This is a genomic window from Streptomyces sp. NPDC042259 (assembly GCF_055582085.1).
Window position 1 is genome coordinate 329590 of the sequence record NZ_JBVJDW010000003.1, and the last position, 57671, is coordinate 387260.

At 71.7% G+C, this 57671-nt stretch carries 38 protein-coding genes (2 of these 38 only partly in view); 17 read left to right on the forward strand and 21 right to left on the reverse strand.

Features of this window, described 5'->3' with window-relative positions; all coding sequences use genetic code 11:
* Positions 1–1506, forward strand: partial view of an nSTAND1 domain-containing NTPase gene (locus tag ACZ6MA_RS10520; RefSeq protein ID WP_469433138.1) — the 3' end only. The gene continues 2421 nt to the left of window position 1, outside the view; only the last 1506 of its 3927 coding nucleotides appear in the window; its start codon lies beyond the left edge, outside the window; the stop codon is at positions 1504–1506.
* Between the two features lie 71 nt (positions 1507–1577).
* Here ACZ6MA_RS10520 and ACZ6MA_RS10525 read toward each other — a convergent pair whose 3' ends face one another.
* A complete protein-coding gene (locus ACZ6MA_RS10525) occupies positions 1578–2381 on the reverse strand; it encodes a hypothetical protein (RefSeq protein ID WP_469432692.1) in 804 nt (267 codons plus the stop codon).
* Between the two features lie 321 nt (positions 2382–2702).
* On the opposite strand from ACZ6MA_RS10525, the gene ACZ6MA_RS10530 reads away from it, so the two are divergent.
* The 6 genes from ACZ6MA_RS10530 to ACZ6MA_RS10555 all read left to right on the forward strand — a co-directional run bounded on the left by ACZ6MA_RS10530 (position 2703) and on the right by ACZ6MA_RS10555 (position 14284).
* On the forward strand, positions 2703–3785 hold the full coding sequence (locus ACZ6MA_RS10530; RefSeq protein WP_469432694.1) for an SDR family oxidoreductase: 1083 nt from the start codon (positions 2703–2705) through the stop codon (positions 3783–3785).
* Between the two features lie 56 nt (positions 3786–3841).
* Positions 3842–11353, forward strand: coding sequence for a type I polyketide synthase (locus ACZ6MA_RS10535; protein WP_469432695.1), 7512 nt, complete (start codon positions 3842–3844; stop codon positions 11351–11353).
* Positions 11350–12150, forward strand: a complete 801-nt coding sequence (locus ACZ6MA_RS10540) for a thioesterase II family protein (protein WP_469432697.1) — start codon at positions 11350–11352, stop codon at positions 12148–12150. The genes ACZ6MA_RS10535 and ACZ6MA_RS10540 overlap by 4 nt, the downstream gene beginning before the upstream one ends.
* Before the next feature lie 309 nt (positions 12151–12459).
* Positions 12460–13002 (forward strand): DUF6230 family protein, encoded by a 543-nt coding sequence (locus tag ACZ6MA_RS10545; protein ID WP_469432698.1) that lies wholly within the window; start codon positions 12460–12462, stop codon positions 13000–13002.
* On the forward strand, positions 12999–13424 hold the full coding sequence (locus ACZ6MA_RS10550) for a DUF6114 domain-containing protein (RefSeq protein WP_469432699.1): 426 nt from the start codon (positions 12999–13001) through the stop codon (positions 13422–13424). The genes ACZ6MA_RS10545 and ACZ6MA_RS10550 overlap by 4 nt, the downstream gene beginning before the upstream one ends.
* 218 nt (positions 13425–13642) lie before the next feature.
* Positions 13643–14284: a carbonic anhydrase gene (locus tag ACZ6MA_RS10555; protein ID WP_469432700.1), complete on the forward strand. Its 642-nt coding sequence runs from the start codon at positions 13643–13645 to the stop codon at positions 14282–14284.
* A 19-nt stretch (positions 14285–14303) separates the two neighbouring features.
* On the opposite strand, the gene ACZ6MA_RS10560 is transcribed toward ACZ6MA_RS10555, so the two are convergent.
* Positions 14304–15284, reverse strand: a complete 981-nt coding sequence (locus tag ACZ6MA_RS10560) for an L-threonylcarbamoyladenylate synthase (RefSeq protein ID WP_469432701.1) — start codon at positions 15282–15284, stop codon at positions 14304–14306.
* 320 nt (positions 15285–15604) lie between these two features.
* On the opposite strand from ACZ6MA_RS10560, the gene ACZ6MA_RS10565 reads away from it, so the two are divergent.
* A complete protein-coding gene (locus tag ACZ6MA_RS10565; protein ID WP_469432703.1) occupies positions 15605–16012 on the forward strand; it encodes a VOC family protein in 408 nt (135 codons plus the stop codon).
* Positions 16013–16491: 479 nt separating this feature from the next.
* Positions 16492–16707: a DUF6243 family protein gene (locus ACZ6MA_RS10570; RefSeq protein ID WP_469432704.1), complete on the forward strand. Its 216-nt coding sequence runs from the start codon at positions 16492–16494 to the stop codon at positions 16705–16707.
* Positions 16708–16912: 205 nt separating this feature from the next.
* Here ACZ6MA_RS10570 and ACZ6MA_RS10575 read toward each other — a convergent pair whose 3' ends face one another.
* On the reverse strand, positions 16913–17125 hold the full coding sequence (locus ACZ6MA_RS10575) for a DUF4287 domain-containing protein (RefSeq protein WP_469432706.1): 213 nt from the start codon (positions 17123–17125) through the stop codon (positions 16913–16915).
* 154 nt (positions 17126–17279) lie between these two features.
* Positions 17280–17570 carry a cupredoxin domain-containing protein gene (locus ACZ6MA_RS10580; RefSeq protein WP_469432708.1) on the reverse strand — a complete coding sequence of 97 codons (291 nt, stop codon included), beginning with the start codon at positions 17568–17570 and terminating at the stop codon, positions 17280–17282.
* A gap of 147 nt (positions 17571–17717) precedes the next feature.
* Here ACZ6MA_RS10580 and ACZ6MA_RS10585 point away from each other — a divergent pair, with 147 nt between their 5' ends.
* The 3 genes from ACZ6MA_RS10585 (at position 17718) to cobA (ending at position 20625) form a co-directional block, all read left to right on the forward strand.
* Positions 17718–18431, forward strand: coding sequence for a DUF4232 domain-containing protein (locus ACZ6MA_RS10585; protein WP_469432710.1), 714 nt, complete (start codon positions 17718–17720; stop codon positions 18429–18431).
* A gap of 253 nt (positions 18432–18684) precedes the next feature.
* Complete coding sequence (locus ACZ6MA_RS10590) at positions 18685–19431, forward strand: cobalt-precorrin-4/precorrin-4 C(11)-methyltransferase (RefSeq protein ID WP_469432711.1); 747 nt, start codon at positions 18685–18687, stop codon at positions 19429–19431.
* Between the two features lie 30 nt (positions 19432–19461).
* Positions 19462–20625, forward strand: a complete 1164-nt coding sequence (cobA, locus tag ACZ6MA_RS10595; protein ID WP_469432713.1) for a uroporphyrinogen-III C-methyltransferase — start codon at positions 19462–19464, stop codon at positions 20623–20625.
* On the opposite strand, the gene ACZ6MA_RS10600 is transcribed toward cobA, so the two are convergent.
* The 3 genes from ACZ6MA_RS10600 to ACZ6MA_RS10610 all read right to left on the reverse strand — a co-directional run bounded on the left by ACZ6MA_RS10600 (position 20585) and on the right by ACZ6MA_RS10610 (position 23493).
* Positions 20585–21202, reverse strand: a complete 618-nt coding sequence (locus tag ACZ6MA_RS10600) for a pyridoxamine 5'-phosphate oxidase family protein (protein ID WP_469432714.1) — start codon at positions 21200–21202, stop codon at positions 20585–20587. The genes cobA and ACZ6MA_RS10600 overlap by 41 nt on opposite strands.
* Positions 21203–21240: 38 nt before the next feature.
* Positions 21241–22482 (reverse strand): globin domain-containing protein, encoded by a 1242-nt coding sequence (locus ACZ6MA_RS10605; RefSeq protein ID WP_469432716.1) that lies wholly within the window; start codon positions 22480–22482, stop codon positions 21241–21243.
* Between the two features lie 405 nt (positions 22483–22887).
* Complete coding sequence (locus ACZ6MA_RS10610; protein WP_469432717.1) at positions 22888–23493, reverse strand: TIGR03086 family metal-binding protein; 606 nt, start codon at positions 23491–23493, stop codon at positions 22888–22890.
* A gap of 140 nt (positions 23494–23633) precedes the next feature.
* Here ACZ6MA_RS10610 and ACZ6MA_RS10615 point away from each other — a divergent pair, with 140 nt between their 5' ends.
* A complete protein-coding gene (locus ACZ6MA_RS10615; protein WP_469432719.1) occupies positions 23634–24599 on the forward strand; it encodes a helix-turn-helix transcriptional regulator in 966 nt (321 codons plus the stop codon).
* A gap of 63 nt (positions 24600–24662) precedes the next feature.
* On the opposite strand, the gene ACZ6MA_RS10620 is transcribed toward ACZ6MA_RS10615, so the two are convergent.
* The 7 genes from ACZ6MA_RS10620 to ACZ6MA_RS10650 all read right to left on the reverse strand — a co-directional run bounded on the left by ACZ6MA_RS10620 (position 24663) and on the right by ACZ6MA_RS10650 (position 35536).
* On the reverse strand, positions 24663–24962 hold the full coding sequence (locus tag ACZ6MA_RS10620) for a hypothetical protein (RefSeq protein WP_469432720.1): 300 nt from the start codon (positions 24960–24962) through the stop codon (positions 24663–24665).
* Between the two features lie 112 nt (positions 24963–25074).
* Positions 25075–27168, reverse strand: coding sequence for a nuclease-related domain-containing DEAD/DEAH box helicase (locus ACZ6MA_RS10625; protein ID WP_469432721.1), 2094 nt, complete (start codon positions 27166–27168; stop codon positions 25075–25077).
* 122 nt (positions 27169–27290) lie between these two features.
* Complete coding sequence (locus ACZ6MA_RS10630; RefSeq protein WP_469432722.1) at positions 27291–30110, reverse strand: NHLP bacteriocin export ABC transporter permease/ATPase subunit; 2820 nt, start codon at positions 30108–30110, stop codon at positions 27291–27293.
* A 1-nt stretch (position 30111) separates the two neighbouring features.
* Positions 30112–32361: an NHLP family bacteriocin export ABC transporter peptidase/permease/ATPase subunit gene (locus tag ACZ6MA_RS10635; RefSeq protein ID WP_469432723.1), complete on the reverse strand. Its 2250-nt coding sequence runs from the start codon at positions 32359–32361 to the stop codon at positions 30112–30114.
* Positions 32346–33152 (reverse strand): hypothetical protein, encoded by an 807-nt coding sequence (locus ACZ6MA_RS10640; RefSeq protein ID WP_469432724.1) that lies wholly within the window; start codon positions 33150–33152, stop codon positions 32346–32348. Before ACZ6MA_RS10640 ends, ACZ6MA_RS10635 begins: the two co-directional genes overlap by 16 nt.
* A gap of 132 nt (positions 33153–33284) precedes the next feature.
* On the reverse strand, positions 33285–33503 hold the full coding sequence (locus tag ACZ6MA_RS10645; RefSeq protein WP_469432726.1) for a hypothetical protein: 219 nt from the start codon (positions 33501–33503) through the stop codon (positions 33285–33287).
* Between the two features lie 419 nt (positions 33504–33922).
* Complete coding sequence (locus ACZ6MA_RS10650; protein WP_469432727.1) at positions 33923–35536, reverse strand: tryptophan 7-halogenase; 1614 nt, start codon at positions 35534–35536, stop codon at positions 33923–33925.
* A 172-nt stretch (positions 35537–35708) separates the two neighbouring features.
* On the opposite strand from ACZ6MA_RS10650, the gene ACZ6MA_RS10655 reads away from it, so the two are divergent.
* Entirely contained in the window at positions 35709–35882 is a 174-nt protein-coding gene (locus ACZ6MA_RS10655) for a DUF6269 family protein (RefSeq protein ID WP_469432729.1), read from the forward strand.
* A gap of 126 nt (positions 35883–36008) precedes the next feature.
* Here the strand turns inward: ACZ6MA_RS10655 and ACZ6MA_RS10660 are convergent, their stop codons facing one another.
* A complete protein-coding gene (locus ACZ6MA_RS10660) occupies positions 36009–37859 on the reverse strand; it encodes an AfsR/SARP family transcriptional regulator (RefSeq protein WP_469432730.1) in 1851 nt (616 codons plus the stop codon).
* A 315-nt stretch (positions 37860–38174) separates the two neighbouring features.
* Here ACZ6MA_RS10660 and ACZ6MA_RS10665 point away from each other — a divergent pair, with 315 nt between their 5' ends.
* Together ACZ6MA_RS10665 and ACZ6MA_RS10670 are read left to right on the forward strand one after the other, a co-directional pair.
* Positions 38175–38348, forward strand: a complete 174-nt coding sequence (locus ACZ6MA_RS10665; RefSeq protein ID WP_469432731.1) for a DUF6269 family protein — start codon at positions 38175–38177, stop codon at positions 38346–38348.
* A 202-nt stretch (positions 38349–38550) separates the two neighbouring features.
* Complete coding sequence (locus ACZ6MA_RS10670) at positions 38551–38775, forward strand: hypothetical protein (protein WP_469432732.1); 225 nt, start codon at positions 38551–38553, stop codon at positions 38773–38775.
* 337 nt (positions 38776–39112) lie between these two features.
* On the opposite strand, the gene ACZ6MA_RS10675 is transcribed toward ACZ6MA_RS10670, so the two are convergent.
* From ACZ6MA_RS10675 to ACZ6MA_RS10700, 6 genes are all read right to left on the reverse strand, one after another.
* Positions 39113–42094, reverse strand: coding sequence for an AfsR/SARP family transcriptional regulator (locus tag ACZ6MA_RS10675; RefSeq protein ID WP_469432734.1), 2982 nt, complete (start codon positions 42092–42094; stop codon positions 39113–39115).
* A 112-nt stretch (positions 42095–42206) separates the two neighbouring features.
* Positions 42207–42437, reverse strand: a complete 231-nt coding sequence (locus ACZ6MA_RS10680; RefSeq protein ID WP_469432735.1) for an acyl-CoA carboxylase subunit epsilon — start codon at positions 42435–42437, stop codon at positions 42207–42209.
* 91 nt (positions 42438–42528) lie between these two features.
* Positions 42529–44067, reverse strand: coding sequence for an acyl-CoA carboxylase subunit beta (locus ACZ6MA_RS10685; RefSeq protein WP_469433139.1), 1539 nt, complete (start codon positions 44065–44067; stop codon positions 42529–42531).
* A gap of 62 nt (positions 44068–44129) precedes the next feature.
* Positions 44130–45236 carry a polyprenyl synthetase family protein gene (locus ACZ6MA_RS10690; RefSeq protein ID WP_469432736.1) on the reverse strand — a complete coding sequence of 369 codons (1107 nt, stop codon included), beginning with the start codon at positions 45234–45236 and terminating at the stop codon, positions 44130–44132.
* A gap of 199 nt (positions 45237–45435) precedes the next feature.
* Positions 45436–45981: a hypothetical protein gene (locus ACZ6MA_RS10695; RefSeq protein ID WP_469432738.1), complete on the reverse strand. Its 546-nt coding sequence runs from the start codon at positions 45979–45981 to the stop codon at positions 45436–45438.
* An 84-nt stretch (positions 45982–46065) separates the two neighbouring features.
* Positions 46066–46890 (reverse strand): alpha/beta fold hydrolase, encoded by an 825-nt coding sequence (locus tag ACZ6MA_RS10700; RefSeq protein ID WP_469432739.1) that lies wholly within the window; start codon positions 46888–46890, stop codon positions 46066–46068.
* 256 nt (positions 46891–47146) lie between these two features.
* Between ACZ6MA_RS10700 and ACZ6MA_RS10705 the strand changes: the two genes are divergently transcribed.
* Positions 47147–57671 carry the 5' portion of an amino acid adenylation domain-containing protein gene (locus ACZ6MA_RS10705; protein ID WP_469432741.1) on the forward strand. The gene runs 5129 nt beyond the window's last position, so the window shows 10525 of its 15654 coding nt (coding positions 1–10525); it begins with the start codon at positions 47147–47149; its stop codon lies beyond the right edge, outside the window.

Genomic DNA, 57671 nt, shown 5'->3' on the forward strand with positions numbered 1-57671 from the left:
ACAGCCGAGCTGACCGGGCACGCCCAGCAGGTGATGGGGCTTGCGTTCTCCCCCGACAACCGGACGCTGGCCTCGGTGTGCAACGACCACACGGTCAAGCTGTGGGACACCGTCACCTTGAAGGAGTCCGCGACACTGGAAGGACACACCGACTCGGTGATGTCCGCGGCCTTCTCCCCCGACGGCCGGACACTGGCCACCGCGAGCGCGGACCGCACCGCACGTTTGTGGGACGTGGCCTCCCACCGACCGCTCGGAGTGCTCACCGGCCACACCGGGACGGTGGCACGCGTCGCATTCCTCCCCGACGGCCACGGTCTGGTGACCGCGAGCCAGGACCGCACACTACGGCTGTGGGACACCGCCACCCGTGAGACGACCACAACGCTCACCAGCGAGCAGCCCCTCAACGGGGCGTCCGTCAGTCCCGACGGCCATCACGTCGCCACCGTATCGGTCGATGCCTCCGGACCTGGCTCCTCCGAGGGCACCACCGGCGGAGCGCCTGGCGCCGGAATCTGGGACCTGACCGCCGGCCGGATGACGACCTCACTCGGCACGCGGCACACGCCTCTTGAAGTGGCCTTCTCTCCCGACGGCCGGATGCTTGCCATCGGTGACGCTGAAGGCCAGGTGAATCTGTGGGACAGCGACGGGCGTCAGCTGATCGCCACCCTCACTGGGCCTTCCGACGCCATCACCGCGCTGGCCTTCGCTCCCGACGGCCGGACACTGGCCGGCGCCGACACAAGCGGGACGGTGCGTCTGTGGAACGTGGCTTCCCACCGAACAGAAGCCACCCTCACGGGCCACACAAAGACGGTTCTCGCCCTCGCCTTCAGCCCCGACGGCCACTTCCTCGCCACGGCGGGCGAAGACCGCACGACGCGACTGTGGGACACCCGGTCCCACCGACCGGATCTCATCGGCGACCCGGACACCGAGACCGTGCATACCCTGGCCTTCAGCCCCGACGGGCGCACCCTGGCCTCAGGCTATGCCAACGGCTCGGTGAAGCTGTTCGACGTGAGGTCCCGCCGCGTCATAGCCGCCTTCCGCGGACAGTCGGCCACCACGTGGGCCGTGGCATTCAGCCCCGACGGCCGCTTTCTGGCCACGGCGGGATCCAACGGGGACATACGCCTGTGGGACACCACCACCCACCGCCAGACCCGGACACTCACCGGCCACACCGGAGTCATCAAGTCCCTGGCGTTCTCCCCCGACGGCCATACCCTGGCCAGTGGCAGCGCCGACCGAACCGTCCGTCTGTGGGACACCGGCAGTCATCGGACCACCGCCATCCTGACGGGCCACGACGACACCATCATCTCCCTCGCCTTCGCGCCCGACGGTCGCGCACTCGCCACGGCGAGCCTGGACCGGACGAGTCGCCTGTGGGAACTCGACACTGACGACGTCGCGGACCGCGTCTGCGCCCTCAGCACCACCCAGGAGTGGCCCGCTCTCATACCCGACCTCCCACACGGGGCGCCCTGCTCGTGACACTTCGGCAGCCGATCCGCCCGCCCACACGAGGGTCGGCTGCCCACGAGCAGAGCGAAGCCGCGCAGTAGTCAGCCGATCGGTGGGGTACCCGTTCCCGGCTTCATCGACTTCTCCACCATGGGCACCTGGAGTTCACCACTTTTGTCGTACAGCGACAGGGCCGCCCGCGCGGAAGTGCTTCTGTCAATGGTCTGGTCCGTCCACTCGACGAAACCCGTGTGCTGTGCGCCGTCACATCGCAAATCCTTCCCCGCCTTCGTCTCCTTTAGATACGTGGCACCGGCAGGAAGCGGGGGAAAGGAGGTGACAGTGACATCCAAGCGCTGAGTCGCCGAGTTACAGGCGTAATCGAAGGTGACGATCACCGAGGGCTTGATTCCCTGGCCTATGAAGATCTTTTTGACGCTCACAAACGGTGCCTTCGAATCAACCTTCACCGCCGACGAGGCGGCCTTCTCCGGCGCACGGCCGCCGTCGGCGGCTACTGCCGCCGTGGGAATCACTATGCCGAGTCCCACCGAGACCAATGTGTATACCCCTGCGGCGCGAAAGGCGATGCGCTTCACCAGCGTGCTCCTCAAACTGTCGGAAGAAAAACAAACGCCGGTGATGACCGGCACGCAAGAGTTCACCGCACCAGGAGCCGTGGTTGAAGCGTTGCCTGGTTTCCCGCTCGAGCGGGAAACCAGGCAACCTTGCGGCAGCTCCGGCCGGCCCCCGTATTCGACGCCATCCAGCACACCACTGTCTCGGGCCCCACCGGCACTTTTGAGTAGGCGGGCCAGCCCCCATGCCATGCGTTGGGACCGGCGTGCCGAGCACTCCGGCCGGCTGCCACCGCGGAGGTGCGCGGAGAGCACCTTGTAGTCCACGTGCGCGTTGTGCGCGCAGATCCACGAAACGCCCGGCCGGAAGCCCACATGGGTCAGGGCGTACACCCCAGTCATGCGGCGCCCACTGGTCTGACAACTCAACCTCGCGCCCCAGTAGGCCCCCAACGCGCCGTATGTACATACTTATTAAGGACATCATGCTCTTATGCACTGTCGTGCTCTTTCGTATGTGGGGGGTGACGAGGTGTCCCGTCCCCGTTCAGTCCGGACCGCGCGCGAAATCTCCAGGTCACGCTGCACCGGCGTCGGCTCGCCCAGGCGAGCGCCCATGCTGACCAGCCCGGCAGAGACATGCCGCCGGTGACGGGCGTGCTGACCGCCATCACCGGCGGGACCGGCTTTCTCGGCCTGCGCCTGGTTCGCGAGCTGCTCCTCCGGGGCGACCGTCTGTTGCTGCTGGCCCGCCCACACCGGATACCGGCGCACGTACGCTTCGAGCGGTTCCTGCGCGCGAGCGGCTCCGGCGAGAAGGAGATCCGGGCGGTCGGTGCCCTGCTGGAGACGGTTGAGGCCACGCTGACCGCACCGCTGCTCGGGCTCGGCCGTGAAGAGTTCCAGCGGCTGGCGGACCGCATCGACGTGCTGTGGCACTGTGCGGGGGAGATCTCCCTTTCCGCGACGCTGGAGCAGGTCCGCAGGGTCAACGTGTCCGGCACCCGGCATGTTCTGCAGCTGCTGTCGGCGGGAGAGCGGTGCCCGGTGCTGTACCACTGCAGCACGGTCGCTGTGGCGGGTGCCAGACCCTCCGGGGTGGTACGGGAAGAGCTGCTGGACGACTCCTTCGGCTTCAACTCCCCCTATGAACGCTCCAAGTTCGAGGCCGAGCAACTGGTGCGTCGCTGGGTGGAGGAGCAGGGTGGCCGTGCCGTCATCGTCCGTCCCAGCGGCCTGATCACCGACCGCCCCGCCTACCCGGACGGGCCGGACCATCCGTTGCGGACCTACGTCCACGCGCTCACCACCGTGCTGTCCCGCCATCTGGGCGTAGCTCGTCGCCGGGAGCCACTGGTCGTGCCGATGGCCCCCGGCGCCTGCACGAACCTGCTGCCGGTGGAGTACGCCGCTTTCGCGATGGCCGAGCTGCCGCTGCGCTGCACGCCGTCAGCACTGCGGATCTACCACTTGGTCAACCGCCACCATCTGCCGAACACCGACTTGGCCGACGCGCTCTCCGACCGTCTCGGCGTCCCCGTGCGGCTGGACGCGGCCTCCGACGGGCCGGTCACCCCGGAGGCACGGGAGTACGAGCGGCTGCTGCCCATGTACGCCGCCTGGCACCACATCGCCCGGACCTACGACGACCGCAACCTCTCGGCCCTGGGGCTGGCCTATCCCGGCAAGCCGCCGATCGACACACGCTATCTCGCCCTGGCTCTGCGCTGACCGCCCATGCGCGCGTAGGAAACCGCTCCTCCCGCCTCCACCAGCAAGGAGACCTCGTGACCGCGCAGCCCACACCCCGCCGGACCGATCTCGCCATCGCCGTCGTCGGCGTCGCCTGCCGGCTGCCCGGCGGCATCAACGCACCGGACGAGCTGTGGACGGCGCTGGAGAAGGGCCGGGACCTGGTGACCGAGGTACCCGCCGACCGCTTCGACGCCTCCCGCTTCCTGGACCCCGACGCCGCACGGCCCGGCAAGACCTACACCACGGCCGGGGGATTCCTCGACGGCATCACCGGTTTCGACCCGGGCTACTTCGGCATCTCACCCCGCGAAGCCGCCCGCATGGACCCCCAGCAGCGGCTGCTGCTGGAGATGGCCGCCGAGGCACTGGACGACGCCGGCGTGAGCGCCGACCAGGCCGCGGGCTCCGACACCGCGGTCTTCATCGGCTCCGCCGGGACACCCCACCTGGGCTTGATGAGCTTGGTCCCCGACGAGACCGACGCGTACACCATGACCGGAGGCACCCTCTCCATCATCGCCAACCGGCTCTCCTACGCTTTCGACCTGCGGGGGCCCAGCATGGCGGTGGACACCGCCTGTTCCTCAGCGCTCGTAGCGGTGCACCAAGCCTGCGAGGCCCTGCGCAGCGGGCGCAGCCGCATGGCGTTCGCCGGGGGGATCGGCCTGCTGACGGACCCGCTTCCGTACATCGGCTTCTCCAAAGCGTCGATGCTTTCGCCCACCGGCCGGTGCCGGGCCTTCTCCGCCGACGCGGACGGCTTCGTCCGGGCCGAGGGAGGCGGCCTGTTCCTCCTCAAGCCGCTCGCGGACGCCGTGGCCGACGGGGACCGGGTGCACGCGGTGATCGAAACCAGCAGCGTCAACACCGACGGCCGTACGCAAGGGCTGGCCCTGCCCAGCAGCGACGCTCAGGAGGCGCTGCTGCGCAGGGTCTATAAGGATGCCGGGATCGGCGCCGATGAGCTGGTGTATTTCGAGGCGCACGGGACCGGCACCCAAGCCGGTGACTTCGCTGAGTGCCGGGCCGTGGGCCGTGCGCTCGGCCGGGCGCGCACGGTGGGGCCGCTGCCCATCGGGGCGGTCAAGAGCAACCTGGGCCATCTTGAGGCCGCCGCCGCGGTGCCGGGCTTGCTGAAGGCGATCCTGGTGCTGCGCCACGGACTGATCCCCCGGACCCTGCACGCCGAACCGCCCTCGGACGACATCGACTTCGCCGGGCTGGGACTGGAACCCGCACTGCGGCCGACGCCGCTGCCCGTCCGCGAGGGCCGCGGTCTGGTGGGGGTGAACTCCTTCGGCTTCGGCGGGGCGAACGCGCACGTGGTGCTCGGCCCCGCACCAGTCAACGGCATCGACGCGGAGCACACCGCTGGCCGGCAGGGTGCCGGGGCCGTGCCGGTGATGGTCTCGGCCCGCTCGCAGGAGGCGCTGGCGGTCGCGGTCCAGCGGATGGCCGACCATCTGGAAGACACCGCACCGGGCGCCTTCTACGACACCGCCTACACCGCCACGTGCCGCCGGACCGCCCATGCTTACCGTGCCGCGGTCCTGGCCCGCACCCCGCAGGAGGCCGCCGACCGGCTGAGGCAGTGGGCCTCCTCCCTGACTCTGCCTCCCGCACCGGTAACCGGTCGCGACGAGGCAGGTGGGACGGTCTTCGCCTTCTCGGGCAACGGATCGCAGTGGCAGGGCATGGGAGTACGGCTGCTGGACGAAGAGGCCGCCTTCCGCAGCGCGGTCGAAGAGGCCGATGCCGCGCTGGTTCCGCTGCTGGGCCACTCGGTGATCGAGGAGATGACCGCGCCCGCCGGCCGTTCCCGTATGGACCGCACCGAAGTCGCCCAACCAGCCCTGTTCGCCGTCCAGCTGGGCCTGGTCGCCGCCCTCGCCGAGCGCGGAGTCCGGCCGGATGTGGTGCTCGGGCACAGTGTCGGGGAAATCGCCGCGGCCCACGTCGCCGGGGCACTCGACCTTCCCGCCGCCGCGCGCCTGGTGGCCGTGCGCAGCCGGCTGCAGGCCACCACCGCGGGGACGGGCCGGATGGCCGCGCTCGGACTGCCCGAGGAAGAGGCGCGTACGTTGCTGCTCCCTTACGGTGGGCGGTTGGAGATCGCCGCGGTCAACAGCTCGCGTGATGTGACCGTCAGCGGCCAGAGCGCGGCGTTGGCCGAGCTGGCAGGTGAGTTGGAGGATTCGGACGTCTTCTTCCGCCCGCTGGACCTTGACTACCCCTATCACAGCAAGCTCATGGAGGGTCTTGCCGAGCCCTTGCGGCAGGCGCTGGCCGGTCTGCGGCCCGGCCCCTTGCGCCTGCCGTTCGCCTCCACCGTTACCGGGCTGCTGTGGGAGGGGCAGGACGGAGCGAGGCTGGATGCCGAATACTGGTGTCAGAACCTGCGCCGGCCGGTGCTCTTCCACCGGGCCGCCACCGCCGCCCTCGGCCATGGCTGCGGCGCGTTCGTCGAAATCGGACCGCACCCGGTGTTGAAGACCTACCTGCGGCGCGCCGGTGAGACGGCACACCGCCCGGCCGACGTGTTGCCCACCCTCCAGCGTCACCGGCCCGGCCCGGACGCCCTCGACGAGACGGCCGCCGGGCTCCTGGCCGCCGGAGCCGGTGACCGGACGTTCTTCTTCCCCGCACCCGGCAAGGTCACCGACCTGCCGCCCTACCCCTGGCAGCGTGAGGAGTATCCTCTGCCGCCGCCGCAGACGCGCACGCGCACCTGTGGTGACGGCACCCTCGACCATCCACTGCTGGGCGAGCGTGCCGCGTCCTTGGAACCGAGCTGGCACCAGCGCCTGGACGCCGCCCGGCTGGCCTGGATCGCCGACCACCAGGTCGACGGATCGGTGCTGATGCCGGCCGCCGGCTACATCGAGATGGCGCTCGCCGCCGGCACCCGGATGTTCCAGGCACCCGTCGAGGTCACCGCCCTGACGTTCCAGCCCCTCACCCTGCCCTGGCAAGAGCCGGACATGAACCTCTGGCTGCACACCTCGCTGTCCGACGAGGACGGGCTGCTGCGCGTGGCCGCCCGCAACGGCGGTCCCGGCCGGCCCTGGTATCCGCATGCCCGCGGACGCGTACGCCGCCTGCTCGGCACGCCTCCGCGACCACTGGACCTCAAAACCCTCGGCCATGGTCTTTCCCGCCACCTCGACGCGCAGCGGATGTACCAGCACGCCCGGCGCCTCGGCCTGGACTACGGCCCCTCCTTCCGAGTCCTGCGCGAGGTGCGCACCGACGGCACGCGGGCCGTCGCCCGCTACCAGGCCGACCACCTGGACACCACCGGCTACCTGGCTCACCCGGTCATCATCGACGGCGCCCTCCAGGCCGGCGCCGCCCTCCTGGACTCCACTGCCGACACGGCGTTCCTGCCGGCCGCCATCGATGACATCCGCGCCTGGCGCCCGGCCCCGACGACCGGCTACGTCCAGGTGCACCGGCGCGCGGGCACCAGCCGTGAAGTGGTGTGGGATGTGGCGCTGACCGATGGCGAAGGCACTGTCTGCCTGGAGATCATCGGCTGCCGTCTACGCAGCTTCGATGCAGCCGGCCGTCCGCCGCTGCACACCGGCACGACAGAACTGCGCTTGTCCTCCCACCCCCACACGCCTCACGTCGAGGTACCGCTGCCCGCCCTCGACGCCCTCAAGCCGACCATGGACATGCTGTGCCGTAGGCTCGGAGCCGGAGAGGAAGTCCCTCGCAGCCTCGCCGCGTTGGAAGATCTCAAGCGGATGACCGCGCACTACGCCTACCGGGCCCTGGCCGAGCTGGCGCCCGAACACACCTCGATCACGTGGGGCGACCTGGAAGCGGCCGGTGTGCTGCCCGCATACCGTCCCCTGCTCGACGTGCTGCTCGCCGTCGCCCAGGACCACGGCCTCCTCACGGGCGCGGATTCCTTCCGTACCGGGGGGCCGTGCCGGCCGGCCTCCGGTCAGATTCCCCAGATCTCGGAGCTGTTCACCGACACGTTGCTGCGCGGCCCCGAAGCCGCCATCGCCGGTCTGTGCGGCCGGAGGCTGCCCGACGTCCTGACCGGGCGCTGCGATCCGCTGGAGCTGATGTTCTCCGAATCGGGCCGCCCCCTGCTCGAGGAGCTCTACACCTCCTCGGGTCAGGGCTGGGCGGGCAACCTCGTCGTCGCCACCTGTTTGGAGTCCTTGGTGGCTCTGTGGCCCGCAGGCCGGCCGCTGCGGATCCTGGAGGTCGGGGCCGGCACCGGCTCCACCACCGCGGTCCTGCTACCGCACCTGCCGCACCAGCGCGTCCAGTACGTCTTCACCGACGTCTCGGAAGCGTTCTTCCCCCGAGCACGGGCCAGGCTCGCCGCCCACGACTTCGTCGAATACCGCACCCTGGACCTCGACCGCCAACCTGCCGAGCAGGGCTGGTACGAAGGCTCCTTCGACATCGTCATCGCCGCCAACGTCCTGCACGCCACCCAGGACGTGCGCCGCAGTGTGCACCACCTGGCCCACCTACTGGCCGACGGCGGCTATCTGTTCGCGCTGGAGCTCCATGACGTCTCCGCCTACGCCCCGGTCTTCGGACTGCTGACCAGCTTCTGGAACCGCACAGACCTCGAAGAGCGCCCCACCGCACCTCTGCTCCCGCGAGACCGCTGGCACGAGCTGCTCCTGGAATGCGGCTTCAGCCGCACCCTCTTCCCCAGCGCCGAAGGCCGGCTGGAGAAACTCCTGTCGTACGTCTCGGGTTTCCTGGGGCAGCGGCAACGCCGTGCCGTCCCCCTCCCCACCCTCCCGCTCCCGCCGGCCCCGGCCGACTCCCGGTGGATCATCGCCGCCCGCCCCGGCTGCCCGCTGGCGCTCGAACTCGCCGATGCCCTCACGGCCGCGGGCGCCACGGTGCGTATCACCGGCGGTACCAGCGAGGAGAGCTGGAACGTTCCCGGTGACGCCTCCTCGGTCACCGCCGTGCTCCTCGCCGACACCGAGACCGGTGCGGCGGACGTCTCCGCGCGGGATGCTGTCACGCGCTCAACCTGCTACGCGGCTGCCCTGAGGGCATTCGTCACCGCCACCGCTCAGCTGCCCGCTGCCACGCCCCGGGCCCTGTGGCTGGTGGCCCCTGCCGACAGCCGGTCGCCGTCTCCCGAGCCCTCCACCGTGGCTGCCGCGGCGGCCTGGGGCATGGCCCGCACGCTCGCCAACGAACACCCGGCCATCACCGTCCGCCGACTCGCCGCGAACCTCGACGGCGACCCCCGCGCGGCCGCCCGAAGGGTGGCGTGCGAACTGCTCGGCCCCGACGACGAAGACGAAATCGTCCTTGCGCACGGCGGCCGTTACGTCCCCCGTCTGACGAACCGGATGCCTCGGGCCGCGGACACCACGCCTGCGGACGGCGACAGTTTCGCCCTGCACGTCCGGCAACCGGGCCCTCGCTACCAACTGGTCTGGCGTCCGGAGGCGCCACCGGCCCCGCCGGGCCCGGACGAGATGGCCGTCCAGGTGCGCGCCGCGGCTCTCAACTACCGTGACGTGCTGCAGGCGCAGGGGATTCTGCCGCAGCCCACCGGCTGCGATGGCCCGGAGTACCCGGCAGGCTTCGAGTGCGCCGGCGTCGTGACCGCCGTGGGCGAGCGGGTGACCGGTTTTGCCCCGGGCGACCGTGTGTACGCCATGGCGTACGGAGCCCTGCGCTCACATCTGACCATCGATCACCGTTGTGCCGGCCTGCTCCCCGACGGCATGGACTTCGCCGAAGCCGCGACGCTCCCGATCGCCTTTCTCACCGCCGAATACGCCCTCGGCCACGTCGCGCGCCTGGCCTCCGGGCAGACGGTTCTCATCCACGCGGCGGCCGGCGGAGTGGGGCTGGCCGCTCTTCAGTACGCGCGGCGCGCCGGGGCCCACGTGATCGCCACCGCGGGCACGCCGCACAAACGCAACCTCCTGCACATGCTGGGCGTCGAGCATGTCGCCGACTCCCGCAGCCTCGGCTTCGCCGAACAGGTGATGGCTGCCACCAGCGGCCAGGGGGTCGACGTCGTCCTCAACTCCCTCAGCGGCGAAGCCGTCTCCCGCAGCCTGGAACTCCTCAAACCCGGCGGCCGTTTCGTCGAACTGGGAAAGCGCGACTTCTACACCAACGAGCGCCTCTTGCTCCGCCCCTTCCTTCAAGCACTCTCGTTCAGCGCCGTCGAACTCACCACGACCGTTCTGTCCGAGCCCCGCGAGGTGCAGCGCCACTTCTCCCAGGTCGTCGAGGCAGTGACGGCGGGCGCCTTGCGCCCCTTGCCGCACTGGGTACGGCCGGCCGGCGACGCCGAGCAGGCATTCGCGCTGATGCAGCACTCCCGGCACATCGGCAAACTCGTGCTCACCCTTGACGACCCTCCATTGCTGACCGCCCGGGAGAGGCTGCCGCAGTTGGAACCACACGGGACCTACCTGGTGACCGGTGGCCTGGGCGGCTTCGGTGCGACCACCGCACGGTGGCTGGCCGAGCGCGGTGCCCGCCACCTCGCCCTGGTGGGGCGCCGCGGCACCGCCACGCCCGGCGCGGACCGCCTCCTGGAAGACCTGAGCAGCCAAGGCGTGCACGTCACGGCCCACGCGGTCGACGCCGCCGACATCGAAGCCATGCGCACGGTCTTCGAGCAGGCCGATGATCAGGGGCACCCCGTACGGGGCGTCGTGCACGCGGCGATGCACCTCGACGACGCTCCGCTGGCGGACCTCGACGACACCCGCGTCGAAACGGTCCTGCGCCCCAAGATCGGCGGCGCCCTGGTCCTGGACGAGCTGACCCGCGGACGCGAACTCGACCTGTTCGTCCTGTACTCCTCCGCCGCCGCCGTGATCGGCAACCCCCTCCAGGCCCCCTACGCCGGCGCCAACATCGCCCTGGAAGCACTGGCACGCGCCCGTCGGCGGCGCGGCGAGCCGGGCATGGCCGTGGCCTGGGGCGCCATCGGCGAAACCGGCTACACCGCCCGCATGAAGCTCGACAAGCTGCTCGAGGGCAAGGGACTGGCACCGACCTCCCCCCAGGAGGCACTCGCCCGGCTCGGCCACCTCCTCACCAGCGGCGCCGACGTCGCTGTCGTCGGCCGGATGCGATGGGACGCCCTGCTCTCCTACTGCCCCACAGCCGACGCACCCCGTCTGAGCCACCTCGTCAACAGCGCACGGGACGTGGCCGGACACAGTCCCACGGACCTTCGCCGCCACCTGGCCACCCTGCCGCCCGAAGAAGCCCGCGCCTTGGCGCTAACGGCGCTCGCCGAACTGGCCGCCGCCGTCCTGCAGACCACGCCCGAGCAGGTCCCCGCCGACCGCCCCTTGGCGGAACTGGGCATGGACTCCCTGATGTCCGCCGAACTCGCCGTCAACATCCGGCACCAGTTCGACTGCGAGGTCTCCTCCCTCCAAACCCTCACGAACCCCACCCTCACCGATCTCACCGACCTCGTCCTCACCCAGCACACATCCCCGCCCGCGCCGGCCACCGTGCCCGCCCAAGACGACGGCCCCCGCGTCACTTCCGGAGGGCCCACGTGATTCCCCACCCGACCGACGGCACCGGTGCGACCGACGCGCTCCGGCTCCCGCAGCACCCGCGGCAGCCCGACGCAGCGGTCAGCCTGTACTGCCTGCCGTTCCTCGGCGAGAGCGCCGACTTCTACCACCCCTTGTGCCACGCACTACCCCATTGGATCGAAGCCCGCCCCGTCGAACTCCCCGGTCACGGCACACGACGCAGGGAACCCGCGGTACGAGAGGTGCGCCTCCTGGCCCAGCACCTGGCCGACATCATCAACACCGATGGCCCAAGGCGTCCGTTCGCGCTGTTCGGCCACTGCAGCGGCGGCTTGATCGCCTTCGAAACAGCCCGGCTGCTCAACCAACGCCGGCAGCACCGGCCGCTGCTGCTGGCAGTCTCCGCGATGTGCCCCCCGCCCCTGATCGCCGGGCTCATCAGAAAACTCTCCCCCCGTCAGCTCACCCGCCTGGGCGCCGAACTCGCCAGCCACCGCGCCCTACGCCAGGCAAGCTCACACGCCATCATCAAGGGCGACTTCTTCATCCCTCTGCGCTACCACTACCGCGAGGACACACCACTGCCCTGCCCCATCAGCACTTTCACCGGACAGAACGACCCGATCATCCCGCCGGACAGCATGAACGGCTGGGCCGCACTGACCAGCCACCGGCTGCGCAACCGCATCTACCCAGGCGGCCACTTCTACCTCACCCATCACTGGCCCGACGTGGCCCGCAACCTCACGCACGACCTGAGCACCACCCTGTGCCAAAGCCCAGCACCCCAGCCTCCACCGCCACCTCCCCCCACGTAAACGGCTCATACGACGGTCGCACCCGTCGTGTCACTCATACGGTTAAGAACGCAGTGCGAACCTCCCTGTACGGCGCTCGCCAGTCCGACAATGCAACGCGGAGCGCTACTCCACCCCACCCTGTGCGTATCGGTGTAGGAAGTTGAGGGGAGAGACCTGTTATGCGCTGTTTTCATGCCGGCGTCCCGCATGGGGGTGATGAGGACGAATGAACCATGCGTGGCATGCGGAGGCACCGCCCCACGTGAAGGCCGCACCAGTGGGCGCCGTCTGCTGGCTGCGGCACTCCTGACCGTCACGGCGGCCACCGTGCTGCTGCTCAGCAGCGGAACGGGCGCACTCGCTCTGGCCTTCGCCGGACGCGTCCCCCTGGAGATCAGCGTCGCCGGGGTCGATGTCGAAGGCGTCTCGGTGACTCCAGGCGTCTCCAGTGGGCTCCGCCCCACCTTCATCACCCAGGCCGAGCGCGCCACGCTCCATGGTGCCTGCGTGAAGGCGACTCCGGTTCTGCCGGTGATCGGAGCCATGACCGTCGCCATCACCATCGACGACGCCACCGTCGGTGGTGTCAAGATCGAGCCCGCGGCCATCACCATCCGCAAAGTCACAGGCGGCGACGTGAGCATCAAGGTGCCGGGCTCATCGGATGCTGATTCCACAGGCTTGTTCAGCCTTGGTGTCCGTCACATCACCGGGGAAGGCCTCGCTATCCGGCCCCACGCTGTAGCTGTCGGCACCATCACCGTCCAAGGAGTGGCCTTGGACGCCTGGCGCGGGAAACACGACTGCCGCGCTTCGGCTCCGGCGACAGCTCCCGGTGGCACCGGAACCGCGCCCCGGGGGGAATCATGAAAGCGTCCGTGCTCCAGGGGGCCGGAGTCCGGCACCGGTGGCGGGCATGGCGCCGGACTCGCCCGTTCTACGCGGGCCTGCTGATGATCGCGGGTGCCATCGTCCTGGTAGCCATCTCCTGGGTGGACCTGGGCCTGCTCCGGCTGACCGGTACGGCCGGCGCCGCCACGTGGACCATCAGCACACTGCTGACCGTGGCCGGGCTGACGACGTGGGCCGGCAGCGGCCGACGCTACTTCACCGGCAGCCTGGCCGTCGTTCTCGCGCTGTGCAGCCTGATCGCCGCCAACCTCGGCGGGCTTCTCCTCGGTTTCTTCCTCGCTGCCGCCGGCGGCTGCCTGGCCCTGGCCTGGACACCATTGCCGCAGCCGCCACACACGAGGCCCGGCACCGATACGACAGAGCCGGTCAACCACGGCTGAGAAGCCCGGAAGAGCGCCGGCTAGTAGCCGGTCAGCCTGTTCCTCGATCATCGGCTGATGGCGTTGCACCGCCCCGGAGCTGCAGAAACCGTCGATGATCTGACGTACCCGCGTATGGCGGGGGCTTGCGAGGTGGGGTCCGCCGCCGTCCCACCCGCAGCGCGCTCCGGCGGAAGCCGGGGGTGCGACCGACAGGTGCCGGATCGTAGGCTGCGGGCATGACCGAAACCCAGGCCCTGACGCCCTCCGACGCCTTCGAGCTGCTGCTGGCCGGTAACCGGCGCTTCGTCGCGGGCAGCCCCGAACACCCGAACCAGGACGCCGCCCGCCGCACCGAGACCGCGCCGGGCCAGCAGCCCTTCGCGGTGCTGTTCGGCTGCTCCGACTCCCGCCTGGCCGCCGAGATCATCTTCGACCGGGGCCTGGGCGATCTGTTCGTGGTACGGACCGCCGGGCATGTCGCTGGTGCGGAAGTGCTCGGATCCATCGAGTTCGGCGTGAGTGTCCTCAACGCGCCGCTGGTCGTCGTCCTCGGCCACGACTCGTGTGGCGCCGTCGCCGCGGCCTGCTCCGCCCTGGAGAACGGGCAGACCCCGGGCGGCTTCGTCCGTGACATCGTCGAACGGGTGACCCCGAGCGTGCTGGCAGCCCGTGCCGCCGGACGCGACCAGGCGGACGAGATCCTGGCCGAGCACATAGAGCACACCGTGGACCTGCTGCTCGAACGCTCCCGCGTCCTGGCCGAGCGGGTGGCCGCGGGCCGCCTCGGCGTGGTGGGCCTGTCCTACCGCCTGGCCGACGGCAGCGCGCGGCTCGTCGCCGCCCGCGGCCTCGACGCGGCGGTCGCCACCGCGTCCTGACCGCCCCGGCTGTGCTTGCTCAGCGCGCTGCGGAGGGCCGGGGGCCCGCGGCGCGGCGGAGCCGGTTGGCGATCGCGAGCCCGAGTCCCTCCTCGGCCGGCAAGGAGGCGACGATGAGGTCGCACCCTTGCTGGTCGAGTGCGCGCAGGAACCCGTACAGCCCGCGCGCGTAGGCCGTCGTCGAGGCGGGGACCGTCACGACGGCGTGCGCCTTCACCGGAGCGTCGGCGAAGGCGGGGGGAAGAAGGATGCCCACCTGGTGTCCCAGCTGCTGTGCGTGCTCGGCTTCGGCGACGGCCTGCTCCGGCTCGACCAGGACGACCCGCGCACGGGGCGCGTAGTGGGACGGGTGCTGGCCCGGCACCCGGACGTGGCTGGTGGAGGGGACCGTGACCGGTCGGCCCAGGACCGCTTCGATCTCCTCGCGGGTGACTCCGCCGGGCCGCAGGATGCTCGGGACCTCGCCCGTGACATCGACGATGGTCGACTCGACACCGACGCCGCAGGGGCCGCCGTCCAGCACGAAGTCGACCCCGTCGCCCAGCTCCGCCCGGACGTGGTCCACGGTGGTGGGGCTGACCGAGCCGAAGCGGTTGGCCGACGGAGCCGTGATACCGCCGCCGAAGGCCGCCAGCAGGGCGAGCGCCGCGGGGTGGTCGGGCACGCGCACGGCCACCGTCTCCAGGCCACCCGTGGCTTCGAGAGGCACCCGCCGTCCGCGCCGCAGGACCAGCGTCAGCGGCCCCGGCCAGAAGCGCTCGGCCAGCAGGCGCGCGGTTGCGGGCACTTCCTCGACCCAGTCGTCCAGCTGGTCCGCGCCGCCGATGTGAACGATCAGCGGGTGCGTGGGCGGGCGCCCCTTGACCTGGAAGATCCGCGCGACCGCGGCAGGATCCTCGGCGTTGGCGCCCAGACCGTAGACGGTTTCCGTCGGCAGGGCCACCAGGCCCCCGGCGCGCAGCACCTCGGCCGCCTTCTCGATTTCACTGGTTACTGCCATCACTCGCGCAATTCTCTCACTGCGGCCGACGCCGCCAGACCCGGCCGACTCCTCGCGCCCGGTCAGGTGGGCGGTGATGCGGCGGGGCCGTGGTGTGCGTGATGGGTGGTCGACTTCGCGTACACGAACAGGCCGTTCGGACCGCCTCGCGTATCCGCAGCGCGGCGCCCGCCCCGGAAGGCCTCGGCGCGGGCCGGAGGACACGTCTTCGGCTTCGGGACCGCCACGGCGCGCAGATCTCGGTCAGTCCGTCCGTCACATTCTCCCGTCGGGATCCGTCAGGGAGGTGTAACCGATCGACAGATGAGAGGGAGCACCCCATGCTGACCAACATCATGTACGTGACGCTCTACGTCACCGACCAGGACCGCGCGCTGAGGTTCTATACGGAGCAGCTCGGACTGGAGAAGCGCATCGACTTCTCGGGCCCCGACGGACGTTTCCTCACGGTGGGCGCGCCCGGCACTCCGGTCGAGATCATCCTGTGGGCGCACCCCGCGGCGGCGGGGCAGCCGGCCGGGCTGGTGCCGGGGGCCACCCCCGGACCGGTCATCCTGGAGTCGGACGATCTGCTGGCGGACTTCAAGGTGTTCCGCGAGCGCGGGGTGACCTTCGACCTGCCGGAACCGGAGGTCTACGGGTACGGCGTCCGCATCGAGGCGGTGGACCCGGACGGCAACCGCATCTCGCTGCGTGAGCGCGGCGGTGCGGGCCGTGCCGATGGCTGACCGTTCGTAGACCTGGTGTGGCCGGTGCCGGACGGCGCCGGCCACATCGCGTTCAGCTGATCGAACAGATGCTTCCCGGCCGGCTCCAGAGTCTGCAGTTCGCCACCCCGGACGAATACCGTCTCTGATCGTTTCCCCATCGCTACACGATCCCGTCACCCCATAGTGGGTCAAAGCGTACGCAACGCATCCACGGGTCAGCGGCGTGAGGGTGAGGGCGAGCGGATCGCCGGAGGCACGGGGCCCGGTCGCATGCCGTGCCGCCCCCGGGTGGCCGCCGGAGGCCCGGTCGACGCTGGGGCGGCGGAGGGCTTGGCGTGCGGGGCCGACGGGACCGGGTAACGTCTTTGTCATGTTCTTCCAGACACCGATTTACGAGTGAGAGCGTGACGGGCCCCCGCTGACGTCGTTCGACGTCGCCGTGCCCGTCCCCCACCGGCGTGTCCGTAGAGCACTTCACCTCATTACCGGGAGAACCCGTGACCGACAGCAAGAACATCAACAACCCCGTGGGCCAGGGCGGCGGCCAGCGCAAGAAGCTGTCCCGCGCCGAACGGCAGAACAACGGTCCGCACCGCAACCGCGACCGCCAGGGTGCCGCCGACCAGAAGGCGGAGCTGGTGCGCAAGATGCGCGAGAAGGTAGCCGCGGCGGAGGATGCCGGTCAGGCCGACGACGACACGGCGGAGAGCTGACGTACCGCCGCCGCAGGTCGGCACCGCAGGGGGCAGGGTCCGGACCACGTGGTCCGGACCCTGCTGCCGTACCGGGCGCGGCTACCCGCCGGCCGGCCCGGCCGGTACGCCGAAGCGCACGATCCGCGCGGCAGCACCCGGAGCCGGCAGGCCGGAGCAGGTGTCCGATCCCTGGGAAAACGCAGCGGTCACCCCCATAGGGGTACTACCGGCCGCGGTTCTCCGCGAGGGTATGGGCGACAAGGGCATTGGCGTGGCCGTGTCCCAGACCGTGCTCGGTCTTGAGCCAGCTCACCAACTCCATGTGCTTGGTCAGCGGTGAAGTAAGGATGAGGTTCTTCCACTCGCCTATCGACCGGCCGTACTTCTGCTCGATCGACGGAAAGTAGCTGGCCGGGCCCTTCACGGTTTCAGTCATGGCCGTACTTTGTCACCCACCACTGACAATACGATCTGTCGCACCGGATCGACTGGAGCTGGTCAGCGTGGACTCGACCTCCTGCCGGGCGCTCGCCGCCGCAGGCGGCAACGACGGCTGGCACCGGACCGGCCGGTTCTGACAACGGCCAGTGCTACTGCACTGTGATGGTGCCCGTCATGTCCGGGTGGATGTCGCAGTGATACCTGAAGGTCCCCGCGGTCGTGAAGACGCGGGTGGTGCTCGTGCCGGGTGTCAGGAAGATGTCCCACAGCCCGGTGTCGGACGTCGTCGTGTGATCGGCGTTGTCGTTGTTGAGCCAGCGGACCGAGTCGCCGACGTGGATGGTCACCGACCGCGGAAGAAAGGCGGCGGGTGCACCCTCGATGGCCACGGTGGTTACGGCGGCGGGCGCCCCGTAGCGGTGCGCGGCGCACCCGACCACGTCCCCCCTGTGCGTGTAACAGGAATGTATTAGAGCGTGGTTGGGCGGAACGGTTCGCCGGCAACGCGGCTCCTAATGATCAGAAACGCCCGCTCGTACCGACTCGTACGAGCGGCCGGCACCCCCCGAACCGATGAGGCAGAAACGATGCGCGTTCACAAACTCACCTTAGCCGTCCTGGCCGTTGCCGCCGGTCTCTCGCTCACGGCCTGTCAGAGCGACGAGGACGGCACGGCGAAGAGCGACCCGTCGTCGGCGTCCTCCGCTTCCTCCGCGTCTTCCTCCGGCGGCGGTTCGGGCTCGGGTGGTTCGGATGAGGGCGGCGGTAAGGACTCCGCGGGGCAGGGCTCCACGGCGAAGGGATCCGCCGGGAAGGGTTCCGGCGGGCAGGGCTCCACCGCCAAGGGATCCGCCGGTGCCGGTTCCGGCAAGGACGGTCAGGTCGCCAAGTGCCGTACCGACGAGCTGGAGATCACGGCCAAGGACAACACCATCACCGGTGACCCCGATGGCGCGGTCGTGGTGGAGCTGAAGAACGGCGGCGGTCGCAGCTGTGCGATCTCCGGGTACGCGGGCGTCGATCTGAAGACCACCGCGGGGTCGCTGTCGGCGAAGCGCACCGGTGAGCGGGCTCCCTCGACCGTCCTCAAGGACGGCCAGTCGACGTACTTCGGCATCAGCTACCCGGTCAACACCTCCGGTGGCTCCGGCGTCCGTGTCACGGGGCTTCTGGTGACCCCGCCGAACGAGACGAAGACGGTCACGCTGCGGTGGCCGGGCGCCGCCACGCTGCCCGTCACGGACGGTGCCGGATCCCCGGTGAAGGTCGGCCCGATCGGCAGCGCCGGTCAGGGCGGTTGATCCGGACGCCCGTGGGAGCCGTGCCACCTCGTCCATCCCGTCGCGGCTGCCACCCGGGCGGGCGCCCGTGCGGGTGATGTCGGAGCAGGGGCGGGCCCGAAGCGTGCCACGGTGCGCCCGTGGTGCGCGGAGGCCATGTGGGTGATGTCGCCGCATGGGAATCCGGGCCGTGTGGGCAGGTCCCGGTGGCGCGCCGGTGTGGGGGCCGTTCCACCTCGGAATGGGTACGCGCCGGTGAAGGGAGAGCATTCGATTGACCGTCTACTTCATCGGTGCCGGGCCCGGGGCAGCGGATCTGATCACCGTCCGCGGCCGGGAGCTTCTCGGCCGCTGCGGCCTCTGCCTCTACCCGGGGAGCATGACGCCCGTCGGGCTGCTCGCGCACTGTCCCCCGGACGCGACGCGTGTCGACACGGCGCGGCTGTCCCTGGCCGAGGTCATGGCGCGGATCCTCGGGGCGCACGGGAACGGGGTGGATGTCGCGCGGCTGTGTTCGGGGGACCCGTCCCTCTACAGCACCGTCGCCGAGCAGACGCGGGTGCTGGACAGGGCCGGTGTGCCGCACGAGATGGTGCCGGGCGTGTCCGCGTTCGCGGCGTCGGCGGCGGCGCTCGGGCGGGAGCTGACCGTGCCGGGCGTGGGGCAGAGCCTGATCATCACGCGGGCCCGCGCACGGTCGGGGTCCATGCCTTCCGGCGAGACGCTGGCCGGCTTCGCGCGGACCGGGGCGACGCTGGCGGTCTATCTCGTGATCAATCACCTGGAGGACGTGGTCGCGGACCTGCTCCCGCACTACGGCGGGGACTGTCCGGCGGCCGCCGTGGCGCTGGCGAGTCAGCCCGGTGAGACGGTCGTGCGCTCCACGCTGGCCCGCGTCGCGGGCGAGGTGCGGGCGGCCGGGGTGACGAGGCTGGCGACGCTGCTCGTCGGCCGGGCCCTCGAAGCCGAGGGCTTTCCCGACAGCGTCCTGCATTCCCCCGCTCGCGACTGGTCCGCCTGACCGGAACACAGACAGGAGCAGCTCTTGCCCATGGCCGGTCCTCAGGAAGTACGCGGGTACGCGACCGAACTCGATCTGGCCGGGCGCCGGGTGGTCGTCTTCGGGGGCGAGCCCCCGGTGCTGCGGCATCTGGCGCGCCTGCTCGGCACCGGTGCCGAGATCACCGTCGTGGCACCCGCCGTGTGTCCCGCGATCGAGGCGATGGCGAAGGCGGGGCGGCTCCGGTGGCACGCCCGTGGCCGGCAGCCGAACGATCTGGCGGACGCCTGGTACGCCGTCGCCGCCACCCCGGGCGACGACGCGGCCATCGCCGAAGCCGCGGAGAAGCAGCGGGTGTTCTGCGTCCGCGCGGACACCGAAGCCGTCGGGGCCGCGGTGCCGGACCACCCGGGGGCCGGGGTGGCCCTGATCGGTGCGGGGCCGGGAGACCCGGGCCTGATCACCGTGCGGGGCCGGGAGCTGCTCATGGCCGCCGACACGGTGCTCGTCGACCGTCTGGCGCCGCTGGAGCTGCTGGCCGATGTGCGACCGGAGGTCGAGATCATCGACGCGGCCAAGCTTCCCTACAGCCGGACCACCGCGCAGGAGCGGCTCAACGAACTCCTGGTGGACCGGGCCCGCGCCGGGCGGTTCGTGGTCCGGCTCAAAGGCGGGGATCCGTTCGTCTTCGGATGCGGATTCGAGGAGGTGGCCGCCTGCGCGGAGGCCGGGGTGCCGGTGACCGTGGTGCCGGGTGTGAGCAGCGCGCTCGCCGCACCGGCGCTGGCCGGGGTTCCGGTGACGTACCGGGGCATGACCCAGGAAGTGACCATCGTGTCGGGTCACTTGGTGCCCGGCCGGGAGCGCTGTCTCGTGGACTGGTCGGCGCTGGGGCAGCGGAAGGGCACGCTGGTGATCCTCATGGGAGTCACCCATGTGGCGCGGACCACGGAGTTGTTGATGCGCGCGGGCCGGGACGCGGCCACACCCGCACTCGTCGTCCAGGATGCCGCCACCCGCTACCAGCGGGTGCTGACCTCCACCCTGGCCGGTCTCGCCGAGGTGTGCCGTACCCATGACGTCACACCACCCGCGGTCTTCGTCATCGGCCCCACGGCCGGTCTGAAGGTGCCGCGGGTGGTGGTGCGGCCGGGCCGGGGCCCCGGTGTGGACATCACGGATGGGTCGACCAGTGGGGCGCGCGGGGCCGGGTGAAGTAGTCCGCGTCCTTGGGGCGGGCCGGGTCGCGTCCGGTGGGGCGGGGGGCCGGTTCCAGGTGGGGTATGTATTTGGAGCAGTGGATGTAGGCCTCCTCGACGGTGAGGCGGACCCACATCTCCGGGTCGCGTCCGGGTGCGACGTCCGTGGGCAGGCCGGGGTGGAGGGCGCGGAGGTCCCGGTCGCGGTAGACATGGGCCACGCCGTTGACGTGAAGTCCCACGTGGTGGTGGGTGAAGTCCACGAAGAGCATGCCGAGGTGCGGGTTCTCGATCATGTTGCCGGCGCTGGCGAGCACCCCGTTGCCGCGGAATTCGGGGTAGGCCAGCGTGCGGTCGTCGATCACGTGGACGAAGCCCGGCGGTCCGGCCCGGAAGCTGGCGTCGCACTCCCCGTGGGAGTCGGCGGTGGCCAGGAAGACCATGGCCTGGCGGCCGATGAAGTCCCGCATCTCGGCGGTGAGACGGGGGCGCACCTGCTGGTCGTAGAACCGTGCGGCGCGGTCGATGGTGCCCAGGTGCTGCTGCAGCTGGTGTTCACCCGCTGATCCGAAGGGCGGCTGGGGCGAGGTCACGAAAGGGGTTCTCCTGGCGGGACGGGCAGGGGGCGCGCTCAGGGAGCGGACAGGACGGGGGTCTCGAACGGGTCGTGATGGATGCGGTGCGGCGGGGTGCCGGTGAGGGTGAGCGTTTCCTTGGCGGAGGCGACCATCCGGGCGGGGCCGCTGAGGAAGACGTCGTGCTGGTACCACGGGCCGTACTGGGCCAGTACCTCCGGCAGGGATCCCCGGATGCCGGGGAGGTGTTCGTGGGAGACCGCGGCCCTGACGGTCAGCCAGTGGTGCCGTTGGGCCATCCGGAGCATGTCGTCGACGCCGTACAGCTCGGCCGCGGTGCGGGCGCCGAGGAACAGGGCCACCTGGTGGCGTCCCCCTCGGCGGGCGACCTCCTCGATGAGCGCGCGGACCGGGGCGAGACCGGTGCCGCCGGCCACGAGGAGCAGGTCGCTGTGGTCGGCCGCGTCCAGGACCATGTCGCCCATCGGGGCCCCCAGATGGAGGACGTCGCCCACCGCCGCCCGGTGCACCAGGGCGTGGCTGACCGAGCCGCCGGGTACCGCGCGGACGTGGAAGGTGAGGGTGCCGTCCTCGCGCGGGGCGTTGGCGGCGGAGTAGTGGCGCCACCGCTTGGGCCACCACGGGGTCTCGACGCTCACGTACTGGCCGGCTGCGTACGGGTAGGCGATATGGGGACGTACGGTGATTTCGACGATGCCGTGGCCGCGGGGGACGCGGTGCACCACCGTGGCGGGCCACACGGCGGGCCGGACCGCCTCGTCCTGCTCGGCCGCGCTGATCATGACCTGGGCGACCGTGCCGTACGCCTTCGTCCAGGCCGCGGCGATCTCCGGATTCCACGCGGGCCCGGCGTAGTGGGCCAGGGCGGCCAGGAGACACTCGCCCACCGCCGGGAAGTGCGCGGCGAGGGTGCCGAACTTGCGGTGGTCACGGCCGAGATGTCCGCAGAAACGGACGAGATTCTCGGGGTCGTCGACGAGGTCCACGATGCGCAGCAGTGCGCGCAGCAGGCGGTCGCGCTGGGTGTCCATCCCGTGCGGGAACATCGGACGGACCTCGGGGTAGCGGGCGAAGAGGATCGCGTAGAAGTAGACCGTGATCTCCCCCGCGAGGGGCTCGACGACCGACAGGGAGGTCCGTATCAGGTCGATCTCCCGGTCCGTCAGGGGCGGTTCGGCCGCCCGCGGCTCTCCGGTATGTCCGTCCTGGGTGTGTATCGGGTCCTCCGAGGGCGGGCGCGCGGAGGTGTTGCCGGGGCGTCCGAGCCGGAATCTCAAGGGGTCAGCGCTCCCCCGTCGCGCGTCCGGCTCGATCTCCGCCGGGCGCACCGCGGGACATCGCCCTGGACGCCTCGCCGCCGCGGCGCACCGAGGATGGGGCCGGCACCGGATCCCCGTCTCGGGGGAACGGCTTGGACGTCGCGTGGGGCCAACATGAGTCCTCATCGGAGTGCGGAGTCGACAATCGGACTGGTTGCTTCCGGATGCCACCCGATCCTCGGGGAGGACGACGAGGGGGGATAGGGCAGTTCCCACTAGAACTTGCGACGGGAACTTGTCGCATTACCCCGAGCCGCGCCTGATCGGTGAGCGGATTTGAGGCATATATTGAGCCATTGTCGCCGTCGGCTTCTCCGGACGTGCCGCCGCTCTCGCCCGGCGGCACGTCCAAAACGGCGCCCCTCAGGCGCCCGGGATGCCCTCGGGTACCTCCCGTCCCAGCCAGGCCGCCAGTCGCCCGTACGCGTCCGTGCCCTCGGGGGCGGGTCGTACCGCTTCGAAGGGCGCGGGGGCGCCGCGCCGCTCCGGCGGCAGCGCCCTCTGGGCGTACGCCAGCGAATACGCGGCAACCTCGGGGTCGAGGTCCGGGGAGTCGCCCAGTGCCTCGCGCAGGTCCCACGTGTGCGCGGCGAGTTCCATGACGATCGCGCCCAACGCGGCACGCATCGGCATCTTCGCGAAGCCGAGGTCCACCTGGCGGTCGAGGGCTTCCTCGGTCAGCGCCCGGGACGCCGAGACCAACCGGTCCCCGGCCGCCGTGTACGCCGCCGCCCAGCCGTCATCGGGGACGTCCCCGAAGTCCCGGGGCTCGTCCGTGATCGTGCGGCCCTCGGCGATGTAGGCGTAGGCGAGCGTGTTGTCCAGCACATGGCCCGCCAGAGCGCGGATGTCGAACTCGGCGCAGGGGGTGGCGTCCTTGAGCCGTGCGGGTTCGACGGCCGCGACCAGGGCGGCGAACTGGCCGATCGCGCGCTCCAGCAGCGGCCGGGGGTCAACGGTGGTTTCCATCAGGGCGGGCTCCCGTTCCTCCAGAGGATGACGTCACGTGATGCGGACACGTGACGCGGTTCGGGAGGGAGCGTCGCACCATAACCTGACATCCGCCGTCAGGTTTTCTCCGCGACTTCCCCACAAGGCAGTCTGGGGTGGTGAAGTCAGACCGCCTGCTCTCGATCCTGCTCCTGCTCCAGACCCGTGGCCGGGTTCCCGCCGGGGAACTCGCCGGCCGTCTGGAGGTATCGGTCCGCACCATCTACCGCGACGTCGACGCGCTCGCCGCGGCCGGGGTCCCCGTCTACACCGAGCGTGGCCGCCGCGGCGGGATCGCCCTGCTTCCCGGGTTCCGGACGGACGTCACCGGCCTGACCGAGGACGAATCGCGGGCGCTGTTCGTCATGGCCGCGCAGGGCGCCCACGCCGCACTCGGCCTGGACGGGGCACTGGGCACCGCGCTGCGCAAGGTGATGGCCGCTCTCCCGGCGCCGCACCGCCCGGCCGCCGAGCTGACCAGCCGCCGTATCCTCGTCGACCCCGAGCGCTGGATGAGCGGCCGGCGGCCCGCCGCCGCATCGGACCTGGGCGCGCTGACGGAGGCGGTCTTCGGCGACCGCCGGCTGCGGTTGCGCTACCGCCACAGCGGCGGGGAGCGTCCGCGCACCTACACGGTCGATCCGTACGGGCTCGTCGCCAAGGCCGGGACGTGGTACCTGGTCGCCGACCACCGGGGCCGCGGCCGCCTCTTCCGCTCGGACCGGATCGAATCCGCCGCGCCGGTCGACGTGCCGGTTCGGCGTCGCCCGGGCGTCGAACTGGCGGACGCCTGGGAGGCACTGCGCCGGGGGGTGGAGGCGCTGCGGACGCCCATGGTGCCGGTGACGGCGCGGGTCCGGAGCGCCCGGCTGGACTGGTTCGTCCGCCTCCACGGCACGTACCTGACGGCACCGCCGGACGCGCCCCGCGGGGCCTGGGTGGAGGTCCGGCTGGGATATCCGGAGCTGGGCGCCGTCCGCCAGCTCCTCGCCTTCGGCACGGACATCGAGGTCCTCTCCCCTCCCGACGCCCGCGACCTGCTCGCCCGCACCGCCGCCGACGTGGCCGCGAGCTATGCCCCCTGAGGGTGGCCGGTGGTGGTGGTGCGTCGCACCGCGCCGGGCGGCCCCGGGCCGCCGGCCGCGTCGTCAGTCGTCGTCGGGCCGCATCAGCAGTTCGAGTTCGTCCAGCACGACCTCCACCGTCGTCCCGGTGGCCTCCGCACGCTGTTCGATCTCCGTGGTCAGGTTCACCGCCAGGCTCATGACGAGCAGGATCAGACCACCGGGACCGTGCCGGTCGAGTACGTCCTCGGCGGTCGTCTTCGCCTCACCCGCGATCTCCTCCTCCGGGGCGGTCGATCCGCACATGCGCCGCAGCATCCGCATCGCGGCGGCGTCGACGTGCGGCGCGTGCGCCACCAGGCGCCGTTCCTCGTCCGGGTCCATCCGTTACCTCCTGAGCCGGGTCACGCTGGTGTGGTGGCAGCCGGTCCCCGCCGGACGGGCCGGGCGGGGACCGACGTCGAGGATCTCACCGGTACGACGGCCGCCGGAGCGGTTACGCCGATTTCACGCTGCCCAGCCACAGCACGTCACGAGCCCGCGTCATGGCGACGAACAGTTGGCTGCGGGACAGCTCGTCGCGTTCCCGCGCGGTCTCCGACAGCCCTTCGCCCGCCGTCCGGGCCGCCGGTGCCGCCGAGGACACGGCGGCGTCGTGCTCGGGCAGGTACACGCGCTTGAATTCCAGGCCCTTGGCGCGGCGGTAGCTGCCGAGTTTGACGGCCTCGACGGGCCGGCCGTCGTAGTGCTCCAGCAGACAGACGGGGATGCCCGCGCGTTCGAGCAGCCGCTGGTAGCGGTCGATGGCGCGCTTGGAGGAACACAGCACCGCCGCTCCGGCGCGGGCTTCGGGCGGCACACCGCGCAGCGCCTCCAGAAGGGCCTGGTCGTGCTCGGCCGGGGTCGGCTTCACCACACGGATCACCTGCCCGTCGCGGTAGGTCAGGTCGACGTCCCGGCGTCCCGGCGTGCGCAGTCCGTCGATGTCCTCGAATGCGTCCTCGGCGACGACCGCGAGCGCCGCGTCGAGGATCGCCTTGCTGTTGCGGTAGTTGGTCCGCAGCACCTGCCCCCGGTCGCCCCGTACCTCTATACCGGCGTCGGACAGGCGGAACCCCCCGGGGTAGACGGCCTGTTGCCCGTCGCCGACCAGCAGCAGACCGTTGCGGGCGTCGCCGACCAGGGCGTGCAGGAGCCGCACGCCGACGAGGGTCAGGTCCTGGACCTCGTCCACGATCACGGCCGCGTAGCGGTGCCGGCCGACGTCGCGGCGCGCTTGGGCCAGTGCGAGGGAGAGCACGTCGTTGAAGTCGTGCACGCCGCGCTCGGTGCGGTTGGCCTCGTACGCCTCGTACAGCGCCCATACGGCCTGCCGGTGCGGACGGCGCAGGCTCGCGCGACGGCGTCGGCGGGGCACCGTGGCGTACTCCTCGAAGGAGACGAGGCCGCGCCCCTTGATGACGTGGTCGATCTCCTCCCGCCAGTACCCCGGTGCCGGATCGATCTCCGCCAGGCAGCTGCCGCGTCCGACGTGCTTCCATGCGAGACTGAAGGCCGTCTCGGCCTTGTCCCCGTGCAACCGGACCGGGACGCCGCTGTCGTGCAGGAATTCCTGCGCCCAGGAGTGCAGACTGCGGAAGTCCACCCGGTCGGCGACCGCCGGGGCCATGGTCCGCAGGAAGGTGCCCTGCACGCGCGGGAGGTTGTTGGCGAAGGTGACGTAAAGGATCCGGCCGGTGGTGTGCCGGGCGAGGTAGGCCGCGCGGTGCAGGGCGACGACGGTCTTGCCGGTGCCGGCCGGGCCGCTGATCCGGGCCGGACCGGCCCAGTTGCGACGGACCAGCGCGACCTGGTCGGGGTGGAGGAAGGTCATCCACTGTTCGATCGGGGCCCGCAGCGCCTCTTGCATGGCCGCCTCGCGCAGCCCGTCGATGTCGAACAGCCCGTCGGCGGCGTCCTCTTGGGGCTGCCGCGCCCGCACCGGCGCCGAACGTGTGACGGCCGATCCCTCGTACGCGGGGAAGACACGTTCCAGGTGATCGGCGATGGCCCGTATGGACTCGGCACGCAGCCGGTGGCGCTCCGACAGCAGGACCGGGCCCACTTCGCGCTCCCCCAGCAGCCGTATCCGGCCCAGCTCGGCGTCGACCCGCTGCCCCGCGAAGACCATGAGGGGCGAGACGGCCACCGGGGACAGGCCCAGGGCGGCCACCGCGCCTTCGGCCACCTTCGTCACGGCCAGGAGTTTGGCGGCGTGTTCGTCGCGCGGCGCGCCTCCGGCCCGCAGCGTTCCGTTCACGGCCTCCGGTGCGGCGCGCCAGTTCTTCACATCGAGGACGAAGACACCGCCCGGTCCGACCAGCAGCATGTCCACGTTGGCCGCTCGCGTCCCGGGCCACTTGCGGTCCACCAGGAGCCGCCACCCGCGCTCGGTCAGCATCAGGAGCTGCGCGGCGACCCGGCGTTCGCCCTCGCTCGCGGCCTCCCACCTGCGTGCCTGCTGCCGGGCCGCCTGCCACTGCTCCCGTAACCGCCGTTCCTGCCGCCGTGCCTCCTGTGCCCGCCACGACGCTGATCCGCCGGCTGTCATGCCACGCCCCCTCCTGCATGGAGTAACGATCATAGAACGGTCGGCGACGGGCACGGCAGGACGTCCGGGTGGGCGCCGCGCGCCCTGTCCGGCCGCCCCCCGGCCGCCCCTGACCGGCGGCATCAGGCCAGCTGGCGCCGCACCAGCTCGTGGAACAGACCGTCCGGGTCCGCCAGCAGTTGTGCCGGGGGGCCCTGCTGGACCACGCGTCCCTCCGACATCGCGATCACCCGGTCCGCGCCCATGACGGTGGACAGCCGATGGGCTATGACGACGCGGGTGGCGCGCAGGGTGCGGGTGGATTCGATGACCACGCGCTGCGCCTCGTTGTCCAGGGCGCTCGTGGCCTCGTCGAAGAAGAGGACACGTGGTGTGCGGATGAGGGCCTGGGCGATCATCAGGCGTTGGCGCTGGCCGCCCGAGACGGTGCCGCCGCCGTCGGAGAGCACGGTGTGCATGCCCATGGGCATGGCCTTGATGTCCTCGGCCAGGCCCGCCAGCGCGGCCGCCTCCCAGACCTCCTCCAGCGGGTACGTCTCGGCGCCGCTGATGCAGTCGAGGATGGAGCCGGAGAAGGGCTGGGCGTTCTGCAGGACGACGCCGCACTGGCGGCGGACGGCCGCCTGGTCGAGGGCCGCCAGGTCCTGGCCGTCGTAGAGGACGCTGCCGGTCAGGGGCTTGTCGAAGCCGATGAGCAGGCGCAGCAGTGTCGACTTGCCGCAGCCGCTGGCGCCGACGATCGCGACGAACTCGCCCGGCCGCACCCGGAACGACACGTCGTCGAGGACGAGCGGGCCGTCGTCGGTGTACCGGTAGGAGAGGTTCTTGGCCTCGATGGCGCCGCTCAGCTCGCCCGGCGGGGTGCTGGAGGCGCGTACTTCGGGGGTCGCCGCCAGGAGCGGCTTGATTTGCTCGAACATCGGCTGCACGGCGGCGGCCGACAGGAGCGCGCCGGTCAGTTGGGTGACGGAGGACAGCAGCATCGTGACGGCGGTGCTGAAGGTGAGGAACTCGCCGGCGGACATGGTGTCCCGGGCCGGGCCGGCCAGCAGCATGAACATCACGAGGGTGCACAGCGGTGAACAGACGGCGTTGAGCACCGTGATGACGTTCTTGATGCGGCCGATGCGCTGGTGCAGTTCGCGGGTGCGGGCGAACTCGCGGGCCCAGGCGGCGTAGGCGAAGCTCTCGGCCGCGGCGACGCGTAGCTTGGGCAGGCCGCGCAGGGTCTGGAAGGCCTGGTTGTTGAGCTTGTTGCCGAGTGTGATCAGTCGGCGTTGGTAGCGCAGCTGCCACAGTCCGAGGCCGAGGAAGACGGCGGCGATGACAAGCAGCATGGCGAGGGCCGCCAGCGCCAGCGGCACGCTGTAGACGAGCAGCAGCACGAGGTTCATCGTGCCGACGGTGCCCGCCTGGACGGACACCGATCCGATGCCGGACAGCACGCGGCGGATGGCGCTGATGCCCATGGCCGTGCCGGCCAGCTCGCCGGTGGAGCGCTCGGCGAAGAACGTCGTCGGCAGCCGCAGCAGCCGGTCCCATACGGCCGGTTGCAGGGTGGCTTCGACGCGTCCCTCCAGGCGCAGGATGGAGACGTTCTGCAGCAGTGTGAACGCGGCGGAGACGACGCCGGTCGCGATGAGCGCCGAGGTGGTCGCCACGATGAGGTCGTTCTCGGCGTGGGGCACGTACACGCCGAGCACCTGGCCGGTGGCGATGGGGACGAGTGCGCCCAGGCCGACCGCGACCAGTCCGCCGAGGAGGAGTCCGCGCAGCTCGCCGCGGGTGCCGCGCATGCTGAAGCGCAGCAGTCCGAGCAGGGTCGGTTTCCCTTCGGGCAGCGGGCGGTAGAACATCACGGCCCGTGGCGCGTAGTCCGCCGCGTTGGCCTTGCCGATCCGCGTCGGCTCGCGGCGGGCGGGGTCCACCGCCTCGTACCCGCCCCGGCGCCACAGCAGCGCGACCGGAGCGCCGGTCGCGGCCCGTTGCCCCACCAGGGGCCCGGTGTTCTCCCGCCACCAGCGCCCGTCGAGTCTGACGACGCGGGTACGGATCCGCGAGGCGAGGGCGACGCGTTCGACGGGGTCGGCCCGCTGGTGCGTGGCGGACGTCCCGGCCGGTTCGGTCAGGGTGATGCCCGCGTCGTCGGCGACCAGGCGGCACACGGCGAAGGTCGCGTCGTCGCTCGCGGCACGGTGGGGGGTGCCGGCGGGGCGGCCGATCGAGGCCAGGAGTGCCTGGTCCGCCTGGGTGCGGGCGGCCTCGCCGGCTTCGATGCCGGCGGCCGTACGGTCCTCGTGGGCGCGCTCCTGCCGCTCGATCCAGTCGTCCAGGGCGTACAGCAGCCGGTACTGCTGGTCGACCATGCCCTGCCACATCGCCGGGTCGATCAGCAGGGTGCCCACCGCCTCCGCGGCGTACGCGGCGCCGTACTGCACGCTGCCCGGAGGGATCCGCATCCACAGGATGTCGTCGTCGGCGCCGCCGTGGCCGGTGGTGGCGCGGCCGTCCAGCGGTGCCTGGTAGAGCACGCGCAGGCCCCGGCCGATGCCGCGGGCGAAGGCGTCCTCCAGGGGGCTCGGGGCGGCGTCGGCGTCGGTGTGGCCCCACTGCTCGCCGTGTTCCGGGCGGTACAGCTCGCGCAGCTCGACGCGGCGCAGCAGGCAGCCTTGCCGGGGCCGGCCGATCAGGGTGTGTCCGGGGCCCTCGGCCGGGCCCAGCAGCAGGGTGCCGGCCTCCAGCCGGCCCAGGAAGTGCCAGGGGCCCGACTGCGCGGCGTCGACGGCGAACAGGTCCAGCTCGCCGTCCACGACGAGCCACAGCACGAGCGGGCCCTCCAGGGACAGGCTGCGCGGGCCCCCCGTGCAGTCGACGGGCGTGCCGAGGGCGCCGAGCGCCGCCACCACGGGGTCGGCGACCGGGGCGCAGGGGGGAGTCGTCACCTCAGTTCTCCTTGACGAGTGCGGCGTAGGCGCCGTGCGCGGCGGCCAGTTGCTCGTGCCGTCCGCGTTCCACGACGGTGCCGCGGTCGAGGACGAGGATCTCGTCGCTGTCGCGGACCGTGCTCAGCCGGTGGGCGATGACGACGCAGGCGCAGCCGCGGCGGCGCAGGTTGTCGATGACGGTCCGCTCGGTCACCGCGTCCAGGGCGCTGGTCACTTCGTCGAGGACCAGGACGCTGGGGCGGCGTACCAGGGCGCGGGCGATCTCCAGGCGTTGGCGCTGGCCGCCGGAGAAGTTGCGGCCGTCCTGCTCGACGCGGCTGTGGATGCCGCCGGGGCGCCGGGCGACCACGTCGTGGACGGCGGCGTCCTCCAGGGCGGCGACGACGGCCTCGTCGGTGATGGAGGGGTCCCACAGTGCGACGTTGTCGCGGACGGTGCCCTCGAAGAGGAAGACATCCTGGTCGACGAAGGAGACGGAGGCGGCCAGCGCGCCGCGCGGGATGTCCTCCAGGCGCATCCCGTCGATGCGGATGGCGCCTTCCCAGGGGGTGTAGAGGCCGGATATCAGGCGGGAGACGGTGGACTTGCCGCTGCCGGAGCCGCCGACGAGGGCGACCTGCTGCCCGGGGCCGACGGAGAGGGAGAAGTCCTTCAGCAGCGGGGCGTCCAGGGGGCTGTAGCCGAAGGTGATGTGGTCCAGCTCCACATGGCCCTTGAGGCGGCGGGTCGCGGCGGCGGGCTCGCGCCGCGCGTAGAGCGGGTCGACGGGGAAGTTCTCGACGTCCTTGAGACGGGCGACGTCGGCGGCGAAGTCCTGGATCCGTCCGGCGACGCCGTTGAGGCGGGTGAGGGGCGCGGTGAAGCTGGTCACCAGGGCCTGGAAGGCGACGAGCAGTCCGACCGTGAGGTGTCCCTCGACCGCCCGCAGGCCGCCGATCATCAGGATGAGCGCGCTGTTGAGGGCGGCGAGGGCGGGGGCGACGACGGCCAGCCACGCGCTGGGCACGCCGAGCCGCTGCTGGACGTCGAGGGTGATCGCGTGTTGTCCGGCCCAGCGGCGGAAGAAGCCGTTCTCCCCGCCGGTGGCCTTCATCGTCTCGATGAGCGTCAGACCGCTGTAGGAGGTGTTGGTGAGCCGGGCGCTCTCGGCGCGCAGCTGCTGGGTGCCGGTGGCTCTGAGCCGGACCACGATCCGCATGGCGGCCACGTTGAGCAGCGCGATGCCGATGCCGACGACGGTCAGCTGCGGGTCGTAGGTCCACAGCAGCAGGGCGTAGAGCACCACGACGACGGCGTCCACGCCCGCGGCGGCCAGGTCCCGGGCGAGGGTCTCGGCGACGGCGTCATTGGACTGGAGGCGTTGAACCAGGTCGGCGGGGTTGCGCTGGGAGTAGAAGCTGACCGGGAGCCGGAGCAGGTGCCGCAGGAAGCGGGCACTGCCGAGGGTGGAGGAGATGATGCGCCCGCGCAGCAGGTTGGCCTGTTGGAGGGCGGTGAGTGCCGCGGTGAGCACCAAGGTGGCCGCCATCGACGCGAAGAGCACGCCCAGGAGGGACGTCTGCCGGCCGATGAGGAACAGGTCGATGTAGGTACGGCTCAGTGCGGGCACCGTGGCGCCGACGATGACCAGCAGGAGGCTGGCGAGCACGGCGGCGAGCATGGTGCCGGACGTGCCGCGCAGCCGGGCGGGCACGGCGTCCAGCACGCCGGGCCCGCGGCCGGCGCGGCGGAAGCCCTCGTCGGGTTCGAAGGTGAGCACGACACCGGTGAAGCCGGTGTCGAACTCGTCCATGGGCACGAACCGGCGTCCCTTGGCGGGGTCGTTGACGTACACGCCCCTGCGGCCGAGGCGGCGGCCCATGCCGTCGTGGACGACGTAGTGGTTGAACTCCCAGAAGAGAACGGCCGGGGGGCGTACCTCGGCGAGCGCGGCCAGGTCCATCTGCATGCCCTTGGCCTTGAGCCCGTAGCCGCGGGCGGCCTTGAGGAGGTTGCCGGCACGGGAGCCGTCGCGGGAGACGCCGCAGGCGATGCGCAGCTCTTCGAGGGGGACGAAACGGCCGTAGTGGCCGAGGACCATGGCCAGCGCGGCGGCGCCGCACTCCACCGCCTCCATCTGCAGCACGGTGGGGGTGCGGACGGCCTTGGCGGCGCCCTTGAGGACGGGGGCGGGCCCGCGGCGCCTGGTGCCGCGGCGTGCCGGTGGCCGGCGGCGCGCGCCGTGGGACGCGGTCACGGGAGCAGCCAATCGACGGGGCGCCGCGCGGCGAGGTGGACGGCGCCGGTGACCGGCGTCGTGGAGTCGACGGCGTAGGGGGGTCCGTCGGCGGAGGACCAGCGGTAGCCGGAGCGGGTGGTGGCGGAGCGCTCCAGTTCCACGAGCACCGCGACGGGCTTGCCCTGCCGGGAGAATTCCGCGGCGAGCCGGCTGTCACCGAGGAACCCGGCGATGCGTTCCCGCGTCTGCGGTGCCCGGCCGACGGCCTTGACGCGGCCGCGCAGTACGCCGAACCGCTCTTGGGGGGCGGACTGGACGGTCAGGTCGACCCGGGCGCCCGGGGGAATCGTCCCGGCGCTCCCGCCGGGCAGGTAGAGCATGGCCACCAACGGGTCGCTCGGGTCCTTCACGCGTTCCACGGTGGCCACGTCGGCGCCGGTGGTCAGGACCGCGCCCGTCTTGGCGGTCAGGGTCGTCACCCGCCCGCCCTCCACCACGCGGACGGTGCGGTCGCCCCGGTCCGTGCGGACGGTGAGCAGCGGGGCGCCGGCCGGCAGCGACCGGCCCTCTTCGGCGAGGATTTTGGTGACCTGTCCGGCATAGGGGCTTTGCAGCAGATAACTTCCCCCGGCGTGGGTGAGGACGCCGGGTGCGTTCTGCTTGGAGGACACGGATCCGGTGAATGCCCAGAAAGCCGCCGCGGCCATGACGACGACCGTGACGACCAGGACGAGCCGGCCTTGCGGGCGCGCGAAGCGTACGGGCAGATCGAGTTCTTCGGGCGATTGCAGCTTGGCCAGTGCCTTTTGGCGGAACTGCACGGACTATTCCTTCGGCTGCATGGGTGACTCGGGTGCTGAATGGCGCGGCCGTGCCCGCCGCCCGAGGGCGGCGGGCAGGCATGAACCCCGGAATGACGGAATTCCGGGGTTCATGGGCGAGTGCTGTCGCGCTCAGAGACCGGCGGCACCGACGTGCACGCCGGCGATGCCCTCGACCTGGCCGGGCAGGGCCTGGGCGGCCTGGACCGTCTGCAGGGAGGTGACGGTGCCGAGCACGGTGTTGACGTCGCCGGTCACGGCGCCGAGCAGGCCGCCGGAGATGGCCACACCGCCGGAAACGGCGTCCAGCTCGGCGTCGGCGATCTCACGGGTCTCGATGTTGTTACGCATGATGTGCGCACCCTTCATTTGTCCGGCTGTTTATCGATGACAAGGGGCGGGCCGCAAAAGGACGGCCGCACCACTACCGCGACGGCCCGGTCGAAATCGACCGCCGTTCTGAGAACCGCTGCGGTGCGCAGATAAAAGCACGGGAACGGGCGGCGCGGCCAACCCGGTTGACCGCTTTCGCTCCCGGGGACGGCCCGTCAGGCGCCTTGCTTTAAAATTCCTTCGCCGAATAATTACAAGTCCTTCACAGGATCGAGTAACAGATACGGAGGGTGTGACTTCCTCGTCGGACATAGATGGACACACGCCCATCAAGCGCTGCGGGCATAACCGGCATATCCAGCAGCGGCGCACGGGGGTTACCCACGGTCCCCGTGCGATGTGGAGATTTCCCGGAGCGACGATCGGTGACGGGCGCGTCACCGGCTGTGGGCCGTCGGCCGCGACCGTCCCGTCACGCGCTCCGCCGCCGGCACCGGCACCGGCACCGGCCGGGTGTGCAGCCGGTGCAGGTATTCGTGGGCCCCCGGGAGGGTCTCCAGCAGGATCCGCTGCTGTCGTCGGATCCGGTCGAACTCGGCGTCCGCCGCCCGGCGGGCCGCCGGGCGGTGGGCGAGGGCGGCGGGCGGGACGGTCCGGCGGTGGGCGAGCGCCGCCAGCAGGGCGTCGTAGGGAGCCTCGCCGGGTTCCGGGGACAGACCCGCGCGGTGGCCGGCGAGGTATTCCTCCAGCGTGTCCGACAGCGGCAGTTCGCGCTGGGCACGCCAGAACGGGGTGTCCGCGCGCGGCGCCGCGAAGTACAGCAACTGCGCGAAGTCCCGGGCCCGGGCGTAGCGGTCCTGTGCGGCGCGGTTGAAGCGGGCCGCGTGCGCCCGCACGTCGCCCCGGCCGGGGAAGTCGCGCACCAGCCGGTCCACCATGTGCAGGACGTCCGCCAGTCCCTCGTCGGCCAGCGGTTCCACGAACGACGCGGCCGGTCCCAGTGCCACGCAGTTCTTCACCCAGGCGCGACGGCTCCGCCCGGTGCGGCAGGCAAGGTGCCGCACGGTGGCGTGGCCCGGGCGCAGACCCCACAGCGCGCAGAGCCGGTCGGCGGCCTCCTGGGGGCCCGTCAGATCCCGCGCGTGGACGAGCCCCGCCGCGAACCGGCCGGGGAGCGGCATGCGCCAGGCCCAGCCGTCGGGCATGGCCGTGGCCGTGGTGAAGGGATCGATGCCGTGCGCGGCGTCGTCGTGGGGGACGGTGACGGTCACCGCGCTGTCGCACAGCAGCCGGTCCCGGGCGTCGAGGAACGGCTCCCCGAGGACCCCGGCCAGCAGGAGACCCTCGGCCCCCGTGCAGTCGAGGAAGAGGTCACCGGCGAGTGCGGCGCCCTGGGCGGTGTGCAGGACGGTCAGCATGCCGCGTGCGTCCCGCTCGGCGCGAAGGAGTTCACCGCGGACGGACCGCACGCCGAACTTCCGCATCGCGGTCTTCCGCAGGTACTGCGTGAACATGCGGATGTCGACGTGCCAGCCGTACGGGAGGGCCGTCCGGCCGTCCAGCCAGCGCGGTGACTTCCTCGCGTCCAGCAGCGGCGGCTCGCGGAAGCACGCGTAGTCGTACGGCTCGGTGGTCCCTCCGCCGCGCCTGCGGTACCGCCAGAAGTCCGACAGGGGGAGTTCCGCGCACCGCGGCATGTCCGCGCGGGGGCGGTAGAAATGGTCCACGCCGCCGTTGCCGGTGATCCGCACCGTGGTTTCGGCCGCGCCTTCGGTACGCCAATTCACATAGCGCACCGCCGCATTGAAGGACGCGCAGCAGGCGCGCATCCATTCCTCCTCCGAAACGCCGATACGGTCGAAGAGGCCCCGCTGCAATGCGGGCGCGACGGCGGCCGCCTGCCCGGTCGCCGATACCGCGGCGGCCGGCTGCGGCGTTTCGAGTACGGCGACGGAAACCGTGCCGTGGAAGGCGGACGCGAGCCGGGCGGCGGCGACCCAGCCGGCGGCCGTTCCGCCCACGACCACGACGCGCCTGACGTGACTGTCCATACGGGACAGCGTGAACGCTTTTCCTGTACCCGGTCTGTATCCGGTGTACAGCCGGTCTGTATTCCTCTGGATCGGTGCCCGGAGACGGTACGGGGAATTCCCGTACGCGTGCGGCCGAATCTGTCGGTGCGGGGCCTGAGCGGGACCCGACTCACCGACAGGAGCAGAAGTGTTGAATGATCAGTCTTCCCCGGCCCAGGTCCAGCACCCTCTGGAGGTTCTCGCGGAAATCGAATGGGCGGGAACGGTGAATCAGGAAGTGGCACCGCTGTCGGAGCCCGAGAGTTCGTGGGCGGGAACGGCCGCCTTCGGCCTGGACGAGGGGCACGCGGGCGGCTGCGGCTGACCCGGACCGGGAACACCTTGGTGGGCCGGCCGTGGAACGGCCGGCCCACCAGGCCCGGGACCGGGAAGTCGGAAACACGCGGAGGGGAGAAGACAGAGGGCGGAGGAAGCGGAAGAAGGGGAACGCTCAGGGGACGAGCGCGGGGACGCGTCGCTCCTGGGCGAACAGCCGGACCAGCGGCATGAAGCGGTACCGCAGCCAGGCGCCGCCGTCCGCCCCGCACACCTCCAACAGCCGTGCGTCGGCCAGCTGTTCCAGGAGTTCCTCCGCGTCGTCCGGGGTGACATCGAGCAGCGCCGCCGCGTCGGCCGCGGTCAGCCCGCGCGGACCGGCCGTCGCGAGCGTACCGAGACCGTCCCGGGCGGCGGGGTCCAGTTGGGCCAGTGCGGTGCGCAGCCCGGTCCGTATGTCGAGGCTGCCGAATCGCAGTTCGTCGAGCCGCCGCCCCTCGGGTGCCAGCCGGTCCGCGAACCGGGCCGCGGACCAGTGCGGGCGGGCCGCCAACCGGGCCGCCGCGATCCGCAGGGCGAGCGGCAGCCGGTCGCAGGATTCCGCGATGCGCGCGAGTGCCTCCCCCTCCGCCCGGCCGTCCCGCCCGGGGCCCGCGACCGCGGTGAGCAGGGCGACGGCCTCCTGTCGTGGCAGCGGGCCGAGCCGCACCAGCCGGGTGCCTTCCAGCGCGGCCAGGGAGGCGCGGACGCCGGTGACGACGGTCCGGCTCGCGCCGCCGCCCGGCAGCAGGGGCCGTACCCGGCTGTCGTCGTGGGCGTTGTCGAGGACGACGAGCACGCGGCGTCCGGCCAGCAGCGTCCGGTAGAGCTGGGCGCGTTCGTCGAGGGTGGCGGGCATTCGGTCCGAGGTGGTGCCGAGGGCGCGCAGGAACCAGCCGAGCACTTCCGCCGGGTCGCGCGGCGTGCCGTCGTCCGTGCGCAGATCGGCGTAGAGCTGGCCCTGCGGGAAGTCGGCGCGGCAGTGTTCGGCGGCCCACAGGGCGAGTGCGGAGGTGCCGGTTCCGGGGGCGCCGGTGATCACGGCGTCCTGCTGCCGGCGCAGGGCGGTCAGTACCTCCTCGGTCTCGGCGCCCCGGCCGGTGAAGTCGCCGGGCGCGGCGGGCAGCAGCGCGGGGACGAGGCCGGGCGGGCCGGCGTCGGCCGGGGGCCGGGGGCACTCCTCCCCGGTGGCGGCCGCGGCGGACCGCGGCGGTGCGGCGGGTGTGAGGGGTGCGCGTTCCGGCGCCGGTGGCGGAGGCAGCGTCCCGCTCAGGACGTCCTGGTGGAGGGCGCGCAGCGCCGGTCCCGGGTCGATGCCGAGGTCGTCGGCGAGGACCCGGCGGCCCGCCTCGTACACAGCGAGCGCGTCGGCCTGGCGGCCGCAGCGGAACAACGCGGTCATCAGCTGGCCGCGCAACCGCTCCCGCAGGGGGTGCAGGGCCACCTGCCGGGTCAGCGCGGCGACCGTGTCGTGGTGGCGGCCGAGGGCGAGCGCGGCCTCGGTGTGGTTCTCCAGTGCGGACAGCCGGGCCTCTTCCATGCGCGGGCCCTCGGCCCGGGCGAGGTGCTCGGTGACGTCGGTGAGGGCCGGGCCCCGCCACAGGGCGAGGGCCCGGCCGAGCCGGTGCTCGGCGTCGGCGTAGCGGGCGGCGAGCAGGTCGGCGCGGCCCGTGTCGGCGAGGGAGCGGAAGGTGTCCCAGTCGAATGCCGCGTCGGCGATGTCCATGCGGTAGCCCGCGCCGTGGCGCCGCAGGCCGTGGCCCGGGCCGAGACGGGTGCGCAGTCGCGAGACGTAGGTGTAGAGCTGGTGGGTGCTGGTGGCCGGGGGGTCCCAGCCCCACAACAGGGTGGTCAGCCGTTCGTCGGGGACGACCTGGCCGTGGGCGAGCAGCAGCGCCGCGAGGGCCGTGCGCTGCTTGCCGCCGTCGAGTGCGACCGGACGGCCGTCCCGCTCGGCCGACACCGGGCCGAGGATCGTGAAGTCCATGAGTTCCTCCCCCGTCCGCGGGCCCCGGCGGCCGGCGGCCCGTCTGCCGGGAAAGCTACGGAACCGGCCTTCTCCAACGGCATCGGCACGGTTTCGCGGCCGGGAAAGCGATACGAAAGAGCCTTGAAACGAGGTGCGCCTAGCGTCCGGTGATGTGCCGTGGAGAAACGCTCCAGGGCATGGTCACGGGTGCGGTGGGAGGCGGTTCAAGTTTTCCTATGGCCGCGCCCGTCGGCCTGTCTGTGCGCAACCGGACGACGCCTGGACCCTAGGCAGGAGGAAGACATCAAAAATCATCCGCAGAAAACCGGACAGGTGGAAGACCCACTGGCCCTCATGGACCGGGTCGCGGACATGTCGGTGGCCGATCGGGAACTCATGCTGCGGCAGTCCGGTATCCCCTGGTCGGATTTGCTGGTCGCTTACGCGGACCGGTTGACGGAACAGGTCGCGCGCGGCCCGGAAATACCCGGGCCGGCACCGGAGTAGTACGTCGTCCGGCATCGGTCCGGTGTGCCGGTTTCCCGGCTCCATCGGGTCGGTGTCGGTTCGATTTCGTGGCCGCGAAACAGTTTCGAAAGGGCCTGAAAAGAAGACGTTCCTAATGTTCTCGGCATACCGCAGGAAGGGCCGCCACGGCCGCCGGACACCAGGTCCGGCAGGCCGGCCCCGAGCAGTCCGGGAGGACACCGTGATCCGTGCCAAGCGCACCGCCTACACCGCCGTCGTCATCGCCCCGCTCAGCCGGCTGGCGGTCGGCGCGACCCTGGTCCTGGCGGGGCTCGGGGTCTTCGGCGCGGCGGCACAGGCCCAGGGCGACGACCCGTGGGTGAAGGCGGACACCGCGGCGGCGGCCGATGCCCGGACGCCGGTCGCGGCGTCGGGTGCGGCCACGATGGATGACCCGTGGGTGTGACGCGGTCCGTGCCGGTGCGCGCCCGCGCTGCGCGGCTGTGTCCTCAATCGCCGGACAGGCTCGAATAAAGCCCGTCCGGCGGTTGAGGACGCGCCCGCAGGGCGCTCGCCGCCGCAGGCGGCCACGACGGCCCGTAGTCGAAGAAGACGCCGGCCAGGCCCTAGGGCGTGTCCGCAAAGTCCCGTCGTTCGCCCGAAGGGCGGGGCCCGCGGCGTCTGGTGCGTGCGATCGCAAGGCGGAGGGTCGCCCTCGTACTGGGCGTACTCGGGCGAGCCCGACAACGCAGCGAGCGCGCGTGCCAGGCGTCGCGGGCCAGACGGGACTTTGCGGACACGCCCTAGTGCTGGAAGAGCGCGAACAGCTCCCGCGAGGGCGGCTCTTCGCCGCTGTCGAGCGCGGTCCGCAGCCGGCTGGTCCGCTCCTGCCAGGGCACCGCGCCCACCTCGGTGAACTGCCGGGCGGCGGCGGCGAAGTGGCCGGCCGCGCCGGTCCGGTCGGACCGCAGGGCGAGCAGACACCCCAGGGCGAGACCCGCCCGGCCCTCGAGGAACCGGTCCTGGACCGTGCCGGCGGTCGCCAGAGCGTCCCGCAGGACGGCCTCGGCGTCCTCCCACCGCTCCCGGCACCACAGTGCCTCGCCCAGCGCGCGCAGCGCGTGGGCCTCACCGCGGCGGTCCCCACTGGCCCGTACGAGGTCCAGGGCGCGCCGGCAGACCTCCTCGGCTCCCGCCCCGTCCCCCTGGTGGACGAGAGCCCCGGCGAGCCGGACCATGCCTTGTGCCTCACCCCTGACGCTGCCCAGTTCGCGGGTCCTGGCGATCGCCTCGTGCGAGAGCTCGACGCAGGTGCGGGCGTCGCCCCGCTCCAGCTCGATCTGCGCCATCAGGCCCAGCATGTGGGCCTCCGCGTAGGGGTCGCCGGCCGCGCGGAATCCCGCCAGTGACTGGTGGCCCAGCTCCCTGGCCCGTTCCAGGTCACCGCGGTGCCGTTCGCACAGCGCGAGGTTGCGGAGCACCAGGGCGCACCCTTCGGTCTGGTGCTGTTCCTCGAACAGGCGCAGCGCCAGGCCGAGGCGGGTGAAGGCCTCGTCGTACTTCCACTGGATGATCTCCAGGGTGCCCAGGGAGTGCAGCATGGCCGCCTCCCCCAGCCGGTCGCCGGCGCGGCGGACGGCGGCGAGGGCCCGTTCACCGCAGTGCCGCCAGTCCTCCAGGTAGTTGCGGTTCTGGAACAGGGTGACGCTGGTCATGGTGAGGTCCCAGGCGTACGCGGCTTCGCCGTCCTGGGCGGCCTGGTCGACGATCCTGGTGATCGGGACGCGTTCGCTCTCGAACCATTCCATGGGGTTCTCCAGCAGGTGCCCCACGAGGTGGGCCGGGAGCCGGTGCGCGGGGGCCGTGCTGTGGACGAGGGTGTAGTCGCCGCCGTAGAGCCGGTGGTGGGCTTCGACGGCCAGGGCCAGCCAGGCGCCGTAGGCGCGGCGGGTGGCGGCGCGGCGCTCCGGTTCGTCCTCCTCGGCCAGGGCGCATTCGTGGGCGAAGAGGCGCAGGAGGTTCTGGAAGCGGTAGCGGACGGGGCCGAGGGTGGCGCTGAGCGGTTCCAGCAGCTGGGCGTCGACGAGTTGCTCGATGAGGTCCTCGGCGTCGAGGGGGTCGATGTCGAGCAGCGCGGCTCCGGCCCAGGCGGCGAAGTCCGGTGCGTCGACCATGGCGAGCAGCCGGAACATCCGGGCGGCGGCCGGTGACAGGTCGCGGTAGCTGAGCCGCAGCCCGGCCCGTACCCCGCGTTCGTCGAGGCTCAGTTCGTCGAGCCTGCGGTGCTGGTCCTCGAGCCGGGCCACCAGGGTCCGTACCGACCAGTGCGGTTTGGCGGCGAGCCGGGCGGCGGCGATGCGCAGGGCGAGCGGGAGCCGGTCGCACAGTTCGCCGAGCCGGGCGGCGCCGACCGGGTCGGCGGTGATGCGGTCGTCCCCGGCGACCCGGGACAGCAGCGCGGTGGCCTCGTCCCGCTGGAGCGCGCCGAGCACCAGGGGCACGTAGACGTAGTCACCGGCGAGGGCTCCGCCCATGGGGTCGCGGCTGGTGACGAGGACGCAGCAGCGGCCGTCGCCGGGCAGCAGCGGGCGGATCTGCTGGAAGGACCGGGCGTTGTCCAGCACGATCAGGACGCGGCGGCCCTGCAGGGCGCCGCGCAGCAGAGCCGTGCGTTCGTGCCGGTCGGCGGGGATCTGGGGGCCCTTGATGCCGAGGGCCCGCAGCAGGTGGTCCAGGACGGCGCCGGGGCGGCGGGGCGCCTCCTCGTCGTAGCCGCGCATGTCGGCGAAGAACAGGCCGTCCGGGAAGCGGCCGGCGACCTGCCGGGCCCAGTGGACGGCGAGGGCGGTCTTGCCGACCCCGCCGATGCCGGTGATGGATCCCACGGGCAGTACGTCGCCGCCCACGTGTTCCAGCAGCCGGTCGAGGACGGCGAGTTCCTTCTCGCGGCCGGTGAAGGAGGCGACGTCCGGCGGGAACCGCTCGGGTACGGCCGTCGGTGTGGCGGGGGCCTCGGTGCCCTGGTGCGCGTTGAGTTCGGGGAGGTCCTTGAGTACGGCCTCGTGGAGGTCCCGCAGGGCCGGTCCGGGGGCGATGCCGAGTTCGTCGGCGAGGACGCGGTGGCCTTCGCGGTAGGTCTCCAGGGCCTCCGCCCGCCGGCCCGAGCGGTAGTGGGCCAGCATGAGGTGGGCGATGGACTGCTCGCGCAGCGGGTTCTCCCGGATGAACGCGCTGAGTTCGCCGATGAGGTCCTGGTGGCGGCCCAGCTCCAGCCGCAGCCCCACGAATTCCTCGTACACCTCCAGGCGCGTCTCGGTGAGCCGGGTGGCGTCCTTCTCGACGCGCCCGGCCGTGATGCCTTCCAGGGCCGGCCCGCGCCACATGGCCAGGGCTTCCTCGAAGCACGCGCTGGCTTCCTCCAGCCGGCCGCTCCGGGCCGCCTCGCGTCCCGTGGCGACGCGCTCCTCGAACTCGACGGCGTCGATGCGGTGTTCGCCGCTGGCGAGCAGGTATCCGGGGTGGCTGGTGACGATCAGGTCCTCGGCACCGGCCGCCTTGAACGTCTTGCGCAGCGCGGAGACGCAGATGGCGATCTGGTTGCGGGCGGTGGCCGGCGGGCGGCCGTCCCAGACGGCGTCGGCGAGCGTGTCGACGGACACCACGTGATCGGGGGTGAGCAGCAGCAGCGACATGATGGTGCGTTGGCGGGCGCCTTGGAGGGTTACGGGGTGCCCGTCCACGCTGATGTCCAACGGCCCCAGGATTCGGAACACTACCTGAAGCACGCTGCCTCCTGACCTCGGCCGCGGCCGCGTGCGGGCGGCCGGGCTTGTTGCTGTGTCGTTCATGGGTGACGGGAGTCTCCCGCCACCGGGAGGCGGCGGGAGGCTCCCGGGGTCAGCTCCGGGCGGCCCGGGCCCCGGGCGGGCGGCCGCGGGCCGCGGCGCGCTGCCACCGGGCGGCGGCGGGCGGGGCCGCCCCCGGCTGCCGTTCCCGGCGGGCGGACAGCGCGATGAGGACGGCGGTGACCGCCGCCAGCTCCTCCTGGGTGGGGTTTCCGCCGATGACCTTCAGCAGGGAGGGCCCCAGGGGGCCTCGCAGTGCGGTCGGTGCCTTCTCCTGTGCCACAGGGGTGCTCCTTCTCGCTTCGCGCTTCGGGAACTCGTATCGAGGGCCCGCTACGGGGCCTGGCGCCGGGGGCCGGCGCCGGGGATGGTGATCACATCGGCGGGTTGCCGTGTTTGCGGTCCGGCAGCGCGGCGTGTTTGGTGCGCAGCATGGCCAGTGAGCCGATCAGCAGGGAGCGGGTGTCGGCGGGGTCGATGACGTCGTCGACGAGGCCCCGTTCGGCCGCGTAGTACGGGTGCATCAGCTCGGCCTTGTATTCCTTGACCATCCGGGCGCGCATGGCGTCGGGGTCGTCGGCCGCCGCGATCTGCCGCCGGAAGACGACGTTCGCGGCGCCTTCCGCGCCCATCACGGCGATCTCGTTGGCGGGCCAGGCGAAGGACAGGTCCGCGCCGATGGAGCGGGAGTCCATCACGATGTAGGCGCCGCCGTAGGCCTTGCGCAGGATCAGGGAGATCCGCGGGACGGTGGCGTTGCAGTACGCGTAGAGCAGCTTGGCGCCGTGGCGGATGATGCCGCCGTGTTCCTGGTCGACGCCGGGCAGGAAGCCGGGGACGTCGACGAGGGTCACGAGGGGGATGTTGAAGGCGTCGCAGAGCTGGACGAAGCGCGCGGCCTTCTCCGAGGAGTGGATGTCGAGGACGCCGGCGAGGGACTGCGGCTGGTTGGCGACGATGCCCACCACTTCGCCGCCGATCCGGGCGAGGGTGCAGATGACGCTGGTCGCCCAGCGTTCGTGCACCTCCACGTGCTCACCGTCGTCGACGATCTCGGTGATGACCTCGTGCATGTCGTAGGGCCGGGTGCCGTCGGCGGGGACGAGTTCGCGCAGCCGCTCGCAGACGCGGTCGGCCGGGTCGGTGGTGTCCGCGCGGGGCGGCATCTCGCGGTTGTTCTGCGGGAGGAGGGAGAGGAGGTAGCGGACCTCTTCGAGGCAGGTTTCCTCGTCGTCGTAGGCGAAGTGGGCGACGCCGGAGGTCTCGGCGTGCACATCGGCGCCCCCGAGCCCGTTCTGCGTGATCTCCTCGCCCGTCACGGCCCGCACCACATCGGGGCCGGTGATGAACATCTGCGAGGTCTCACGCACCATGAACACGAAGTCCGTCAGCGCCGGACTGTACGCCGCACCACCCGCGCACGGGCCCAGCATCACACTGATCTGCGGGATGACACCCGACGCCTTGGTATTGCGCTGGAAGATCCCCCCGTACCCCGCGAGCGCCGAGACACCCTCCTGGATCCGCGCACCCGCACCGTCGTTCAACGACACCAGCGGAGCACCCGCCGAAATCGCCATGTCCATAATCTTGTGGATCTTCGTCGCATGGGCCTCACCCAGCGCACCACCGAAGATCCGGAAATCATGCGCGTACACAAAGACCGTACGCCCGTGCACCGTCCCCCACCCGGTGATCACACCATCGGTATAGGGCCTCTTGGCCTCCAGGCCGAAGCCCGACGCACGGTGCCGCCGCAACTGCTCCACTTCGGTGAACGACCCCGGGTCGAGGAGGAGGTCGATGCGCTCGCGCGCGGTCAGCTTGCCCTTGGCGTGTTGTGCCTCGGTGGCCCGGGGTGCTCCCCGGACCGCCTCCTCACGGACGCGGGACAGCTCTCCGATCCCGTCCATGACGGTCGGGTGTGCGGCCTGCTGCGGCACGGCCGGCTCCTTTCTCCTGCGGGCGGCTGCGGTCAGCCGGTCCGGTCGGCCACGAAGTCGCTGAGGGCTTCGAGGGCGGTGCGCGCGGGTATCGACGGCAGCACCGAGAGCGCGGCGCGGGCACGGGCGAGACGGTCGCGCATGATGGCCTCGGCCTCGGCGAAGGCCGGGGAACGGGGGAAGAGTTCCAGAGCGCGGTGGTGCGCCGCTGGGGTCTGGATGGGGCCGTCGGCGAGCAGGCCGCGCAGTTCGGCGCCCCGCGGGCTCCGGTCCGCGCGGGCGAGGATCACGGGCAGGCTGGGCACGCCGGCCAGCAGGTCCTTGCCTTGTTCCTTGCCGGTCCGTTCGGCCGTTCCGGCGAGGTCCAGCAGGTCGTCGGCGATCTGGAAGGCGGCGCCGAGGTAGGCGCCGTACGCGCTCAGGGCCTCGGCGTAGGGTTCCGGGGCGCCCGCCTGCCGGGCGCCGATGCCGAGTGCCATGGTGAGCAGGGACGCGGTCTTGCCCGCGGCGACCTGGAAGTAGTGCTCGACGGGGTCCTGGCCCGGTGCGGGGCCGACGAGTTCGCGTACCTGCCCGTCGACGAGCCTGCTCGCGGTCTCGGCGTTGAGGCGGACGGCCTCGGGGCCGAGGTCGGCGGCGAGGTAGGCGGCACGGGCGAGCAGCCAGTCGCCCCCGCGGACGGTCTGCCGGTTGCCCCAGCGGACGTTGGCGCTGGGCACACCGTGCCGGGTGGTCGCCTCGTCCATCACGTCGTCGTGGTAGAGCGAGGCGACGTGCACCAGTTCCACGATGACGGCGGCCTGGGTCACCCCGTCCCGCCACGGTTCGCCGAACTCGCCGGCGAGCAGCACCAACAGGGGCCTCATCCGCTTTCCGCCCGCCGCGGTGACGTGCCCGGTGAGTTCGGCGACCCGGGGGTCGGCGGAGTCCGTCGCGGTGTCCTGGAGGCGCTTCTCCACGCTCTCCAGCGCGGTACGCAGCCGTGCCTCGGCGGCCGGGTCGTCGAGCCGGAACCGGAACTTCGGGGTACCGCGAGCAGCGGACCCCGCGCGGCCCCGGCCGGTGACGGCCGCGCGGACGGCGCGGGTGGCGTCGAAGGCACGGGCGGCACGGGCGAGCGACGTCCCGTTGCGGGTCATCGCGCGTCCCCGGCCGCCGTGCGTATCGACGGATCGAACACAGCCTTCTCGGCCATGGCTGAACCCCTTTGGGCAAGGAATGAGGAGAATCTGAGGCTTTTCGAGGATGTCCAATGCCCCCGGGCGGGAACAACAATGGTGACAGGTTGCTGCCACCTGACCGGTCTTGCGCTTTCGCCGGTGTCCGTGCTGGGCCCGGTCAAGGCAACGGCCGGCAGCGGCGCCGGTAGTAGCCGTAGGCCAGGGCCAGCCACAGGGGCCCCCACAGGGTGAACAGACCGCTGACCGTCATCGCCAGCGTGTCCCATCCCTCGGCGTAGGGGAATCCGCTCGCACCGCCGATGTGGAACGCCCCGAACATCCAGTGCACCATCAACGCGACGAAGGCGATCCCGGCGAGGGTCGCGGGGACGATCACCGCGAAGGGCGGAATGCGTCTGCCGCCCACCGCGGGAACCCAGCCGGGCACGACCTCTCCCCAGCCGCGCACCAGGCCGAAGCCGAGGAGCGCGAACGCCTCGGAGACGACGCTCAGTCCCACGACGTAGGGGGCGTTCCAGACCGACGGCGGCGAGGGCTCCCCGCCCATGCCGTAGCCGAATCCGATGGGCAGCCGCCAGATGCATACCGGTAATGCCACCAGCGGGATGAGGTGGGCGACGGTCTCCGCCCAGCGCGGGACGGGCCGTTCGGTCGTTCGCTTCTCGTTGGTGAACGGCGCCTTGAGCGCCCTCTTGATCGCCATGTCCTCAGTGTTTCCGGCCCGGCCCCTGCCGGGATCCCGCAGGGGGACGACCGGGCTCCCCCGTGCGGCGGAGCCCGGCCGGTGTCATGGGCGTACGCGGCGCAGGATCTCGTCGGCGACGCGTTCCGGTGCCTGTTCCGGCTGCCAGTGCGTGATGCCTTCCAGCCGGACGAACCGGTACGGGCCGGTGACGTGCTCCGCCGTCCGGTCCACCGCGGCGCGGCTCGCCGCCCGGTCGAGGTCGCTCGACAGGTAGGTGGTGGGCACCGGGACCGGGCCGAGGCCCTCGTGTTCGGCGAGGAGACTGCCGGAGCGGTACCAGTTCAGGGCCGCGTCCAGCACGCCGGGCCTGCTGTGCAGGTCGACGTAGTGCTCGACCCGGCCGGGGTCCACGGCGTCACCGAACAGCGACCGCAGCTGTGCGGCGTCGTCCGCGAGCAGGCCGGGGGTGCTGTCGGGCGAGACGAAGTAAGCGAGGTAGCCGGAGAGTTGACGCTGTTCGGGGTCCTCGCGCAGCGCGTGCCAGTACGCCTCCAGGTGCGGGAAGGACACGGCGGTCAGGGTGCGGACCCGGTCGGAGTGCCGCGCGGCCAGGTACCAGGCGACGACGGATCCCCAGTCGTGACCGACCACATGGGCGGACTCGATGCCCAGGGCGTCCAGCATCCCCAGGGCGTCACCCGCCAGCAGCGGCAGCGCGTAGGCGTCCGCGCCCGCCGGCCGGGCGCCGTCGGAATAGCCGCGCTGATCCGGCGCGATGGTGCGCAAACCGGCCGCATTCAGCGACGGAACAATCCGGTCCCAGGCGTGCCGGCTTTGCGGGAAGCCGTGCAGAAGCAGTACCGGATCTCCGCCTTCCGGCCCCGACATCTCGACATCGAATACCAGATCACCAACCGGAACCTGCATGCGTATCCCTTTTCCCTATTCACACCGGAAAGCCACCGCGTCCTTCGGGACCGTATCGGGACGGCCCCCCTTCCGGCGACATTCATGACAGCCAACTGCTGGCCCGGGCGGGGTTCCACAGCACCGGCTCCCACGATCTGGCAGCTTGTTGCAGCCGAGGTTGCCGCCCTACCGGGGCCGCTGTTGAGTGACCACTGAAATGCGCTGACTATAAGCGGGCGCCCCTGTTGCATATTTAAGTGTGGGAGTAATTCACGTGAATAGCCGTGGGATCGAGGACGTTCTTCCACTGTCGCCGCTGCAGCAGGGCCTGCTGTTCCACGCGGTCTACGACGAGGAGTCGGCCGACATCTACACCGTGCAGCTGGTCCTGGAAATCGAGGGCCCGCTGGACGCCGAATCGATGCGACTGGCCGCGGCGGCTCTGCTGCGTCGGCACGCCAACCTCCGAGCGGCATTCCTGCACGAGAAGTTCGACGAGCCGGTCCAGGTGATCCCCCGCGAGGTGGAACTGCCGTGGGCCGAACTCGATCTCGGCACCCTGTCCGAGGACGAGCGCCGCACGGAGTGGGACCGCTGGCTCGCCGAGGACCGCGCCCGCCGCTTCGATCTGACCCGGCCCCCGCTGCTGCGGTTCACCCTCGTCACCTTGGCACCGGGTGTGTACCGCCTGGTCGTGACCAACCATCACATCCTGCTCGACGGCTGGTCCATGCCCGTCGTGCTGCGTGAGCTGTTCGAGCTGTACGGCACCCGGGGGGACGCCTCGGCGCTGCCGCCGGTGACGCCCTACCGCAACTACCTGGCCTGGTTGGCGCAGCAGGACCGGGCGGCCGCGGAAGCCGCGTGGAAGCAGGCGTTCGACGGGCTGGAGGAGCCAAGTCTGATGGCCCCCGCCGGCGGGGAACTCAGCGTCACGCTGCCGCAGCGCGTTTCCACCGATCTGCCGGCCTCCCTCACCGCGGCCCTCGCCGGTCAGGCCCGTTCCGCCGGGCGCACCCTCAACACCCTGCTCCAGGCCGCCTGGGCGACGGTGGTCGGGCAGCTCACCGGCCGGGACGACGTCGTGCTCGGCATGGCGGTGTCCGGCCGCCCGCCGCACATCCCCGGCATCGAGTCGATGGTGGGCCTCTTCATCAACACCCTGCCCGCCCGGGTCACCCTCGACCCCGCCGAGACCTTCGGCGCCCTCGTCGACCGCGTCCAGACCGAGCAGGCCGCGCTCACCCCGTACCACCACGTCGGTCTCACCGACCTGAAGCGCCTCGCCGGTGTGGGGGATCTCTTCGACACCTGCCTCGTCGTCGAGAACTACCCGGTGGACACCTCCGACCTGCGGCTTCCCGGTGACGGGCTGCGTATCACCGGTTTCGACGGGCGTGACGCGAGCCACTACGCGGTGGTGCTCACCGCGATCCCCGGCGAGCGCATGCACCTGCGCATCGACTACCGGACCGACGTCTTCGACCGCGCCACCGCCGAAGCGGTCCTGAACCGGTTCCTGCTGCTCCTGGAGGAGATCGCCGAGCGGGACACCACCCCCGTCGGACGACTGGAGCTGCTGACCGGGCCCGAGCGCCGGCGGATCCTCACCGAATGGAACGACACCGGGCGCGCCATCGAGCCCGTCACCTTCGCCCGGCTCTTCGAGGCCCAGGTCGAGCGCACCCCCGAGGCACCCGCCCTCACCTCGGCGGACGTCACCCTCGGCTACGCGGAGCTGAACGAGCGCGCCAACCGGCTGGCGCACGCCCTCATCGAGCACGGTGTGGGCCGCGAGAAGATCGTCGCCCTCGCGCTGCCCCGCTCGGTGGACATCGCCATCGCCCAGCTCGCCGTCGTCAAGGCGGGCGGCGCCTTCCTGCCCGTCGACCCGGACTACCCGGCCGACCGCATCGGCTACATCCTCACCGACGCGGCCCCCACGCTCGTGATCACCGACACCGAGCACGCCACCCGGCTGCCCGCCGACGTCACGGCCCCGCGCCTCCTGCTCGACACCACGGACCTCTCCGGACGGCCCGGGCACGACCCGGCCGTCCCCCAGTCGACGAGCGACGCGGCGTACGTCATCTACACCTCCGGCTCGACCGGCCGCCCCAAGGGCGTCGTCGTCTCCCACCACGGCCTCGCCGGCTTCGCCGCCTCCCTCGCCGAGCGGCTCGACGTGACCCCCGGCAGCCGTGTGCTGCAGTACGCGTCGCCCAGCTTCGACGCCTCGGTGGCGGAACTCGCCATGACGTATCCGGCGGGCGCCACCCTGGTGGTACCGCCGCTCGGCCCGCTGGCCGACGACGTCCTCGCCAAGGTTCTCCTCGACCACGAGGTGACCCACGCGATCATCCCGCCCGTCGCCCTCGCGACCGTCCGCGCCGACGCCTTCCCCGCGCTGCGCTCCCTGGCCACCGCGGGCGAGGCGTCCACCGCCGAGCTGGTGGACCGCTGGGCTCCCGGCCGCCGGCTCGTCAACGCCTACGGCCCGACCGAGTCGACCGTCGGCGCCTCCTCCAGCGACCCGCTGGAAGCGGGCAACGGCACGCCGCCGATCGGCCGCCCGTTCGTCAACACCCGCCTGTACGTCCTGGACTCGACGCTGCGCCCGGTGCCGGCCGGGGTGCCGGGCGAGCTGTACATCGCCGGCGCCGGGCTCGCCCGCGGCTACCTCGGCCGCACGGCCCTCACGTCCGAGCGCTTCGTCGCCAACCCCTTCGGCGGGCCGGGCGAGCGCATGTACCGCAGCGGTGACATCGCCCGCTGGACGCCCGAGGGCCAGCTGCTCTTCGGCGGCCGCGTCGACGACCAGGTGAAGATCCGCGGCTTCCGCATCGAGCTGGACGAGATCCAGACCGTCGTCGCCGCCCGACCGCTGGTCGCCCAGGCCGCGGTGGTCGTACGGGAGGACCGCCCCGGCGACAAACGCCTGGTGGGCTATGTCGTGCCCGCGTCCGCCGGCCTGGACGTCACCGAGCTGCGCGGCCAGGTCGCCGAGCTGCTGCCCGACTACATGGTGCCCTCGGCGTTCGTCACCCTGGACGCCCTGCCCCTCACCACCAACGGCAAGCTGGACCGCAAGGCCCTGCCCGCCCCCGACTTCGGTTCCGGCGTCACCGGCCAGGGGCCGCGCGACGCGCGCGAAGAGGTGCTGTGCGGCCTCTTCGCGGACGTCCTCGGTCTCGACACCGTCGGCATCCACGACAGCTTCTTCGACCTGGGCGGCCACTCGCTGACCGCGACCCGGCTCGTCAGCCGGATCCGCGCCGCGCTCGACGTGGAGCTGTCGGTCCGCGGCCTCTTCCAGGCCCCCACCGTGGCCGGTGTCGCCGCACAGGTCGGCTCCGCCGAGGGCGCCCGCCAGCCGCTCGGCGTCATGGACCGTCCGGCACGCGTCCCGCTGTCACCCGCCCAGCAGCGGTTGTGGTTCCTCAACCGCCTGGAGGACATCGGCGGCAACTACAACCTGCCCGTCGCCCTCCGGCTCTCCGGCCCCCTGGACGTCGAGGCCCTGGAACTCGCCTTCGCCGACGTGGTGACCCGCCACGAGAGCCTGCGCACCGTCTTCCCGGAGACCGACGGCCTGCCCCACCAGCTCGTCCTGCCCGCCGACGGGGCGCGGCCCGACTTCCACGTCACGTCGGTCACCGAGGAGGAACTCCCGGCCGCCCTGGCCCGCGCGACCGCCGCCCGCTTCGACCTGGCCACGCGGCTGCCCATCCGGGTGAACCTCTTCCGGCTCGCACCGGACGCGCACGTGCTGCTGGTGACGATGCACCACATCGCGGGCGACGGGTGGTCGATGGCACCGCTGTCCCGCGACCTGTCCGCCGCCTACGCCGCCCGCCTGGCGGGCGAGGCACCCGAGTGGCAGCCGCTGCCGGTCCAGTACGCGGACTACACCCTGTGGCTGAACGAGGTGCTCGGCGACGAGTCCGACGCGGACAGCGTGCTGGCCCGGCAGATCGCCCACTGGCGGACGGCCCTCGCCGGCTCGCCCGAGGAGCTGGCCCTGCCCACCGACCGGCCCCGCCCGGCACAGCCCACCCACCGCGGCGCCGACGTGCCGGTCCAGCTCGACGCGGCCACCCACCGACGGCTGCTCGCCCTGGCCCAGGGGGCCGACAGCAGCCTGTTCATGGTGCTCCAGGCCGGCCTGGCGGCGCTGCTCACCCGCTTCGGGGCGGGCACGGACGTCCCGATCGGCTCGCCGATCGCGGGGCGTACGGACGCGGCGCTGGACGATCTGGTCGGGTTCTTCGTCAATACGCTGGTGCTGCGTACGGACACCTCGGGCGATCCGACGTTCCGGGAGCTGCTGGGCCGGGTCCGGGAGACCGACCTCGCGGCCTACGCGCACCAGGACCTGGCCTTCGAGCGCCTCGTGGAGATCCTCAACCCGACACGTTCGCTGGCCCGCCACCCCCTGTTCCAGGTGTTCCTGTCCCTCCACAACAACCCCGAGACCGCACTCGATCTGCGCGGCGTACGGGCCGAGGGCATCGCCACACCGCTGGAGAACGCCCGCTTCGACCTGACGCTCGAACTCGTCGAGACCCGGGACGCGAACGGTGACCCGGCGGGTATCGGGGGTCGGTTGGAGTTCGCGCGGGATCTGTTCGATGAGGGTTCGGCGCGGCGGCTGGCCGAGGGGTTGGTGTGGCTGCTGGAGGCGGTCGCGGCTGATCCCGGTGTGCGGATCGGTGCGGTGCAGGTGCAGTCCGCCGTTGACCGTGGGTTGGTGCTGGAGGAGTGGAACGCGACCGGCCGTGAGGTCGTCGCGGGCACCCTGCCGGAGGTGTTCGAGGCGCAGGTGGCCCGGACGCCGGACGCGACGGCGGTGGTCTTCGAGGACGCTTCGCTGACGTACGCGGAGCTGGATGTGCGGGCCAACCGGCTGGCGCACGAGCTGATCGCCCGTGGGGTTCGGGGCGGTGACTTTGTCGCGGTGGCCGCGCCCAGGTCGCTGGAGCTGATGGTCGCCCTGTACGCGGTGGTCAAGGCGGGTGCGGCGTATGTGCCGGTGGACCCGGACTACCCGGCCGAACGCATCGGATGGATCCTCCAGGATGCCCAGCCCGCATTGCTGCTGACGACCGTCGAGGCCGCACCGGCTCTGCCGGCGTCCGGCGTTCCGGTGCTGCTGCTGGACACCGCCGACGGCATCGCCGCCGACCGCCCCGACACCACCCCCGAGCGTGTCCTGCCCGGCAACGCGGCGGCGTATGTCATCTTCACCTCCGGCTCCACCGGCCGCCCCAAGGGTGTCGTGGTCGGGCATGAGGGCATCCACAACCGTCTGGAGTGGATGCAGGACACCTACGGTCTGGATGCTTCGGACCGGGTGCTGCAGAAGACCCCGTCCGGGTTCGATGTCTCGGTGTGGGAGTTCTTCTGGCCCCTGCGCACCGGTGCCACCCTCGTCCTCGCCCGCCCCGAGGGGCACAAGGACCCCGCCTACATGGCCCGCCTGATCCAGGACGAGAACATCACCACCGTCCACTTCGTGCCGTCCATGCTGCAGGCCTTCCTCACCGACCCCGGCGCGGGTGACTGCACCGGTCTGCGGCGGGTGATCTGCTCCGGTGAAGCCCTGCCTGCCGACGCCGTCACACGGTTCCATCAGCTGCTTCCGGGTGTGGAGCTGCACAACCTCTACGGGCCCACCGAGGCCTCCGTCGATGTCACCGCACACCCCTGCACACCCGATACGACCAGTGCTTCGGTGCCGATCGGGCGGCCGGTGTGGAACACCCGCACCTACGTCCTCGACGCAGCCCTGCGCCCCGCACCCATCGGCGTCCCCGGCGAGCTGTACCTCGCGGGTATTCAGCTCGCCCACGGCTACACCGGCCGCCCCGGCCTGACCGCCGAGCGTTTCACCGCCGACCCCTACAGCACCACCGGCGAACGCATGTACCGCACCGGCGACATCGCCCGCTGGACCACAGAAGGAGTACTGGAGTACCAGGGTCGCGCCGACGATCAGGTCAAACTCCGCGGCTTCCGCATCGAACTCGGTGAAATCCAGGCCACGCTGTCCGCACACCCGACGGTCGCCCAGGCCACCGTCATCGTCCGCGACGAACGCCTGATCGCCTATGTGGTCCCGGCCGGTGACAGCCCCGACACCGATGCCCTGCGCGCCCATGTCGCGGGCGTCCTGCCCGAGTACATGGTCCCGGCAGCGTTCGTCACCCTCACCGAACTGCCCCTGACCGCCAACGGCAAGCTCGACCGCAAGGCACTGCCCGCCCCCGACTTCACCGCACAGGCAGGCAGCCGCGCTCCCCGCGACGCACGCGAGGAAACCCTCTGCACCCTCTTCGCCGACGTCCTCGGCCTCGACACCCTCGGCATCGACGACAGCTTCTTCGACCTCGGCGGCCACTCCCTCCTCGCCACCCGCCTCATCAGCCGCATCCGCACCGAACTCGGTGTGGAACTCGCGGTGCGCGCCGTCTTCGACGAGCCCACGGTCGCCGGGCTGGCGGGCCGGCTGGACTCGGCCGGTGCCTCGCGTCAGGCCTTGCGCACCAGGGAGCGGCCGGAGGAGATCCCGTTGTCGGCGGCGCAGCGCCGTCTGTGGTTCCTCAACCGGCTTGAGGGCCCCAACGCCACATACAACCTCCCTCTCTCGGTCCGTCTTCGGGGCGCGCTGGACACGACCGCCCTGCTGTCGGCCGTCACCGATGTGGTCACCCGGCACGAGAGCCTGCGTACCGTCTTTCCCGACACCGGCGGCCGGCCCCGCCAGGAGGTCCTGGCCGGTGACCGGGCCGTACCCCGGCTCATCGTCTCCGACGTCACCGCCGAGGACCTCGCCGGGCACGTCGAAGCGGCGTCACAGCAGGGCTTCGACCTCGCCCGCGAACTGCCCCTGCGGGCCCATCTGTTCCGGGTCGCGGCCGACGACCACGTCCTCCTGCTGGTCGTCCACCACATCGCGGGTGACGGCTGGTCGATGGCGCCCCTCTCCCGTGACCTGTCCGACGCGTACCGGGCGCGCCTGGCGGGCGCGGCCCCGGACTGGCAGCCGCTGCCGGTCCAGTACGCCGATTACACCCTCTGGCAGCGCGACGTGCTCGGTGACGAGAACGACCCGCAGAGCGTCATGAACAGCCAGCTGGACTTCTGGCGCGCCGCCCTGTCCGGCATCCCGGAAGAACTCCGGCTGCCCACCGACCGGCCGAGGCCCGCCGTCGCCACCAACCGGGGACGGACCCTGCCTCTGGACCTTCCGGCCGCCGTCCACCAGCGGATCGTGGACGTCGCCCACGCGCACGGCGCGAGTGTGTTCATGGTCGTGCAGGCGACGATCGCGGCACTGCTGGGCAAGCTCGGGGCCGGGGAGGACATCCCGATCGGCAGCGTCATCGCCGGACGCACCGACGAAGCACTCGACGACCTCGTCGGCTTCTTCGTCAACACCCTCGTCCTGCGCACCGACCTGACCGGCAACCCCACCTTCGCCGAACTCGTCGAACGCGTGAAGGAGACCGACCTCGCCGCCTACGCCAACCAGGACGTCCCCTTCGAACGGCTGGTCGACGACCTCAGCCCGGAGCGTTCCCTGTCCCGGCACCCCCTCTTCCAGGTCATGTTGTCGTTCGAGAACAACGCCGCCGTGCGGGCGGAGATCCCCGGCACGGAGGTGACGCCGTACGGGGTGGAGCTGGACGTCGCGAAGTTCGACCTGTCGTTCCAGCTCGTCGAGCGCTTCGGCCCCGACGGGGCTCCGGCGGGCATCGGCGGTGGCATCGAGTTCGCCACCGACCTGTTCGACGCGGCCACCGCCCACTCCATCGTGGACCGCTGGACGCGGCTCCTGGACGGTGTGCTGGGCGACCCCGACGCACCGGTGAGCACGGTGGAGGTGCTGTCGGCGGAGGAGCGCGAGCGGATCCTCGTCGAGTGGAACCCCGACGGGGACCCGGCGCCCGACGCGACGCTGGTGGCACTGTTCGAGGCCCAGGCCGCGCGGACGCCGCAGGCCGTCGCCGTCACCGGTGACGGGACGAGCCTCTCCTACGCGGAGCTGGACGCCGGCGCCAACCGGCTGGCCCGTCATCTCATCGAGCGGGGGGTGGGCCCGGAGCAGTTGGTGGCGCTGGCCCTGCCCCGGACCGAGCAGATGATCGTCGCCCTGCTCGCCGTGCTGAAGGCGGGTGCGGGGTATCTGCCGGTCGATCCGGACTACCCGGCCGACCGCATCGCGTACATGCTCCAGGACGCCCGCCCGGCGCTGGTGCTGTCGTGCGCGGACGCCGTGGCCGCTCTCGACACCGCGGCGGCGGACCCCACGGCGCGGCTGGTCCTCGACGACCCGGCCGTCGTGGACGCGCTGGGCCGGCACTCCGCCGAGCCGGTCACCGACACCGAGCGGATCAGCCCGCTCTCGCCGTGGCACCCGGCGTACGTCATCTACACCTCCGGCTCCACGGGCCGCCCCAAGGGTGTGATGATCCCGCACCGGAACGTCACGCGGCTCTTCGCCTCCACCGAGCACTGGTTCGGCTTCGGCACCGAGGACGTATGGACGATGTTCCACTCCTACGCCTTCGACTTCTCCGTCTGGGAGATCTGGGGCCCGCTGCTGTACGGCGGCCGGCTCGTCATGGTCCCCTACACGACCAGCCGCTCCACGCGGGAGTTCCGTGACCTGCTCGCCGAGCAGGGTGTGACGGTCCTCAACCAGACACCGTCCGCGTTCTACCGACTCGTCCAGGAAGAGCGCGAGAACCCTGACGCCGCCAATCAACTCGCCCTGCGCACGGTCGTGTTCGGCGGCGAGGCCCTGGACCTGCGGCGACTGGAGGACTGGTACGAGATCCACCCGGACAACGCCCCGACCCTCGTCAACATGTACGGCATCACGGAAACCACCGTGCATGTCACCTACCGGGCTCTCGACCGGCGCGGTGCGGCGACCCTCGGCGGCAGTGTGATCGGGGAGGCGATCCCGGACCTCCGGGTCTACGTCCTGGACGCGGGGCTGCGCCCGGTCCCGCCCGGTGTCCCGGGCGAGCTGTACGTGGCGGGCGACGGTCTGGCCCGTGGCTATCTGGGCCGCCCCGGTCTGTCCTCCGAGCGGTTCGTCGCGTGCCCCTTCGGTGCGCCGGGGGCCCGCATGTACCGCACCGGTGACGTCGTGCGCTGGACCGGCGACGGCGAGCTGGAGTACCACGGCCGCGCGGACGACCAGGTGAAGATCCGTGGCTTCCGCATCGAGCTGGGCGAGATCGAAGCGGCGCTGTCCTCCTACGACGCGGTAGCCCAGGCCACCGTCGTCGTCCGTGAGGACCAGCCGGGCAACAAGCGGCTCGTCGCCTATGTCGTGCCGGGCACCGGCCGGAGCCTCGACACGGACGCGCTGCGCGCCCATGTGACGGAGGCCCTGCCGGAGTACATGGTCCCGGCCGCGTTCGTCACCTTGGACGTGCTGCCGCTGACCGCGAACGGCAAGCTGGACCGCAAGGCCCTGCCCGCCCCCGACTTCAGCGAGCACGTCACCGGCCGCGGTCCCCGCGACGCCCGTGAGGAGCTGCTCCGCGACCTGTTCGCCGACGTCCTCGGCCTCGACACCGTCGGCATCGACGACAGCTTCTTCGAACTGGGCGGCGACAGCATCGTCTCCATCCAGCTCGTCAGCCGCGCCCGCGCCGCCGGTCTTGTCCTCACCCCGCGTGATGTCTTCCAGCACCGCACGGTCGAGGCACTGGCCGTGGTGGCGCAGGCCGCCGACGGTGAGGACGACTCGGCGCCCCGGGACCCGGACGCCGGTATCGGTGAGCTGCCCGCGACGCCGATCGTCCACTGGCTGGCCGAGACCGGCGGAAGCGTCGACGGCTACAACCAGGCCATGGTCGTCCAGGCCCCGGCGACCGCCACCCTGGACACCCTCACCACCACGCTCCAGGCCGTCCTGGACCACCACGACATCCTGCGACTGCGCACCACCCGCGACGCGGGCACCGACTGGGCCCTCACCATCCGGCCCAAGGGCACCGTCAAGGCAGCCGACATCCTGCGCCGCGTCGACACCGACGGCATCCACGGCGACGACCTGCGCACCCTGATCGCCGACGAGTCCCGGGCCGCTCAAGGCGCTCTCGACCCCGACAACGGCGTCATGCTGCGGGCCGTCTGGTTCGACGCGGGCGCAGGCGACCCGGGCCGTCTGCTCCTCATGGCCCACCACCTGGTCGTCGACGGCGTGTCCTGGCGCATCCTCCTGCCGGACCTCGCCACCGCCCATCAGGCCGCCGTCGAGGGTGACACCGTCGCGCTCCCGCCTGTGGGCACGTCCTTCCGTGCCTGGGCGCAGGGGCTGGTGGAGGCCGCGTCCTCCGAGGCCCGCACCGCCGAGCTGGACGTCTGGACCTCGATGCTGGGGGCCGAGGACCCGCTGCTGGGCAACCGGCCCCTCGACCCCGAACGGGACACCGCCGGCACCTCCCGCGGCCTGTCGCTCGAACTGCCCGCCCACCTCACCGATCCCCTGCTGACGAGCGTTCCCGCCGCCTTCCACGCCGGTGTCAACGACATCCTGCTGACCGGCTTCGCCCTCGCCGTCGCCGACTGGCGGGAGCGGCACGGCCGACGGCACACGGGCACACTCATCGACCTCGAGGGCCACGGCCGTGAGGAACTCGTGCCCGGCGCCGACATCTCCCGGACGGTCGGCTGGTTCACCAGCATCTTCCCCGTCAACCTCGACGCCGGAGTGAGCGGCGACCGGTGGGCCGACGTGTGGGCCGGCGGCACCGCCACCGGCGACGCCGTCAAGG

Bases quoted from the DNA above. Each gene is read 5' to 3' on its own strand.
- ACZ6MA_RS10695 (WP_469432738.1), bottom strand. From the start codon at position 45,981: ATGGCGATCAAGAGGGCGCTCAAGGCGCCGTTCACCAACGAGAAGCGA.
- ACZ6MA_RS10620 (WP_469432720.1), bottom strand. From the start codon at position 24,962: ATGGACCCGGACGAGGAACGGCGCCTGGTGGCGCACGCGCCGCACGTC.
- ACZ6MA_RS10585 (WP_469432710.1), top strand. From the start codon at position 17,718: ATGCGCGTTCACAAACTCACCTTAGCCGTCCTGGCCGTTGCCGCCGGT.
- ACZ6MA_RS10625 (WP_469432721.1), bottom strand. From the start codon at position 27,168: ATGACAGCCGGCGGATCAGCGTCGTGGCGGGCACAGGAGGCACGGCGG.
- ACZ6MA_RS10690 (WP_469432736.1), bottom strand. From the start codon at position 45,236: ATGACCCGCAACGGGACGTCGCTCGCCCGTGCCGCCCGTGCCTTCGAC.
- ACZ6MA_RS10610 (WP_469432717.1), bottom strand. From the start codon at position 23,493: ATGGAAACCACCGTTGACCCCCGGCCGCTGCTGGAGCGCGCGATCGGC.
- cobA (WP_469432713.1), top strand. From the start codon at position 19,462: ATGGCCGGTCCTCAGGAAGTACGCGGGTACGCGACCGAACTCGATCTG.
- ACZ6MA_RS10685 (WP_469433139.1), bottom strand. From the start codon at position 44,067: ATGGACGGGATCGGAGAGCTGTCCCGCGTCCGTGAGGAGGCGGTCCGG.
- ACZ6MA_RS10645 (WP_469432726.1), bottom strand. From the start codon at position 33,503: ATGCGTAACAACATCGAGACCCGTGAGATCGCCGACGCCGAGCTGGAC.
- ACZ6MA_RS10550 (WP_469432699.1), top strand. From the start codon at position 12,999: ATGAAAGCGTCCGTGCTCCAGGGGGCCGGAGTCCGGCACCGGTGGCGG.
- ACZ6MA_RS10575 (WP_469432706.1), bottom strand. From the start codon at position 17,125: ATGACTGAAACCGTGAAGGGCCCGGCCAGCTACTTTCCGTCGATCGAG.
- ACZ6MA_RS10560 (WP_469432701.1), bottom strand. From the start codon at position 15,284: ATGGCAGTAACCAGTGAAATCGAGAAGGCGGCCGAGGTGCTGCGCGCC.
- ACZ6MA_RS10555 (WP_469432700.1), top strand. From the start codon at position 13,643: ATGACCGAAACCCAGGCCCTGACGCCCTCCGACGCCTTCGAGCTGCTG.
- ACZ6MA_RS10565 (WP_469432703.1), top strand. From the start codon at position 15,605: ATGCTGACCAACATCATGTACGTGACGCTCTACGTCACCGACCAGGAC.
- ACZ6MA_RS10700 (WP_469432739.1), bottom strand. From the start codon at position 46,890: ATGCAGGTTCCGGTTGGTGATCTGGTATTCGATGTCGAGATGTCGGGG.
- ACZ6MA_RS10660 (WP_469432730.1), bottom strand. From the start codon at position 37,859: ATGGACTTCACGATCCTCGGCCCGGTGTCGGCCGAGCGGGACGGCCGT.
- ACZ6MA_RS10650 (WP_469432727.1), bottom strand. From the start codon at position 35,536: ATGGACAGTCACGTCAGGCGCGTCGTGGTCGTGGGCGGAACGGCCGCC.